Source organism: Micromonospora sp. NBC_00421 (assembly GCF_036017915.1).
In the GTDB taxonomy this organism is placed as follows: Bacteria; Actinomycetota; Actinomycetes; order Mycobacteriales; family Micromonosporaceae; genus Micromonospora.
Map to the genome: position 1 here is coordinate 3,516,265 of NZ_CP107929.1, position 57,671 is coordinate 3,573,935.

Consider the following 57,671-nt stretch of genomic DNA (forward strand, 5'->3'; position numbering starts at 1 on the left):
CCGGTGCTGCCGTCCGCGACAAGGCCGACTACGTCACGGTGCTGATCGGCGCCAACGACGCCTGCCGCAAAGACATCGACGCGATGACCGCTACAGCCACCTTCCGCAGCCAGGTCGACCGGGCGTTACGGGTGTTGCGGGAGGGCCGCCCCAAGGCCCGGGTACTGGTCGCCAGCATCCCCGACCTGAACCGGCTCTGGGAGATCGGGCACACCGAGTCCCGCGCGGTGCGGATCTGGAAGACCGGCATCTGCCCGGCGCTGCTGGCGAACCCCACCTCGGACGCCAAGGCCGACCGGGCCCGCCGGGCCCGCTTCGCCGAGCGGATCGACGCGTACAACGACCAGCTCAAGGCGGCCTGCCGGGCGTACGGGTCGCGGTGCCGCTACGACGGCGGCGCGGTGCACCGGGTGCGGTTCAGCCTGGACGAGGTCAACGCGCTGGACTGGTTCCACCCCAACGTGGCCGGGCAGAACCGGCTCGCCGACGCGACCTTCCCGGCCGCCGGTTGGCGACTCTGAGGCCGCCGGCCAGCGCCTCCGCACCTGCCCTCGGCGCCTCTGCGGCCACCGGTCGACGACGCCGTGCCGCGCCCGACGGCTGGCCGGGCGCGGCGTGGTGGTCAGCTGATCAGGAGCGGCGCGGTTGGGGCACCCCGCCCCGGTGTTCCCGGTAGAGCACCTGGGCGCGCTCGGCGAGATCCTTGGTGGCCGACGAGTTGGCCCAGGTGCCGAGGATGATCGCGGCTCCCGGAATCACCTTGGCGAAGACCCGCTTCGCCGCCCGCACCCCGGCCATCCGGGCCAGCCGGACGCCCAGTTGCAGCATCACCCGACCGAGCGGGTTCTGGGCCGCATGGCCGAACAACGCACCGGCCCGTTCCCGACCGGCGGCGACGCCCAGCGCCAACCGGGCCGTCTCGGCAGCCTTGTGCACCTTCTGCAGGACGAGCAGATCGGTGGCCCGGTCCGGGTGCACCGGGTCCGCCCCGTACGCGGCGGCGACGTGCAGCACCAGCCGGGCCTGGGTCCAGGCCAGCACACCGACGTCGATGACCGCACCCGGCAGCCCCGCCGCGCCGGAGACCGCACCGGAGAGCCGGGCCCGGTTGACGAAGCGTCGGATCGCCTGCTCGGCCAGTTGGTCGGCGGTGGCGTCGGGTCGTTCCGCCCGCGCCTTGGCGATCCACTGCGCCGCCTCCGGGCCGAGTCGGCGGACCGCTTCCAGGGCGAGGTGCTCCGGGGCGTACTGCGGATCGTCGCGCATCCGGTCCCAGAGCCGGGCCGGTGGCGCCTCGGGAGCGTCGCTCGGATCACCGGCCGGTGCCCCCGGCACCGGCGGCACCGTCCCCGCAGCTGTCGGGGCGGAAGCTGGTGTCGGGGCAGGAGCCGTCGGGACCGTGGCTGTCGACGCCGGGACGGCCGGTGTCCCGGGGACGGCCGGAGTGGCCGCCGGGACCGGCGGCGTGGGGACGGTCGGTTCGTCGTCGACGGGCACGGCGTCGGTCACAGATGCTCCCGGGGTGGATATCGGTTCGGCGGGGTCAGCGGCGGCGACCCGACAGCTTTCCGGCCGCCTGCTTGAGCCGCGCCTGGTTCTCCGGCTTGGCCAGCTCGCGCCGCCCCCGGTCGACCAACTGCTGCCCCTTGGGTGAGCGCAGGAAGGAACTGATCCGCTGCATCAATGCTGACATGTCGTCCTCCGATCGGATGTCCTGCGTCATGTGTACCCGCTCGGAGCAACAAACAATCGTCCACTGTGGTCATTCTCGGACGGTCCGGGGAGCCCGGCGACCCGGCCCACCCGAGCGGGGCTCGGTGGACCGGGTCGGGTGGGCGGGACCGCTCAGACCAGGACGGCGGCGACCACCTCGGTCGCCCGCCACTCGTGCTGGGCGTAGAGATCCGGGTAGGCGGAGATCTGTACGGCCTGCGCGGCGACGGTGAGCGGCAGGTCCTCCCACCCGGGGATCTCCAGCAGCACGGTGAGGAACGCCCGGGTGGCGAACGCCGGGTCCATCAACTGGCCGACCTCGCCCCAACCACTGCTCGGGCGCTGCTGGAACAACCCGACCGAGTCGTGGTCCCAACCGATCGCCTGGTGCGGGTAGTCCTGCGACTCGGGCAGCACACCACTGGCGTAGTTGTAGAGGTTGCTCTCCTGCATCGCGGTGGCCACCGCGATGACCAGGGCCCGGCGGGGCACGCCCATCGCCCGCCCGGCCTTGACGATCTTGATGGCGTTGTCCATCTGAGCCCGGTCGAGGCCGGCTACCGGGACGATCCGCTTCGGCCTCGGCTTCGGTGTGGGCCTGGGCCTGGGTCTGGTGGTCCTGGTCGCTGCCGGCGTCGGGGTGGCGGTGCTCGGGGTGGCGGTGCTCGGGGTGGCGGCAGGGGTGCTGGGCACGATGGTGACCGGCGTACGGACCTCACCGCGGGAGGCCGCCTGCTGAGCACGCTCGGCGAGCGCGGCCTCGGTGCCGACCCGGTCGCCGGCCCGATCGGCCGGTAGGGCCTGTACGCCGGCGACGGCGGTGGCACCCAGGCAGCAGAGCACGCCGGCAGCGATGGCCACCCGGGTGCCGGCCGGGCGCCGGTACAGGGGGTTAACGAGCCCGCCGAGGCGGGTACGGAGGAAACGGGGTTCACGGAGAACGCCGACCTGAACGGACGAGGGGGTGTCGTCCGAACGGCCAGTCATGCCACTGGGGGCGCCCTGGTCGTCGATGGTGTCGTCGTCACGCATCCGCCGAGGCTAGGCATGCCCTGCTCCGGTAACCCACCGTCACAGAGTGGGCCTCGCCACAATCGCCGACCTCCCGGCAGGACGCGCACCCTGGACGGGTCGCCCGGCCACCAGACCTCCCGCAACGGGCATTACGGTCAGCGACCGCGCACGGCGTCGTGAGGTGTGGTCGACAGGCCAGACCACACCGGCCACCTACATGATCCACCATGTCCGCCTTTTGGCCGACAGGACGGAACCGTCCGGCCCAGCCGACCCGGCACACCTGGCGAATTGGCGGCTTCCTCCGGGTTTGGTAGCCGGATCGGTCACGACGCGCCCAGTGATGGAATGGATGGCGGTGACGGGTACGTTCCCCGAACCGGGTGCCGTCCGTGCGAGCCACCCGTACGCGCGTTTCCTCAGGAGGTCCGACCGGTGCTCGACCCACACGAGCTGTACCAGCTCACCGACGATCTGCCCGACCTCGGTCAGCCGGTGTTGATCCAGGCGCTCACCGGCTTCGTCGACGCCGGCAACGCCAGCCGGCTGGCCCGCGAGCAGCTGCTCACCTCGCTGGACGCCCGCACGATCGCCACCTTCGACGTCGACCAGCTCTTCGACTACCGGTCCCGCCGGCCGGTGATGACCTTCGTCGAGGACCACTGGGAGGAGTACGACGCCCCCGAGCTGGCCCTGCACCTGCTCAACGACGACGACGAGACGCCGTTCCTCCTGCTCACCGGCCCGGAACCGGACCTGCAGTGGGAACGTTTCGTGGCGGCGGTCGGGGTGGTGGCCGCCCGGCTCGACGTCCGGCTCACGGTCGGGCTCAACTCGATTCCGATGGCCGTTCCGCACACCCGTCCCACCGGGGTCACCGCGCACGCCACCCGGCGGGAGCTGATCGCCGGCTACGAGCCGTGGTTGCAGCGGGTGCAGGTGCCCGGCAGCGTCGGGCACCTGCTGGAATACCGCCTCGGCAAGCTCGGCCGGGACGCCCTCGGATTCGCCGCGCACGTGCCGCACTACGTCGCACAGACCGAGTACCCGGCCGCCGCCGAGGTGCTGCTCTCCTCGGTGTCGCGCAGCACCGGGCTGCTGCTACCCAACGACAGCCTCCGCTCCGCCGCCGAGGTGGTCCGGGTGGAGATCGACAGGCAGGTCGCCCAGACCGACGAGGCCGCCGCGCTGGTCAAGGCCCTGGAGGAGCAGTACGACGCGTTCGCCCGGGGTCGGGGCGAGAAGAACCTGCTCGCCGCCGAGTCCGGCCCGCTGCCCACCGCCGACGAGCTGGGGGCCGAGCTGGAGCGTTACCTCGCCGAGCAGACCCGCCCCGGCGACACCCCCGGCACCTGACCCACCCGTACGCCGGCGGCGACGACCTCGGTCGGGACCGCCGTCGCGCGGAGCACCGCCGGTCGGGTGGCTCCGGCCGGCGCTCCCGCCCGGCAGCGCCCCCACGCCCGCCGGGCAGACGCGCGGAGGTCCCGACCCGGCGGAAGCGCACGACGGGGCCGGCAGCACGAGTCAGCGGCACGGCGGAACCGGCGGCATGACGGAACCGGCAGCACGACGGGGCCTGGCAGCACGAGTCGGCGGCACGGCGGCACGGCGGGCCGTCCCGGCGCGGCGGGCGGTGATGCGGCAGGCTTGGCACATGCGCCTGGCGACCTGGAACGTGAACTCGGTGAAGGCCCGGCTACCCCGGCTGCTTGACTGGCTGGCCGGCACCGCGCCGGACGTGGTCTGCCTCCAGGAGACCAAGTGTCCCGACGGGGCCTTCCCCGTCGCCGAGGTCGGTGAGCTGGGCTACGAGGTGGCCAGCCACAGCGACGGCCGGTGGAACGGCGTGGCGATCCTGTCCCGCGCCGGCCTGACCGACGTCACCGTCGGCTTCCCCGGCGAACCGGGCTTTCCGCGGCCCGAGGCGCGGGCCATCGCCGCCATCTGCGCCGGGGTCCGGGTCTGGTCGGTGTACGTCCCGAACGGCCGGGCGGTCGACGACCCGCACTACGCGTACAAGCTGGCCTGGTTGGCCGCGCTGCGGGACGCGTTGGTGCCCGAGGTGGCCGCCGGTGGGCCGGTCGCCGTCTGCGGGGACTTCAACGTCGCCCCGACCGACGCCGACGTCTGGGACCCGGCGCTCTTCGCCACCTCGACGCACGTCACCCCGGCCGAGCGGGCCGCCCTGGCCGCCCTGCGCGACCTCGGGCTCAGCGACGTGGTGCCCACCCCGATGAAGGGGCCGCACCCGTACACCTACTGGGACTACCGGGCCGGCATGTTCCACCAGAACAAGGGCATGCGGATCGACCTGGTGTACGCCTCCGCGCCGCTGGCCTCCACGGTCCGCGCCGCTTACGTCGACCGGGAGGCCCGCAAGGGCAAGGGCCCCTCCGACCACGCCCCGATCGTGGTCGACACCGACCTCCCGCCGGCCGTCGACGTGCCCTGACCCGCCCCGGGACAGCGCCGCCGAGCAGACCGGGTGTGCCCTGCCTATCGGGGCACGGGACACCCTGGCTGTGTCTCAAGGGTTGGCCGTCTGGGCTGATTATTGAGGACGGGACGCCTGGGCCGGTCTATTGAGGGCGGGACGCCCTCGCTGCCTACCCGTGCGGCACGCCGTGGCTGCCTATTGAGGGCGGGACGCCCTGGTGAAGGCGACGAAGCCGCGCCACGCGGCCGGCGCGAAGGTCAGCATCCCGCCGTCGCGGTCCTTCGTGTCGCGGACGAGGACGACGCCGGGCAGGTTGTCCGCCACCTCGACGCAGTTGCCGCCGTTGTTGCCGCTCCGGGTGCTCTTGCGCCACCGCGCACCGGTCACGTCCATGCTGCCGCCACCTTCCGAATGAGATCCAGGGACTGGGCCCGAGGCAGGGCCTCTCCCACTATGCGCGCCCAGCGCTGCTCCAAGGTAGCGATATCCTGACGCTGGTCGATGATCTGCGCCCGCACCTGACCGTCCACATGCGCCACCCGCGTCCCGTCGTCGAGGTCGGCCACGATGAACGGCCCACCGAGGCCGGCGTACATCCCGGTGTCCGCCGGGACCACGTGCACCTGCACGGTCGGCAGCTCGGCGCACTCGGCCAGGTGGGCGCACTGCTCGCGCATCAGCTCGGGCCGCCCCCGCACCGGCCGGCGGAGCACCGCCTCGTCGATGACGGCGACCAGCAACGGCGGACGGGCCCGGTGCAGGACCGACTGCCGGCCGATCCGCGCCTTGGTGAGCTGGTCGACCTCCTCCTCGGTGAGCGCCTCACCCGCCAGGGTCGCCCGTGCGTAGGCTTCGGTCTGGAGCAGCCCGGGAATCCAGGCCAGCTCGAACCCGCGCAAGGCGATCGCCTCACGCTCGATGTCGGCCCACCGGCGGAACCACACCGGCTCACGCCGCCGCAGCGCCTCCGGCCACAACTCCAGGATGTCCCTGCCCAGCGCCATGGCGACCTGCGCGCGGTGACGGGTCTGGGGAATCCGTCCGTGGCTCGCCCACCGTGCGGCGGTCTTGGGGTCGACCCCGACCCGGGAGGCGAGACTCTCGGCGGTCTCGCCGCTCTGGGTCATCGCCTCGATCACTGCCCGATTCATCCCGAGTCCCCTCCGGACGTTCTGAACGTTCGCCGCCATCCTGCTACGCGGTGTGTTCGGACCGCAACTCTCGGCAGGGTGGACTTCAGAGCGACGCCGCCGGTCCGGGTGAGATCCCCACCGGTCGCGTCTGCCGAGGGGCCGTCCGGTAGGAGGGGACCGGACGGCCCCTCCTCCAACACCTCACGAACAGAAGGGACCCCGCCGTGCCCGAGGAGCAGCCGAAACCACCACCCGCCCCGAACCCACCGCCGCCGCCCCCACCACCCGCGCGCCCGATCGTCCCCGGCCCGATCGGTCCGTTCATCCCGCCCTACCGGGGGCCGGGCCGGATCACCGGCGTCGTGCCGGCGCACCGCTGGGCGGGGCGGCGCAACCGGGGGCCGCAGTGCCCGGGGTAGCGGTCGCCGCCGGTGACCTGCTGCACCTGACCAGGGAGGCAAGCGTGCAGTTCAGCCGGCCGATCACGGTCCGGGTCATCCGGGTGCTGACCGACTGGCACACGTACGACGGGTGGGTGTGGATCGACGCGTACGAGCTGAATGGTGCCGGTGACGCGGTGCGGCGGCGGACCCTGTTCCTGATGCCGGCGGGTGCCCGCCGGCACACCCCGCAGCCGGGGCCGCCGGCCGGGTCTGTTGATTCTGCTGTCCCGGTTGTCGGTGGAGGCGACCGACCACCTGACGCAACTCGACAGCGGTCGCCAGGCCGACCTGACCGACCGCTTCATGACCTGGGCCCGCCCGCCCGCCTACTGAACCGTCCCGCGCTGGCCGCGCTGCTCCCCACCACTCTGCCGACGGCTGCCCGCCCCCGCCCGCCACCCGGCCGGCGACCGGGCGACGCAGGCGTATTGTGGAGAGTTGTTGCGCCCCTGGCGCCCCTGGCGACTGCCCCTGGCGACAACAACTCTCCACAAAGCCGCGTGCACTCCGCGCTCCCCCCGCCGGAAGCGCGTCTCCCCGCGCTCGGCATGCGCCCACGCCCCGCAGCCCGCGCGCCGCGCACCGCACCGGGTCCGCCCGCCGCATCCTGCACGGCAGCTCCGCGTCGCGCGGGCACCACCGACGGCGTACGGCCAGGCTGGCCGCCGGACGGTCCGGCGGCAGTGGCGGGGCTAGGGTGGTGGGATGGCAGTCGTGAAGATCAACGCGATCGACGTCCCGCCCGGTGCCGGCGAGGAGTTGGAGAAGCGGTTCGCCGCGCGGGCCGGGGCGGTGGAGAACTCCCCGGGCTTCCTCGGCTTCGAGCTGCTGCGCCCGGTCGCCGGGGAGAGCCGCTACTTCGTCTACACCCGGTGGGAGACCGAGGAGGCCTACCAGGCATGGGCGGCCGGGCCGTCCCGGGCCGCGCACGCCGGTGGTGAGGGTGGCGAGCAGCGGCGACCGGTCGCCTCCGGCGCGACGCTGCTGGAGTTCGAGGTGGTCCAGCAGGTGACCGGCAAGGGCTGAACAGCGATGCCGTCGGGCCGGGCCGGGACTCCACCGCCACCGGCCCGACGGGGAGCCGGCACCGTCAGCCCGACAGGTAGCCGGCACCGTCAGCCCGACAGGGACCGTCCGACGACGTCGACCTCCCACGGCCACCGATCGACACGTTCGACGCCACCCACCGGAGTGACGGCCGGCGGACCGACTGGGCGACGGACCGGGTCAGACGGCGGACCGGGTCAGAGCCAGGGTAGGACGGGCGCGGTGGCGGGGGCGGCCAGCCGGGCGAGCCAGCCGGCGATCCCGGCGGCGCCCTGCATGAAGCCGGGCTCCGGCGGCAGCTCCGGCGGGGTCCGGGTGTGCTCGGTGTTCGACCAGGTGCCGCCCGCCGGGGTGGACAGGGCACGGGAAAGAACGTCCTCGGCGAGCGTGTTCGCCCAGGTGAGCAGGGCAGGGTCGGCGGCGTCCTGGAAGCGGTCGACCAGCAACTGCCCGACCCCGGCCGTGCCGCAGCAGCGGGCGAGATTGTCCCAGTACCCCGGGTACAGCCGCTGCGGGACACGGCTGTCGCGCAGCGCCCCCAGGCACTCCTCGACGGCCTGCCCCCAGCGGGGCTGCGGGTCGACCGTGTCGAGGAGAGCGAAGAGCCGCACCGTACCGGTCGGGCCGTGGCACCAGCCGAAGGCGACCGCCGGGCGGTCCGGGTGGGGCGGAATCAGCAACGGCAGGGCCCACCCGTCGGGGCGGCGACCCAGGGCCAGCAGGCCGTCGGCGGCGCGGACGGCGATGTCGCGCAGATCGTCGCGATGCAGGGTGACGCCGGCAGCGGCGAGGGCGTAGGCGACGCCGGCCGTACCGTGGGAGAAGCCGGGCATCAGGCGCTCGTCCCCCGCCCGCATCCGCCAGTGCGGCCCGTCGGGCCGCTCCTCGGCCAGCCCCACCAGCCCGTCGGCGAGGACGTGTGCGGCCTGCGTCACCACACTGTCGGCACCATCGTCGAGGGCGTCGAGGAGGGCCAGCAGGATGCCCGCGTCGCCGGAGATGACGTCGGAACACCGGCCCGGGTCCACTGGCCGGTGCAGCAGCCGTTCGGCGATCCGTGCCGTCACCGACGCGGCGGTGTCGAGGGCCGTCCGGTCGCCGGAGACCCGGGACCAGGCGCGCAACGCGACAGCGACCCCGGCCCAGCCGCCGAACAACCCGTCGTCGGGCAACGTCGCGGCGTCCGGCTCGTGCCGGGCAAGATGCACCAACCGGCCCCGGGCACCGGCCGCGACCCGGCCGAGCGCCGACCCCGCCGCGGTGGCGACGCCACCGTCCGTCGTGGTGACGGCAGGCCCGTCGGCAGGGTGGCGGCCGGTGCTGGTGGCCTCGGCGCAGCCGAGCAGCACCCCAGCGGTCCCGGCATAGAGATCGTCGAAGCGTTCGCCCGCCTCCTGCCAGCCCAGACCACCGTCGGCGGGCACCGCCACCGACTCGATCCACCTGAACGCCTGCTGCACCACGTCCGCCGTCACCGCGCCGATCCTGCCATCGCCGCCCGATGGCGTCCCCGCAATATCGCGTGGAGCGCGGCCGTCAGCGCCGGGTCACGGCAGGTGCTTGCGGGCACGCCCCGACAGGGTGAGCGGGTCCCGGCCGGCACCTGGGGCACGACGGTCAAGACCGGATCATGGCCGGTGCCTGGGGCACGGGGGTCAGGGTGAGCGGGTTTCGGCCAGCGAGGCGAAGGCGATGACGTTGTCGGCGTAGCCGGTACGCCCGCCGATCCACTGGCCGCCACAGGTGATCAACCGCAGGGCCGGCGCTCCGCTGTCGCCGTAGACCCGGTCGGCGGGCAGTGCCGACTTGTCGAAGAACTCCACCGAGTCGACCCGGAACATCACCACCCGGCGGTCGTCCCGGGTCACCTCGATCCGATCGCCGGGTTTGAGCTTGCGCAGGTCGTAGAAGACCGACGGCCCGTCCTTCGAGTCGACGTGCCCGACGATGATCGCCCGGCCCGGCTCGCCGGGGGTCGGGCCCCGGTCGTACCAGCCGGTCTCGTGGTGCCGGTCCAGCGGGGGGACGTCGATCGACCCGTCCCGGGCCTGACCGACCGGGGCCACCGGGGCGGCCACCTTGATCGCCGGCACGGCGAGCCGCACTGGTCGGCTGGCCGGCAGACTGCCCGGTGGAGGGCTCGTCCGGGCACCGGCCACCGGGCGCTGCGGCGACGCGTCGGTCCGGTCCAGGGGCCCGACCGTACGACCCAACCCGGCCCCGGTGGCGAAGACCCCGAGCAGCACCAGCAGCACAGCCACCGGCACCGACCAGGGGTTCCGGGTCGACGCCGGGGGACCACCCGGCGACGCCGCCGGACCCGGGGCGCGCAGCTGCGCGGACGGCCCACCGGTGGGCGGGAACCAGCCACCACGCGGCGGGAGCGAAGAGATACCCGGCGGCACCGGCCCACCGGGCGGCGGGAACGGACCGTTACCCGGCGTCACCAGGCTACCGGGCAGCCGGATCGGGTCGTGGTGCTGCGGGTTCGGGCTGGCGGGTGGCGGGAGCGGGCCGCTTCGGGGACCCGAGGAGGCGGGTGGCGGGGGCATGGTCAGCTCCCGGCGACGCCGCGCGGCCGACGGGCCGCCACGATCCCGACGACGGCCCCGGCGATGGTCAACGCCAGCCCGCCGGGCACCAGCAGGCCCCCGGGCACTCCGCTGTCGGCCGCGCCGCCGAAGCCGGTGTGCGGCCCAGGGCTGGGCTTCACCTTCTCGACCACCTGGAGAGACGTCGAGGCGGTCGCCCCGTCGGGGCATTCCAGCTTGATCCGGTAGCTGCCGGGCCTGACCCGTTCCCTGACCATCGGAGCAGCCCTGAGCAGCCCCTGCTGCGGCTGGACCTGGACCCGGCCGAAGGCGTCCGAGACGACTGTCGCCGGGATCGAGTTGTCGTGACAGCTCGCCCGGATGCCGACCAGATAACCCGGCTCGACGGTGCCCGGCGTCACCTCGACGAAGAGGACGCCGGGCGGCGGCTGCGGGTTCCCACCCTGGTCCGGCCCAGGCTGCCCCGGCCCGGGAACCGGAGCGGCCACCGGCGGGGCGGCCACCTGTCGAACAGCCGGTAGCGAAACGACCTCCCGCGCGTCGGCCGCCGACCGGGCAACCGCCGGCGGACCAGCAACCGGTGAGGCGACAAGCGGCGGGGCGTTCCGCAGGGGGACGGCCGAGGCCGGGGCGGTGCTGCACCAGGCGGAGGCGAGGGCACCGGCGGCGACCGCCAGCGCGGCGCGGTGCAGCATGATCGACACCATTCCCCCTCCGGCGTCCCGGGCAGCGCCGGACCGACCTGCGCGCCGACCTGCCGTACGGGATGAATCGTCTCACCCTCCGACCGACGGCACATCCGATACGACGGAACCGTCGCGTACGCTCGGGTCGCTGTGACCTCCCTCGACCCTGACCCCGCCGTCCCGGTGGCCCCGCCGGCCACCCGGATCCGCACCTTCCACCCCCGGCGTGGCCGGATGAGCGGCCGGCAGACCGATGCGCTGACCCGGCTGTGGCCGGCGTACGGGACAGCAATCGCCGACCTCGACGGGCCGGTCGATCCGGCCGGGTTGTTCGGCCGCGACGCCCCGGTGGTGCTGGAGATCGGCTCCGGGATGGGCGACGCCACCGCGGCGATGGCCGCCGCCGACCCGGGCCGCGACTACCTGGCGGTCGAGGTGCACACCCCGGGCATCGCCCGCCTGCTCGACCTGGTGCAGCACCACGGCCTGGGCAACGTCCGGGTCGCCGAGGGCGACGCGTTGGACCTGGTCCGGGCCATGCCGGAGGGCTGTCTGGACGCGGTGCACGTGTTCTTCCCCGACCCGTGGCCCAAGTTGCGGCACCGCAAGCGGCGGATCATCCAGCCGGAGCACGTGGCGCTGCTGCGCTCCCGGCTGGCCCCCGGCGGCACCCTGCACTGCGCGACCGACTGGGCCGAGTACGCCGAGTCGATGCGGTCGACGCTGACCGCCGACCCGGAACTGGAGGACGTGTACGCCGGTTACGCGCCCCGCCCCGCCCACCGCCCGGTCACCAAGTTCGAGCGCCGGGCGTTGACCGCCGGCCGCCCCGTCTTCGACCTGATCCACCGCCGTCGCTGACGGCACGCCTCCGCTGTATCACCGATCGGTGGCGTCCGACCGCTGGCGATACCGCTACTTCAGCGCTCTTGCGATTCCACACGGCACTGCCGGCGCATGGGCGGACGGGGGCTGACCGGGGGCGGGCGGCGGTGACCCGGTTGGCGTGGGGGGTGGTGTTGCGGGCACGATGGGGGCGCTATGACGCTGACTGCCGCGCTGCCTCGAAGCGCCGACCCCGACACCCTCTTCGACGCGTTCGCCGGCTGGGCGTCCGAGCGTGGGCTGGACCTCTACCCGCACCAGGAGGAGGCGGTCATCGAGATCGTCTCCGGCGCGAACGTGATCATGAATACGCCTACCGGTTCGGGCAAGAGCCTGGTCGCGATCGCGGCGCACTTCACCGCCCTGGCCGACGACCGGACGAGCTTCTACACCGCCCCGATCAAGGCCCTGGTCTCGGAGAAGTTCTTCGCGCTCTGCGAGGTGTTCGGCGCGGAGAACGTCGGCATGCTCACCGGCGACGCCAGCGTCAACGCCGACGCCCCGATCATCTGCTGCACCGCCGAGATCCTGGCCAACCTGGCGCTGCGCGAGGGGGCACGGGCCGACGTCGGCCAGGTGGTGATGGACGAGTTCCACTTCTATGCCGAGCCCGACCGGGGCTGGGCCTGGCAGGTGCCGATCATCGAGCTGCCGCAGGCGCAGTTCGTGCTGATGTCGGCCACCCTGGGGGACACCACCCGGTTCGTCGACGACCTGACCCGGCGTACCGGCCGGTCCACCGCCGTCGTCCGCTCGGCCGAGCGGCCGGTCCCGCTGATCTTCTCGTACGCGATGACCCCGCTGCACGAGACGCTCGAAGAGCTGCTGGAGACCAAGCAGGCCCCGGTGTACGTCGTGCACTTCACCCAGGCCGCCGCGCTGGAACGCGCCCAGGCGCTGATGAGCGTCAACGTCTGCACCCGGGCCGAGAAGGACATGATCGCCGCCGCGATCGGGAACTTCCGGTTCACCTCCGGCTTCGGCAAGACACTGTCCCGACTGGTGCGCCACGGCATCGGCGTGCACCACGCCGGCATGCTGCCCAAGTACCGCCGACTCGTGGAGACGCTGGCCCAGGCCGGGCTGCTCAAGGTCATCTGCGGCACCGACACGTTGGGTGTGGGCATCAACGTGCCGATCCGCACGGTGCTCTTCACCGGCCTGAGCAAGTACGACGGGGTACGCACCCGGCTGCTCAAGGCCCGCGAGTTCCACCAGATCGCCGGCCGGGCCGGTCGGGCCGGCTTCGACACCCTGGGGCGGGTGGTGGTGCAGGCCCCCGAGCACGTGATCGACAACGAGAAGGCCCTGGCCAAGGCCGGTGACGACCCGAAGAAGCGCCGCAAGGTGGTGAAGAAGAAGCCGCCGGAGGGCTCGATCGGTTGGGGCGAGCCGACCTTCCAACGCCTGGTCGAGGCCGAGCCGGAGCCACTCACCTCCAGTTTCCAGGTCAGCCACTCGATGCTGCTCAACGTGATCGGTCGGCCGGGTGACGCGTTCGCCTCGATGCGGCACCTGCTCACCGACAACCACGAGGACGCCGCCGCCCGGCGCCGGCACATCCGCCGGGCGATCGCCATCTACCGGGCGTTGCGCGCAGGCGGGGTGGTCGAGCAGCTCGACACGCCCGACGAGACCGGCCGGCGGGTCCGGCTCACCGTCGACCTCCAGCTCGACTTCGCGCTCAACCAGCCGCTCTCGCCGCTGGCCCTGGCCGCCATCGAACTGCTCGACGTCGAGTCCCCGTCGTACGCCCTGGACGTGTTGAGCGTGATCGAGTCGATCCTCGACGACCCGCGCCAGGTGCTCTCCGCGCAACAGTTCAAGGCGCGCGGCGAGGCGGTCGCCGCGATGAAGGCCGACGGCATCGAGTACGAGGCCCGCATGGAGCTGCTCGACGAGGTGACCTGGCCAAAGCCGCTTGCCGAACTGCTGCACGCCGCGTACGAGATGTACCGGCAGGGGCATCCGTGGGTCGCCGACCACCAGCTCTCCCCCAAGTCCGTCGTCCGGGACATGTACGAACGCGCGATGACCTTCGGCGAGTTCGTACAGTTCTACGGGCTGACCCGGTCCGAGGGGCTGGTGCTGCGCTACCTCGCCGACGCGTACAAGACGCTGCGGCAGACCGTCCCGGAGGACGCCAAGACCGAGGAGCTGATCGACCTCATCGAGTGGCTGGGCGAGCTGGTCCGCCAGGTCGACTCCAGCCTGATCGACGAGTGGGAACGGCTGCGCAACCCCTCCGACGTCGCCGACGCGGCCAAGGCGCACGCGTCGCTGGAGGAGCGGGTGCCGGCGGTCACCCGCAATGCCCGCGCCTTCCGGGTGCTGGTCCGCAACGCGTTGTTCCGTCGGGTCGAGTTGGCCGCCCTGCGCCGCTGGTGGGACCTCGGCGAGTTGGACGGCGCATCCGGGTGGGACGCGGACGCCTGGGCCGAGGCGCTGGAGCCGTACTTCGAGGCGTACGACGGGATCGGGGTGGGACCGGACGCCCGGGGGCCCGCGCTGCTCATGATCGAACAGGGGCGGGAGAAGTGGACCGTCCGGCAGATCCTGGACGACCCGGAGGGCGACCACGACTGGGGGATCAGCGCCGAGGTCGACCTCGGCGCTTCCGACGAGGTGGGGGCCGCCGTGGTCCGGGTGACGGACGTCGGGCAGCTCTAGCCTGCTCTTCGCAGGGGCCGTCGAACTTTCTTTCCAGGGGCCGTCCGGTGCGTCCGGACGGCCCCTTTTCTGCCCTGGGCGATGTCACCCCCGTCGATTAGAATGTATGTACTAATCGACCTTCTGAGCTGGGAGGACGCCCATGACCGCGCCCACCTCCGCCCCCCTCACGCCGTACGCCACCCTGCTCGGTTTCACCCGGTACGTCGACCGCACCGGCCCCACCAAGGCCAGCTTCGTCGGCGGGCTGCGCAAGCAGCGGGCCAGCCGGCACGGGTTCAACCCGCACGGCCAGTTCGTCAAGGCGCTCAAGGCCGACATCGCCTTCCACACCGGGGGCACCCACCTGGCCGGCATCGCCGACGTGGTCAAGCCGCGCTGGCGTCCGCTCTACCAGGCGCTGACTCCCGGCGCGACGGCCTGGCTGGAATCGCTCGGCGAGCCGACCGGCATCGACCTGGCGCAGACCCGCGACGCCCTCGCGATGCTCGGCGACCTCCCAGTCAAGATCAACCCCCACTTCGGCATCCGGTACGCCGACGGTCACGCCGAGGCGGTCCGGCTGCACTTCGACGAGGCCCCGCCGAGCGAGGAGGCGGCCCTGGCCACCCTGCACCTGATGGCCCGACACATGGACGCCGTGCTGCCGCACGCCGAGCCAGTCCTGGTCGACGTCCGTCGCGGCGTGGCGCTCCGGACGCCCGACCACGTCAAGCCGGCACAGGTCGAGCAGTGGCTGGCCGGCGAGGCCGCCGCCTTCCGCGCCATCTGGTCCACCGCCGCCTGACCCCGACAGGCCAACCCCGACAGGGCCAAGATTACTAGGCAGGGCCCACTCCCGACCGGCAGTGACCCCGTCGTCCCCGCCACCCACCCCGACGCGCCACGAGCCTCCACCGCCAGCAGCAAGCCCACCGCCAGCAGCGTCCGTGCCTCTTCGAGGCACGGACGCTGCTGCGTCGTCACCCACCCGCCCCGCCCGGCGTCCTACTGGACACGATCACCGAGCAAGATCGTGCTCGATCAATGTTGTCAACACCGTTGCGTTAACGCCGTGGGCGGCTGGTCAACCCGGGACAGGAAGTGCCCGATCGGGGACCGGGGTGGGCCCGCTCGGCGATCATGGAGTGGTGGTGCCGACCTTGGGGGCTTTACAGGCGTTCTGTCACCCACCACAACTCCATGATCGGCGAGGCAGCGCTGGGTGACGAACAGCCGTTCCACCTAACACAACGGTGTTGTCTATGTTGTAGTGGCATCCCTAGTCTTGGTTGTAGTGGCATCCCTAGTCTTGGAGGCCACTACAACATGGGTGCAGCGTGATCTAGCCTCCCGAGGGCAGCTCGACCTCTCATGCCGGCGTCAGTCGACCCGCCCGAGTTATCCACAGTTCGCCTCACCTTATTCGAGCACCTTAGGGTCACCTAGCCGAGGATTGTCGATCCACCTGCGGTTTCGTGCCGGCGGCGGACGTCACGACGGGTCGGCCAGGACGGCATCGGCCTCACGCCGCCCGTCGGCAGCGTCGGTTCGGCTCGCCGGGCCGGTGGTGGGCCGAACCGGACCGCCGGACGACAGTGCCCGCTCAGTCCTCCGAGGCGGGTCGGCTCGCCGGGACAGTCGGCATCGGCCAGTGACCGGTCCGGACGATCGCCGACGCGTCGAGGCGCTGGTCGGCCCAGACGTACGTCTCCGGCAGCAGGTCGGTGACCGGCAGCTTCCGTAGTGCGTCAAGCGGCCCGACGATGACCTGGATGCCCGGGTGGTAGTCGAGCAGCACCTGCCGGCACCGGCCGCACGGCGGAATCACCCCGCGCCCCCGGTCGCCCACCGCGACGATGGCCTCCAGCTCCCCCGCACCCTGGGTGGCGGCGGCACCGAGGGCCACGATCTCGGCGCAGGGGCCACCGGTGAAGTGAAAGAGGTTCACTCCGGTGAAGACCCGGCCGTCGCTGGTCCGGGCCGCCGCCGCGACGGTGTGGTTCTCGCTGCGGCAACGCAACTTGGCGACCGCCGTGGCGGCCTGGACCAGTGCGCGGTCGGTGTCCAGCATCGTCGTCGTCATCCGGCAGCCCCCGTGGTCGCGTCCTCCGGCGGTCAGCGTAGCCCGGCGACAGCTGGTTTCCCGGGCAGCGCTCCGGCGGACGCGACCGCATCCGGACCGGGCCACCGGGGGCTGCGGGGAGCCGCGCTGCGCCGCGAGGGCGTAACCCGGGGGCGGTCCGGCGGCGCACTGCCTATCCTTGGCGACGACATGCAGAATCCAACCGCCTCCGGCCCCGCCACGCCCGCCGACGCCGTTTCCGCCCGTGAGCTGCACCGCCGCCTCACCCCGCTGATGTTCCGCGACCAGCGCCGCCTCCAGCGTCGGCTGGACGGGGTACGCAAGCTGCGCGACCCGCAGCGACGCGACGAGGCGCTTGTCGAGATCGCCGGGGAGGTGTCCCGGGCGGAGTCCCGGCTGGCCGCCCGGCGGGCCGCCGTGCCGACCATCACCTATCCGGCGCAGTTGCCGGTCAGCGAGCGCCGCGACGACATCGCCGCCGCCATCCGGGACCACCAGGTGGTGATCGTGGCCGGCGAGACCGGCTCCGGCAAGACCACCCAGCTGCCCAAGATCTGCCTGGAGCTGGGGCGCGGGGTCACCGGGCTGATCGGGCACACCCAACCCCGCCGGTTGGCCGCCCGGACGGTCGCCGACCGGATCGCCGAGGAACTCGGCACCGAGCTGGGCGACGTGGTCGGCTACAAGGTGCGCTTCACCGACCAGGTGAGCGACCGCAGCCTGGTCAAGCTGATGACCGACGGCATCCTGCTGGCCGAGTTGCAGACCGACCGGATGCTGCGCCAGTACGACACGTTGATCATCGACGAGGCGCACGAGCGCAGCCTCAACATCGACTTCATCCTCGGCTACCTGCGTCAGCTGCTCCCCCGCCGTCCCGACCTCAAGGTGGTCATCACCTCGGCGACCATCGAGACCGCCCGGTTCGCCGAGCACTTCGCCGACGCCGAGGGCAGGCCCGCGCCGATCGTCGAGGTATCCGGACGGACCTATCCGGTGGAGGTGCGCTACCGGCCGCTGGTCGAGGTGACAGAGGGTGACGAGGACGAGGGCGACGACGAGGAGAACGTCCGCGACCAGATCCAGGCGATCGGCGACGCGGTGCAGGAGCTGGCCGCCGAGGGGCCGGGCGACATCCTGGTCTTCCTCAGCGGCGAACGGGAGATCCGGGACACCGCCGAGGCGCTGGGCAAGCTGACCCAGTCGAAACGCTCGCTGCTGGGCACCGAGATCCTGCCGCTCTACGCCCGGCTGTCGGCCGCCGAGCAGCACCGGGTCTTCGCCGCCCACCCCGGACGCCGGGTGGTGCTCGCCACCAACGTCGCGGAGACCTCGCTGACCGTCCCCGGCATCAAGTACGTGGTGGACCCGGGATCGGCCCGGATCTCCCGCTACTCCAGCCGGTTGAAGGTGCAGCGGCTGCCCATCGAACCGGTCTCCCAGGCCTCGGCCAACCAGCGTAAGGGCCGCTGCGGCCGGACCTCCGACGGCATCTGCATCCGGCTCTACGACGAGCAGGACTTCGCCTCCCGGCCGGAGTTCACCGACCCGGAGATCCTGCGCACCAACCTCGCCTCGGTCATCCTCCAGATGACCGCGATCGGCCTCGGTGACCTCGCCGCGTTCCCGTTCATCGACCCGCCGGACCGGCGCAACGTCACCGACGGGGTCAACCTGCTGCACGAGCTGGGCGCGCTGGACCCGACCGAGGCCGACCCGGCCAAGCGACTCACCCCGTTGGGCCGGCGGCTGGCCCAGCTCCCGGTCGATCCCCGGCTGGCCCGGATGGTCATCGAGGGCGAACGCAACGGCTGTGCCACCGAGGTGCTGGTGATCGCCGCGGCGCTGTCGATCCAGGACCCCCGGGAGCGGCCGGCGGAGAAGCAGGCCCAGGCCGACCAGGCGCACGCCCGGTTCGCCGACAAGGAGTCCGACTTCGTGTCGTTCCTCAACCTCTGGCGTTACCTGCGCGAGCAGCAGCGGGAGCTGTCGTCCAGCGCGTTCCGCCGGATGTGCCGGGCGGAATACCTCAACTACCTGCGGGTCCGCGAGTGGCAGGACATCGTCGCCCAGTTGCGCCAGGTGCTGCGTACCCCGGAACAGGGTGACGGGCGGCGGGGCCGGCGGGGCGCGACGCCGCCGACGGCCGACCGGGGCCGGCGCGGCCCGGCCGCCGACCTGCCGGAGGAGATCGACACCCCGAAGGTGCACCAGTCGCTGCTGCCCGGCCTGCTGTCGCACATCGGGCTCAAGGACGCCCAGAAGCACGAGTACCTGGGCGCGCGGGGGGCGAAGTTCGCGGTCTTCCCCGGTTCGGCGCTGTTCAGGAAGCCGCCGCGCTGGGTGATGGCAGCCGAACTGGTGGAGACCTCCCGGCTGTGGGGCCGGGTCGCCGGGCGGGTCGAGCCGGAGTGGGTGGAGCCGCTGGCCCAGCACCTGGTCAAGCGCAGCTACAGCGAGCCGCACTGGGAGAAGAACCAGGCCGCCGTCATGGCCTACGAGAAGGTCACCCTGTACGGCGTCCCGCTTGTCACCTCCCGCAAGGTCAACTTCGGGCGGATCGACCCGGTGCTGAGCCGGGAGCTGTTCATCAGGCACGCCCTGGTCGAGGGCGACTGGCAGACCCACCACCCGTTCTGGCGGGACAATCGTCGGCTGCTCGCCGAGATCGAGGAGTTGGAGAACCGGGCCCGCCGCCGGGACATCCTGGTCGACGACGAGAGCATCTTCGCCTTCTACGACCAGCGCATCCCCGCCGACGTGGTCTCCGGACGACACTTCGACGCCTGGTGGAAGAAGGCCCGGCACGAGCAGCCCGACCTGCTCACCTTCACCCGGGAACTGCTTGTCAACGCCGGGCGCGGCGGGGTCGACGAGGCCGACTTCCCGGACGAGTGGCGGGCCGACGGGGTGACCCTGCCGCTGACGTACACCTTCGACCCGACCGCGCCCACCGACGGCGTCACCGTCGACATCCCGCTGCCGCTGCTCAACCAGGTGCCGGCGGAGAGCTTCGACTGGCAGGTACCGGGGCTGCGCGAGGAGTTGGTGATCGCGTTGATCCGGTCGCTGCCCAAACCGGTCCGGCGCAACTTCGTCCCGGTGCCGGACTTCGCCCGTGCGGCGCTCGCCGCGATCACCCCGGGCGAGGAGCCGCTGCTGGACGCGCTGGCCCGGCAGTTGCGCCGGATGACCGGGGTGAACGTCCCCCGGGAGGCGTGGGAGCCGGCGAAGTTGCCGCCGCACCTGCGGGTGACGTTCCGGGTGATCGGCGACGAGGACAAGCCGGTCGCCGAGGGCAAGGACCTGCCGGCCCTGCAACGCCAGCTCCGCCAGGAGGTACGCCAGGTGGTGGCCGCCGCCGCGCCCGAGGTGGCCCGCACCGGGCTCACCGCGTGGAGCATCGGCACCCTGCCCCGCACCATCGAGCAGGTACGCGCCGGCTACGCGGTGACCGCCTACCCGGCGCTGGTGGACGAGGGCACCACGGTCGGGGTGAAGGTCTTCGACTCGGAGGCCGAGCAGGCCGCCGCGCACTGGGCGGGCACCCGGCGGCTGCTACGGCTGACCGTGCCGTCACCGGCGCAGTTCCTCCAGGGGCGGCTGAGCAACGAGGCGAAGCTGGCGCTGAGCCGCAACCCGCACGGGGGGGTGCAGCAGCTCATCGCCGACGTCGCCGGGGCCGCCATCGACAAGCTGGTCGCCGACGCGGGCGGGCCGGCCTGGGACGCCGACGGCTTCGCCGCCCTGCGCGACAGGGTGCGCGCCGACCTGGTCGACACGGTGGTCGAGGTGATGGGCCGGGTCCGCCAGGTGCTCGCCGCGGCGTACGCGGTGGAGCAGCGCCTCGGCGCGACCCGCAACCTGGCGGTGGTGGCCGCCCTCGCCGACCTGCGTCAGCAGCTCACCGGCCTGGTGCACGACGGCTTCGTCACCGAGGCCGGCTACGCCCGGCTGCCCGACCTGCTGCGCTACCTGACCGCGATGGAACGCCGGCTGGACCGGTTGACCGCCAACCCGCAACGGGACAGGGCCCAGCAGGACCGGATCGCCACGGTGCAGAAGGAGTACCGGGACCTGTTGGCCGGGCTGCCCCCGCCCCGCCGCGCCGCAGCCCCGGTACGGCAGATCCGCTGGATGATCGAGGAGCTGCGGGTGAACGTCTTCGCCCAGGCCCTCGGCACCCCGTACCCGGTCTCCGAGCAGCGCATCTACCGCGCGATGGACGACGCCGAAGCCCGCTGACCGACGACGCCGAGGCCCGCTGGTCACGCAAGTGGTTCCACCCCCGGCGGCAGCTCGCCGGTGGTGGTGGCCGCGTGCACGTAGTCGAGGAGGATGCGGCGCAGCTCCCGCCCGGCGTGGGTGGGTACGACGTCGCGGCGGCGGGCCACCGCGATGGTCCGGCGCACGCCGGGCGGGGCGAGCCGGGTGACCCGGACGCCGGGGCGGCGGCTGACCACGATGCCCGGCACCAGGGCGACGCCGAGCCCGGCCTCGACGAAGCTGAGCACCGCGTCCATCTCGCCGCCGTCGACCGAGAAGGTGGGCTCGAACCCGGCCTCCCGGCAGGCCTGGATGGTGGCGTCGCGCAGGTCGTAGCCCTCGCGGAACATCACGAGCGGTTGCCCGCGCAGGTCGGTGATCCGCAGCTCACCGCTGCCCGAGGCGGCGGGCAGCGGATCCACCGAGGCGACCACCAGGCTCTCCCGCAGGATCGGGTCGACCCGCAGCCCGGGGTCGGCGCCCTGGGCCGGCATGATGATCAGGGCGAGGTCGAGGTCGCCGCGCAGCAGGTCCCGGACCAGGTCCTGGGAGCCGCTCTCCTCGACCCGCAGGTCGACTGCGGGGTGGGCGTCGCGGAACCGGCGCAGCACCGGTGGGGCGAGCGAGGTGGCCAGGCTGGGGGTGGCACCGAGCCGGACCCGGCCCCGGCGCAGGCCGACCAGTTCCTGGACCTCCCGGGTGGCGGTGTCCACGTCGGCGAGGATGCGTTTGGCAAGCGGCAGCAGCACCTCACCGGCGGCGGTCAGGGTGATGTTTCCCCTTACCCGCTCGAACAGCGGGGCACCGAGGTCGGTCTCCAGGGCGTGAACTTGCTTACTCAACGACGGCTGGGTTATGCCGACGATGTCGGCGGCTTGGGTGAAATGTCGCACTTCGGCCACCGCGACGAAGTACCTCAGCTGATGGAGCTGCATCTTCATAGCTTACGGCTATCGAGACTGCGAGTTCGATGCATTGGACGACTGGTCGCAGGACTCCTAGCGTCGGTCAGGTGGTAATCACGAAAACTCGGTCGCCCATCCGCTCGAACGTCGGCCTGAAGGCCGTCATGGCGGTGACGGGCATCCTGCTGGTGCTGTTCCTCGTCGCCCACATGCTCGGCAACCTCAAGGTGTTCACCGGCGAGACCTCGTTCGACCACTACGCCCACTGGTTGCGCGACATCGGCAAGCCGCTGCTGCCGGGCGTGTGGTTCCTGTGGATCCTGCGCACCGCGCTGGTGGTCGCCGTCGTCGCGCACATCTGGGCGGCGACAGTGCTGGCCGTACGGGCCCGTGCCGCCCGCCCGGTGCGCTACGCCCACCGCAAGAAGGTCCAGGGCAGCTACGCCGCGCGCACCATGCGCTGGGGCGGGGTGATCATCCTGCTCTTCGTGATCTACCACATCCTGGACCTGACCACCGGCACCCTGAACCCGGTAGGCGACGCCAGCAACCCGTACGGCAACGTGGTCGCCGACTTCGCCCCGGAACGCTGGTACGTGACGCTCTTCTACACCCTGGCGATCGTCACCGTCGGCTTCCACCTGCGGCACGGCGTGTTCAGCGCGCTGCGCAGCCTCGGTCAGCAGACCCCCCGGGGTGAGCGCCGGGCCCGTACCGCCGCGCTGGTCTTCGCCGTCGTGCTCTGCGCCGGCTACCTGGTGGTCCCGTTCGCCGTACTCACCGGATTGGTGTCCTGACATGGAACTCTTCACCGAGGGCGACCCGGTCGCCGACACGAAGGCTCCCGACGGCCCTGTCGAGAAGCGCTGGGAGACCCGCCGCTTCGAGGCCAAGCTGGTCAACCCGGCGAACCGACGGAAGATGACGGTGATCGTGGTAGGCACCGGCCTGGCCGGTGGCTCCGCCGCCGCCACCCTCGCCGAGCAGGGCTACCGGGTCAGGAGCTACTGCTACCAGGACAGCCCGCGCCGGGCGCACTCGATCGCCGCGCAGGGGGGCATCAACGCCGCCAAGAACTACCGCAACGACGGTGACTCGGTGCACCGGCTCTTCTACGACACCGTCAAGGGCGGCGACTTCCGCTCCCGCGAGTCGAACGTGCACCGGCTCGCCGAGGTGTCCGTCAACATCATCGACCAGTGCGTCGCCCAGGGCGTACCGTTCGCCCGCGAGTACGGCGGACTGCTGGACACCCGGTCCTTCGGTGGCGCGCAGGTGCAGCGCACCTTCTACGCCCGGGGGCAGACCGGCCAGCAGCTGCTGCTCGGCGCGTACCAGGCGCTGGAGCGGCAGATCGGCCTGGGCAACGTCGAGATGCACACCAGGCACGAGATGCTGGAGCTGGTCGTCGTGGACGGCAAGGCGCGCGGCATCGTGGTGCGGGACATGGTCACCGGTGAGATCAGCACCGAGATGGCCGACGCGGTGGTGCTCGCCTCCGGCGGCTACGGCAACGTCTTCTACCTCTCCACAAACGCCAAGGGCTGCAACGTCACCGCCAGCTGGCGGGCGCACCGCAAGGGCGCGTACTTCGCCAACCCCTGCTACACCCAGATCCACCCGACCTGCATCCCGGTCTCCGGCGACCACCAGTCGAAGCTGACCCTGATGAGCGAGTCGCTGCGCAACGACGGCCGGGTCTGGGTGCCGCAGAACAAGGACGACGACCGCGCCCCCCGGGACATTCCGGAGGACGAGCGGGACTACTACCTGGAGCGGATCTACCCCTCCTTCGGCAACCTGGTCCCCCGGGACATCGCCTCCCGCGCCGCCAAGAACGTCTGCGACGAGGGCCGGGGCGTCGGGCCGACCAAGCTCGGCGTCTACCTCGACTTCGCCGACGCGATCGACCGGCTCGGCCGTAAGGCCATCGAGGCCAAGTACGGCAACCTGTTCGAGATGTACGAGCGGATCACCGGCGAGGATCCGTACCAGGTCCCGATGCGGATCTACCCGGCCGTGCACTACACGATGGGCGGTCTCTGGGTCGACTACGACCTCCAGTCGACCATCCCCGGCCTGTTCGTGATCGGCGAGGCGAACTTCTCCGACCACGGCGCGAACCGGCTCGGCGCGTCGGCGCTGATGCAGGGCCTGGCCGACGGGTACTTCGTGCTGCCCACCACGATCGCCCACTACCTGGCGTCCGGGCCGCTGGAGAAGATCGACGCCAGCCATCCGTCGGCGGTGCGGGCCCGGCGCGAGGTGGAGGACCGGATCGCCCGGCTGCTCGCCGTCGACGGTGACCGGACGGTGGACTCGTTCCACCGGGAGCTGGGCCAGATCATGTGGGAGCACTGCGGGATGGAGCGCTCCGAGGCCGGGCTGCGCAAGGCGATCGACGAGATCCGGGCGCTGCGGGAGCAGTTCTGGCAGCGGGTCCGGGTGCCGGGCGACGGCGAAGGGCTGAACCAGTCGCTGGAGAAGGCCGGCCGGGTGGCCGACTTCTTCGAGCTGGCCGAGCTGATGTGCGTCGACGCCCTGCACCGGGAGGAGTCCTGCGGCGGTCACTTCCGGGCCGAGCACCAGACCCCGGACGGCGAGGCGCAGCGCGACGACGACCGGTTCGCCTACGTGGCGGCCTGGGAGTACACCGGCACCGGTGAGCCGGCCGTGCTGCACAAGGAAGACCTGACCTTCGAGTACGTCCACCCCACGCAGCGGAGCTACAAGTGAACCTGACCCTGCGCATCTGGCGTCAGTCCGGCCCCCAGGACAAGGGGCGGATGGTGACCTACCCGGTCGACGACGTCTCCCCCGACATGTCGTTCCTGGAGATGCTGGACGTGCTCAACGAGCGGCTGATCCTCGCCGGGGAGGAGCCTGTCGCGTTCGACCACGACTGCCGCGAGGGCATCTGCGGCATGTGCGGACTCATGATCAACGGGGACGCGCACGGGCCGCAGCGCGGCACCACCGCCTGCCAGCTGCACATGCGGCAGTTCTCCGACGGCGAGACGATCGACATCGAGCCGTGGCGGGCCCGCGCCTTCCCGGTGATCAAGGACCTGGTGGTCGACCGGAACGCCTTCGACAAGATCATCGCGGCCGGTGGCTACATCACCGCGCCGACCGGCAGCGCCCCCGAGGCCCACGCCGCCCCGGTGGCCAAGGCCGACGCCGACGCCGCCTTCGAGTCGGCCGCCTGCATCGGCTGCGGCGCCTGCGTGGCAGCCTGCCCGAACGGCTCCGGAATGCTCTTCACCGCCGCCAAGGTCACCCAACTCTCGCTGCTGCCGCAGGGCCAGCCGGAGCGCTACACCCGGGTGATCGGCATGGTCGACGCGCACGACGAGGCCGGCTTCGGCGGTTGCACCAACGCGGGCGAGTGCACCGCGGTCTGCCCCAAGGGCATCCCGCTGAACACCATCGGCCGGCTCAACCGGGACTACCTCACCGCCACCGCCAGGCGCGGCGACACCCCGGGTTCCTGACCACACCGGCGGCCCCCGCCCGCCGTCGACCCACCGCCCGCCGCACCCCGACCCGGGGGGTGCGGCGGGCGTTCCGTCCCGGGAGTACGGCGGTCCCCCCGTCCCATCGCCCGCCGCCGCGCCCCACCCCACGCATCGCACCCCACGCCGCGCCCACTCACCGCGCCCCCCACATGCCGCGACCCACGCCGTCCCGTGCGCCCGCGCGCTCGATCCTGGATGTAGTGGCCTCACAGCGCACGGAGACCACTACAACGTGGATCGAGCACGATCAAGGCCCGGTGGGACGGGGACCTCGTCCGGCCTGCGGCGGGTTCAAGCGTCTCCGCTCGGGTAGCAGTCCCATGGACGGCACCGAGAGGGGAAGCGGCATGAAGGCACTCACCTGGCAGGGCAAGCGGGACGTACGGGTCGAGGAGGTCCCCGATCCGAGGATCGAGTCGCCGACGGACGCGATCGTCCGGATCACCTCGACCGCGATCTGCGGCTCCGACCTGCACCTGTACGAGGTGCTCGGGCCGTACCTGAAGCCCGGCGACATCCTCGGGCACGAGCCGATGGGCGTCGTCGAGGAGGTCGGCTCCGGGGTGACCCGGCTCAAGAAGGGCGACCGGGTGGTCGTCCCGTTCAACATCGCCTGCGGGCACTGCTGGATGTGCGAGCGGCAGCTGTTCGCCCAGTGCGAGACGACCCAGGTCACCGCCGAGGGCAAGGGCGCGTCGCTGTTCGGTTACACCTCGCTCTACGGCTCGGTCCCCGGCGGGCAGGCCGAGTACCTGCGGGTCCCGCAGGCCCAGTTCGGCCCGATCGTCATCCCGCAGGCCGGTGCCGACGAGCGTTACCTCTACCTCAGCGACATCCTGCCCACCGCCTGGCAGGCGGTGAAGTACGCGGACACCCCGCCCGGCGGCACCCTGGCCGTGTTCGGTCTCGGCCCGGTCGGGCAGTTCTGCGCCCGGATCGGCCGGCACCTCGGCGCGGGCCGGGTGATCGGCCTGGACCTGGTGCCGGAGCGGCTGGAGATGGCCCGCCGGCACGGCATCGAGACGCTTGACGTCAGCCAGCTCGACGACGTACCCGGCGCACTTGTCGACCTGGTCGACGGGCGCGGCCCGGACGCGGTGATCGACGCGGTCGGGATGGAGGCGCACGGCTCCGCAAGCGGCAAGCTGGCCCAGCACGCCGCCGGGCTGCTGCCGGACAAGCTGGCCGACAAGATGATCGACAAGGCCGGTGTGGACCGGTTGACAGTGCTCAAGGCCGCCCTCAAGGCGGTGCGGCGCGGCGGCACCGTCTCGATCTCCGGGGTCTACGGCGGCGAGGTGGACCCGATGCCGCTGATGGAGATGTTCGACCGGGGCATCCAACTGCGGATGGGGCAGTGCCACGTGCGGCGGTGGACCGACGAGATCCTGCCGCTGCTGGCCGGTGACGACGACCCGCTGGGCGTGGAGGACCTGCGTACCCACCGGATGCCGCTTGTCGACGCGCCGAAGGCGTACGAGATGTTCCAGAAGAAGGAGGACGGCTGCGTCAAGGTCGTGCTGGCACCGTGAGTCGGGTGGTGGTGGTCACCGGGGCCACCAGCGGCATCGGCCGCGCGGCGGCCCGGGAGTTCGCCGGGCGCGGGGACCGTCTGGTCCTCGCCGCCCGCTCCCCCACCACCCTGGCCGACGTACGCCGGGAGTGCCTCGACGCCGGCGCGGACCGGGTACGCACGGCGCCCACCGACGTCACCGACCCGGCAGCGCTCGACTCCCTGGCCACCGCGGCGGTACGGGAGTTCGGCCGGATCGACGTGTGGGTGCACACCGCGGCGGTGATGGCGTAAGGCCGGTTCGAGGAGGTCCCGGCGGAGGTCTTCGACCAGGTGGTCCGCACCGACCTGCTCGGTGCGGCAGGCGTCGTCCGGGTGGCGTTGCGGCACTTCCGGGCGGCCGGTGGGGGCACCCTGATCCTCACCGGCTCGGTGCTCGGGCACGTCACCGCCCCGTACATGAGCGGCTACGTGACAAGCAAGTGGGGTTTGCAGGGACTGGTCCGCACCGTGCGGCAGGAGGCCCGGGACCTGCCCGGGGTGCACGTCTGCCTGGTCACCCCGGGAAGTGTGGACACGCCGGTCTACCAGCAGGCGGCGAACTACCCCGGTCGGGCGGGCCGGCCGCCGCTGCCGATCACCACCCCGACTGTGAAGGCGCTCGCGACGGGGGCGGCGATCGCGGCCGGTGACGCGGCACGGCGTCAGCGTCGGTGAGCGGGCACCCGGGAGGCGGTCCGCTCACCTAGAGTGGTGGCCCGGGGACAGTTCGGGGCCCCACTCGACGGGAGAGACGTGACCACCAGGGTGAACCGCAGGACCGCGTTGGGACTCGGAACGGCCGCCACCGCCGGGGCGGTGCTCGTCGGGGGCACACCGGCGTCGGGTGCCGTCCGGCCGGGCCGGTCCGCTGCCGCCGCCGCCAGCCCGGAACTCGTCGCCCCGAGGATCGCCGCGGCCTTCCAGCGGGAGAAGGCGCTGACCGGGGGCAACTGGCAGGTGCACCTCAGCCTGGAGAACGGTGTCACCCCGCTGGTCGCGGTCTCCGAGTCGGCCGACCGCCGGGTCGAGGCGTACAGCGTCAACAAGATCGCGGTGGCCGTCGCGGTGCTCGACAAGATCGACCGGGGGCTGCTCACCCTCGACCAGCGGGTCGAGGTGGCCGCCTCGACCGTGGTGCCCGGTGGGGACGGCATCTTCGTCCTGGACACCGCCTACCCCAGCTCGGTGACGCTGGGGCACGTGCTGGCCAACCTGCTCACCGTCTCCGACGACACCGCCTCGCGGCTCTGCGGCCTGGTCTGCCCGGCCGCCGAGATCAACCGGATCCTGGTCGGCAAGGGCTTCCCCGACACCCAGGTGCAGCCGCTGTCCAACCCGAACCGCTTCTACCTCGGCACCAGCACCGCCCGGGAGATGCACGCGCTGCTGCGCGCCCTGGTCGCCGGCACGCTGCTCTCGCCGTCGTCGACCGCTCTCGTGCTCAAGCTGCTGCGCTCCCCGGTCGCCTTCACCGACGGCATCCGGCGCACCATGTCCTCGGCGGAACGGGCCCGGGTGGCCACCAAGGCGGGCTGGTTCGTCGACGCCCGGCACGAGGCCGGCGTGGTGTTCGACACCTCCGGGGCGGCCGTGCTGACGTACGTGCTCTTCGCCGACGGTCAGGCCGATCGGGACAACTTCGGCGCCACCCACCCGGTGGTGCAGGCCCGGGCCCGGCTCGGCCGGTTCATCCTGGACGCCACCGCGCAGCTGACCGGTGCCACCGACGCGCCCCGGCACCGGGTCGCCCGGCAGCGGCCCAGCAACGGCGGCTGACCGTCCGGTCGCACCCGGCCGGTCGCCCGCCGGTCGCCGTCGTCGGGCGGAGCACGGGGCAACGTGGGCGGACGGGTCCGCTGGTGACTACCGTGTACCGCGGGACACCGGCGAGGGGGACGAGAGCATGCGGGAACCAGCGGAGCGAACGGTCGAGCGGACGTCCGGCGGGCGGCTGTGGCAGGTGGCGGGGCTGGCCGCGATCGCCGGGCTGGCGTGGGCGGCACGGGACGTGCCGGCGGCGCTGGGCGGCCGGCTGACCGGGGCACGCGCCGAGCGGGCGGCCCGCTCCGCGCAGTTCCGCGACGGCACCTTCCACAACCGGGTCGCCACCCGGACGATGCCCGGCGGCGATCCCGACCGCAGCCTGCTCCGGGAGCTGCTCTTCGGCCAGCAGCGCCGCCGGCCGACCGCCCCGGTCCCGTTGCTGCGGCCCACCGCGGCCCCGACGACAGGCGTCGACCGTGAGCTGAACATCGTCTGGTACGGCCACGCCTCGGCGCTTGTCGAGATCGAGGGGCAGCGGGTGCTGATCGACCCGGTATGGAGCGACCGCTGCTCGCCGTCCGCCGCGATCGGGCCGAAGCGGCTGCACGAGCCCCCGGTACGCCTCGACGAACTGCCCACCGTCGACGCGATCCTGATCTCCCACGACCACTACGACCACCTCGACATGACCACCGTCCGGGAGCTGGTCCGGCGGCAGTCGGCACCGTTCCTGGTGCCGCTCGGCGTCGGCGCGCACCTCGACCGGTGGGGGGTGCCCGCCGACCGGATCATCGAGCTGGACTGGTCGGAGGGGCACCGGGTCGGTGGTCTGGAGATCACCGCCACCGCCGCCCAGCACTTCTCCGGCCGGGGGCTGCGCCGCGACGGCACGCTGTGGAGCTCCTGGGTGGTCGCCGGCGCGCACCGACGGGTCTTCTACACCGGCGACTCGGGCTACTTCGACGGGTACGCCGAGATCGGCGCCGCGCACGGGCCGTTCGACGCGACGCTGATGCAGATCGGCGCGTACGACCGGGCCTGGCCGGGCATCCACATGTTCCCGGAGGAGGCGGTCACCGCCCACCTGGAGCTGCGCGGCGGCCTCTTCGTCCCGGTGCACTGGGCGACGTTCAACCTGGCCCTGCACGACTGGTCCGAGCCGGTGGACCGGCTCTGGGCCGAGGCCAAGGCCCGCGACGTCCGGCTGGCGGTGCCCCGGCCCGGCGAGCGGGTGGTGGTGGACGACCCGCCGCCGGTCGACGGCTGGTGGCAGACCATCGCCTGACCGGAGGGTTCCTGTCGCCGCCTGTCAGAGGACGAAGGCGTCGGTCCAGAGGGCGCCGGAGCGACCGGACAGGACGTCCAGCATCGCCACCGCCTGGCCGTCGGTGAGCTGGGCGACGAAGTCGACGATGGCCCGGCCCCGGGCCCGGCCGATCCGGTCCGGGGTACGCGGGTGCAGCTCCGCCTCGGCCAGCTCCACCAGGTCGGGCAGCCGGCGCGGCAGCCGGGACTCCTCCTCCGGGTCGAGCAGCCACTCCCAGAGCGACTCGACCAGGGTGCCCAGCAGCCGGGCCTGGCCCCGCTGGTGCAGGGCCAGGTCGGGGCGGGCCAGCACGAACCGGTGGTGGACGAACTTGAGCACCTGCACCTCGTGCCACTGGGCCTTGGCCAGCAGCACGTGACCGGAACGCACGTCCGGGACGGCGGTCACCGTGATCGCGTCGACCAGCCGGGTGGTCCACCGGGCCGAGAACCGGGCCACGTACTGCTCGGCCTCGATCGAACCGTCGAAGGGCAGCGCCAGCAGCCCGTCCACCAGTTCCTCGCGGACGTGCTCGACGGCGGCGGCGAACGCGTCGTCGTCGGCGATCCAGGCGTCCTTACGGTGCAGTTGCCGGCGCAGCGCCTCGATCGCCGAGCCGGGGCGGCGGGCGGCACCGGCCAGCGCGGCGTCGGTGACCGCCCGCAGGTGCCCGCCCTCGCGCTGCCAGGCCATCAGTTCGGCGGCGACGGTGCCCTGCTGGAGCACCCCCACCCGGTAGAAGTCCTCCACGTCGTGGATGGCGTACGCGATGTCGTCGGCGGTGTCCATCACCGACGCCTCGACGGTCTGCTGCCACTCGGCGATCCGCCCGGCGAACGGCGCGCGGGCCTGCCGCAGGTCGGCAAGCTCCGTGCCGTACGCGCCGAACTTCAGCGAGCCGCTGTCCGGGTCGTCCGGCGGGGCGGCGGCACCCCGGGGGGCGGGACGCAGGTGCCGGGGGTGCGGGGCGGGGTGGTCCAGCCGGGTCCACGGGTATTTCAGCATCGCCGCCCGGACGGCGGCGGTCAGGTCGAGACCGGTGGTGGCCGCGCCCCGGATCTCGGTGCTGGTGACGATCCGGTACGACTGGGCGTTTCCCTCGAACCCGTCGGCCAGCCCGAGCCGCTGCCGGGCCAACCGGTCGAGCACCCGCTCCCCCAGGTGCCCGAACGGCGGGTGACCGAGGTCGTGGGCGAGGGCGGCGGCCTCCACCACGTCCGGGTCGCAGCCGCCCAGTTTCTCCAGCAGGTCCCGGTGCGTCGGGTCGGCGGTCAGCCGCTCGGCGATCGCCCTGGCCACCTGGGCCACCTTGAGGCTGTGGGTGAGCCGGTTGTGCACCAGCAGCCCGGAGCCGACCGGGCTGATCACCTGGGTCACCCCGCCGAGCCGGGCGAAGAAGGGTGAGGCGACGATCCGGTCCCGGTCGGCCCGGAACGGGCTGGTGGCCAGATCGCCGAGGGCTCGGGCACTGCCGCCGAAGAGCCGACGGGCACGCGGATCCGCAGGTTGTTCCATGATCGCCACGCTAGCGCAGCCGGCCGACCGGCAACGGCGGCTCGGCGCCGGTGGGGCCGGACTGGCGTTCGGCACGGGCGGGGGTCACCAACGGTGTCGGCCCGGGGCGGCAGAATACGACCGGAACCCGAAGCGAAGGCGGAGCGACATCGTGACCCAGTCAGTCCATCAGCGGATCGCCGAGGAGCTCGGCGTGGCCGAGCGCCAGGTGCGGGCGGCCGTCGAGCTGCTCGACGGCGGCGCGACCGTGCCGTTCATCGCCCGCTACCGCAAGGAGGCCACCGGCCTGCTCGACGACGCCCAACTGCGCACCCTGGAGGAGCGGCTGCGCTACCTGCGCGAGCTGGACGAGCGGCGGGCCGCGGTGCTGGAGTCGATCCGTAGCCAGGGCAAACTGGACGAGACGCTGGAAGCGCAGATCATGGCGGCCGACTCGAAGTCCCGGCTGGAGGACATCTACCTGCCCTACAAGCCCAAGCGGCGGACCAGGGCGCAGATCGCCCGGGAGGCCGGGCTGGAGCCGCTTGCCGACGCGCTGCTGGGTGACCCGACCCGGGAGCCGAAGGAGACGGCCGCCGGGTTCGTCGACGCCGGGCGCGGGGTGGTCGATGCCGCCGCCGCGCTGGAGGGCGCGCGGGCCATCCTGATCGAGCGGTTCGCCGAGGACGCCGACCTGATCGGCACGCTGCGCGAGCAGATGTGGTCGCGGGGCCGGCTGGTCTCCCGGGTACGCGACGGGCAACAGGCCGCCGGCGCGAAGTTCGCCGACTACTTCGACTTCGCCGAGCCGTACCCGAAGCTGCCCTCGCACCGGATCCTGGCGATGTTCCGGGGCGAGAAGGAGGGCGTGCTCGACCTCACCATGGCTCCCGACGCCGAGGAGGACCCGGACGCCCCGCCCACCGGCCCCACCCGCTACGAGGCGGCCGTCGCCGGCCGGTTCGGCGTCACCGACGCGGGCCGCCCCGCCGACAGGTGGCTGGCCGACACGGTGCGCTGGGCCTGGCGTACCCGGATCCTGATCCACCTCGGTGCCGACCTGCGGATGCGGTTGTGGCAGGCGGCCGAGGAGGAGGCGGTCCGGGTCTTCGCCACCAACCTGCGCGACCTGCTGCTCGCCGCCCCCGCCGGCAGCCGCACCACCATGGGTCTCGACCCGGGCCTGCGTACCGGGGTGAAGGTGGCGGTGGTGGACGCCACCGGCAAGGTGGTCGCCACCGACACGATCTACCCGCACGAGCCGCGCCGGCAGTGGGACGCCTCGATCGACACGCTGGCCAGGCTGGCCGGGGCGCACGGGGTGGAGCTGGTCGCGATCGGCAACGGCACCGCCAGCCGGGAGACCGACAAGCTCGCCGCCGACCTGATCACGCGGCATCCGCAGCTCGGCCTGACCAAGGTGATGGTCTCCGAGGCCGGCGCGTCGGTCTACTCCGCCTCCGCGTACGCCTCGCAGGAGCTGCCCACGTTGGACGTGTCGCTGCGCGGCGCGGTCTCCATCGCCCGCCGCCTCCAGGACCCGCTGGCCGAGCTGGTCAAGATCGACCCGCGCTCGATCGGCGTCGGCCAGTACCAGCACGACCTGTCCGAGGTGAAGCTGTCCCGGTCGCTGGACGCGGTGGTGGAGGACTGCGTCAACGGGGTCGGGGTGGACGTCAACACCGCCTCCGCTCCCCTGCTGACCCGGGTCTCCGGCATCGGCGCCGGCCTGGCGGAGAACATCGTGCTGCACCGGGACGCCAACGGGCCGTTCCGCACCCGCGCCGAGCTGAAGAAGGTGGCCCGGCTCGGCCCGAAGGCGTTCGAGCAGTGCGCCGGCTTCCTGCGCATCCCCGGTGGCACCGATCCGCTCGACTCGTCAAGCGTGCACCCGGAGGCGTACCCGGTGGTGCGCCGGATCCTGGCCAGCACCGGGCAGGACCTGCGTTCGTTGATCGGGAGGTCGACGATCCTGCGCGGGCTGCGGGCCACCGACTTCGTCGACGACACCTTCGGCCTGCCCACCGTCACCGACATCCTCGCCGAGCTGGAGAAGCCCGGCCGGGACCCGCGACCGGAGTTCCGCACCGCCACCTTCGTCGAGGGGGTGGAGAAGATCAGCGACCTGACCCCCGGGATGCTGCTGGAGGGCGTGGTCACCAACGTGGCCGCGTTCGGCGCGTTCGTCGACGTGGGCGTGCACCAGGACGGGCTGGTGCACGTCTCGGCGATGTCGCACACCTTCGTCAAGGACCCGCGCGACGTGGTGAAGTCCGGTGACGTGGTCCGGGTCAAGGTGCTCGACATCGACGTGCCGCGCAAGCGGATCTCGTTGACCCTGCGGTTGGACGACGAGGCGGCGGCGGGGGCACGCCGGGCCGACGTCGACCGGCCGCACCGGGGCGAACCGGGCCGGGCCGGCCAGGGCCGCGGCGACCGAGGTCAGGGCGGCCAAGGTCAGGGCGGCCAAGGTCAGGGCGGCCAAGGTCAGGGCGGCCAGGGTCAGGGCGGCCAGGGCCAGGGCGGGCAGGGGCGGAGCGGGCAGGGAGGGAGCGGGCAGGGGCGGAGCGGTCAGGGACGCGGCGGTCAAGGTCAGCCCGGACAGGGCCAGGGTGGTCAGGGGCGCGGCGGACAGGGACGCCAGGGGCGCGGCAGCGGTGGGCCGCCCGCCGACAGCGCGATGGCCGACGCCCTCCGGCGGGCCGGCCTGCTCTGAGGCCGGCCCGCCGGAGGGCTGGTCGGCTGCCTACTGTCCACGGTCGACCTGCCGACCGCCGTGGCCCGGGGCGGCGACGGCGGCGGTGACCGGCGTACCGTCGGGTGATGGTCACGGACGACGGCGCGGACTGGCGCGAGACGCGACGGCACGCGGTGCAGGCGCACGCCGCCGCCGACGAGCGGCGGCGTGCGGCGGAGCAGGCGGAGGCGACGGAGTTGGTCGACGCGTTCGTCGCCGAGGCACGACAGCGGGGGCTCGCCACCACCCGCCTCGTCGCCGTGTCCTACGACGGGCGGCACCGCTACCGGACCGGGCTGCACGGTTGGTACGTCGACCGGGCCCGGCACCGGGCGGTCGACGTGTCGGGGCGGTTCCACCTGTTGACCGTGCCGGCCAGCCTGCGCGCGCTGCTGTTCGGCGCCACGCCGGAGCCGTCCCCGCCGCCGCTGGTGATCGGCCGTGGTGGCCGTGACGGGGAGTCGCTACCGCTGGAGGTGCTCCTGCGCCGCCGGCTCAGCGCGGGCGACGACTGGCCCTGACCGGCCGTCGGCCACCATCTCGTGCAGGGTCCGCTCGACCCGGTCGGCACCGGCGGCCACGGAGAAGACCCGGTCGTAGTGCGCCCGGCCGGCCTGACCGAGCAGTTCCAGCTTCTCCCGGCCCAGGTCGCAGACCTCCCGCAGGGCGTCGGCGATCGAGTCGGGGTCACCGGGTCGGGCGGTGATCCCCGCACCGCTGTCGCGTGCCACGGCGGCGGCGTCGCCCTCCGCGGCGACCAGGAGCGCGCGCCCGGCGGCGAGGGTCGCCTGCACCTTGCTCGGCATCGTGTACGCGGACATGCCGCCGGGCCGCAGGCTCACGTAGTGGACGTCCCCGGTGGCCATCAGCGCGGGCATCCGGTCCCGGGGCAGCTGCCCGAGGAACCGGACGTTCGTCGCCCCCACCGCCCCGGCCCGATGACGCAGCCGCTCCTCGGTGGTGCCGGAGCCGGCGATCAGGCAGACCAGTCGGGGGTCGCCGGTGCGGGCGCAGGCGTCGATCAGCGAGTCGAGCCCCTGTGCCTCGCCGAGCGCGCCCGCGTACACCAGCACCACCTGGTCGGTGCGCAGCCCGAGTTCGGCGCGCAGGTCGGCGGCGCGGACACCCAGCGTCTCGTCCGCCCACACCGGGATGTGCACGAGTTTCTCCCGGGGCACCCCCCGGCCGGCGAGCAGATCGGCGGCACCCGGTGAGACGTGGGCGACCCGGGCCGCGCTGCGGTACATCGCGCCGCACCAGGCGGCCATCCCCCGCTCGACCGTCCGCGACACCCGACCGGTGCCGAGGAAGCCGCTCGCCACCACGCTGTCCGGCCACAGGTCCAGCACGTGCAGCAGCACCGGCACCCGGTGCACGTACCGGGTGAACCACATCGGCAGGGCGACGCTGATCGGCGAGTTGCCGACCCAGAGGGCATCCAGGCCCCGCAGCGCCGGGGCGCCGGAGACCAGCGCGGAGACGGCGAAGGACCCGTAGTTCGCCACCCGACGCGGCGCGGAGCGGTCGTGGCTGGGATAGAGGGCCACCCGGCGGACCCGGAGCGGGCCGTCGGTCTCGTCGAGGCGGCGGGCCAGCCGGTAGCCGGGTGCCAGCCGACCGGTCGGGTAGTTCGGGAAACCGGTGAGCACCCGGACCTCGTGTCCCCGGTCGGCGAGGGCGCGGGCGAGCATCCCGGGCAGGGCCGCCGGGCCCGGCTCCGGGTCGAACCACTGGGTGAGCAGGCCGATCCGCATCGACCTCACCCCGCCGCCACGCCGGCCACCGGGCGGGTGGGTTGCGCGCCGTCGGCCCCCCACAGGGCGCGCAGCGAGTCGGTCAGGTCGTACGCCGGGGCCCAGCCGAGCACCCGACGGGCACGGTCGAGGTCGGCGCACATCCAGGGCACCGCGGCCGAGCGGGTGGCGTCGGGCGGGAAGGTGCCGGGCCGGATCTGACCGGGGAACCCGGCCACGTCGGCCAGCAGCCGGACGACGTCCCGCGTCGCCACCGCGCGTCCGCTGCCCACGTTGACGACCCGCTCCGTGCCCACGGCGCACCGGGTCGCGGCCAGCACCGCCGCCGCCACGTCCCGCACGTCGACGAGATCCCGGTAGGTGTCGTGCAGACCCAGGGCGAGGTCACCCGCCCCGCCGGCCGCCGCCGCCCGGACCATCGCGGTCACCCGGGCCAGCATGTTGCCCGCCGGCATCCCCGGCCCGACCGGGTTGAAGACCCGCAGCACGATCGTGTCGAGGCGGCCGGCGTCGCCCGCGAGCTGCGCCAGGCGGGTCGCCGCCAGGTGGCTGAGCCCGTACTCGCTCACGGGTGCGGCCGGGTGGTCCTCCCCGACGGCGAGGCCGTACGGCACGACGCCGTACTCCGCCGCCGAGCCGATCCGGATCAACCGGGCCCCGGGTGCGGCGACGGACACCGCCTCGATCAGTTTCGCGGTGGTCACGACGTGCGCCCGCACGAAGTCCAGCCCGGAGCCGACGATCCGGCCCGCCACGCTCACCACCACGTCCGGTCGTTCCCGGGCGACCAGCGCGGTCAACTCGGGCAGCTCCATCCGGACCAGGTCGCACTGCGCGCGGGTGGGCGACCGCAGGACGGTGTGCCCGGCCAGCACGGCACCGATGTGGCGGCCCAGGAAGCCACCGGCGCCCAGCAGCAGCACCCGGTTCATCGGCGGTACGCGGCGTCCCGGTCGTCGACCGACGACGCAGCTGGCGGGTCGTCGACCGACGACGACGCAGCCGACCGGCCGGCGACCGACGACGCAGCCGGCCGGTCACCGGCCGACGACGGCGCGGGCGGCTGGTCGTTGCCGGTGAACTCGTGCCAGGTGGCCGCGCCGGGAGCCGAGATGCCCTCCCGGCTGAGCACCACCCGGACGGTGGTCAGCAGGATCTTCAGGTCCAGCAGGAAGGACCGCCGGTCGACGTAGTCGATGTCGTAGCCGAACTTCGCCTCCCAACTCAGGGAGTTGCGTCCGCGTACCTGGGCGAGCCCGGTGATGCCCGGCCGCACCTCGTGCCGGCGGGCCTGCTCGGCGTTGTAGAGGGCGAGGTACCGCACCAGGTGCGGACGGGGACCGACCACGCTCATCTCGCCGCGCAGCACGTTCCAGAACTCCGGCAGCTCGTCGAGGCTGCTCGCCCGCAGCCAGCGGCCCACCCGGGTGAGGCGCTGGGCGTCGGTCACCAGCCCCCGCACCGGGTCGGGATGGCGCATGGTGCGGAACTTCACCACCTCGAACAACTCGCCGTGCAGGCCGGGCCGGGTGTGCCGGAACAGCACCGGCCGCCCGTGCGTCACCAGCACGACCAGGGCGACGAGGGCCAGCAGGGGTGCGCCGACGGTCAGCACGACGAGGGCACCGAGCACGTCGAGGAGCCGCTTCCAGCGATCGTACGGTCGCCGGGTCGTCGGGGCGGCTCCCCGTCCGGCCGCTGGGCCGTGGGCACCGGCGCGCGGCTGCGCCGCGGGGACAGCAACTTTGGGCATGGAACACACCTATCACCATTGCGGCGGACGACCCGCGCTTTCACATTCGCCACCCCGGGCGGGTCGGCAATGGCGCGCGCAACGCACCCGGCAAACGTGAAACGTGACTGCTCCTCCCTTTACCGGAAGCGCGCCCGGTCTCGTTATGGCAACAGTATGGTCACCATTGACGAGATCGCGATTCCCGAGGATGGTCCGCCGGGATACAGGCAGGAGGAGATATGCTTTCCTCGCTTTCGGACAGGCGTTTCCTGATCACCGGTGGCACCGGGTCGTTCGGCCAGACAATGGTCTCCCGACTGCTCGACGCCGGTGCCGCCGAGGTGCGGGTCCTCAGCCGTGACGAGTCGAAACAGGACGCGATGCGGCACCGCCTCGGCAATGACCGGGTCCGCTACTACATCGGCGACGTCCGGGACTACGACAGTGTGCTCAAGGCCGCCCGGGGCATGGAGTTCGTCTTCCACGCCGCGGCCCTCAAGCAGGTGCCCTCCTGCGAGTTCTTCCCCCTCGAGGCGGTCCGCACCAATGTGCTCGGCAGCGCCAACGTGGTGGACGCCTGCGAGCGGGTCGGCGTGGAGACGCTGGTCCTGCTGAGCACCGACAAGGCCGTCTATCCGGTCAACGCGATGGGCATGACCAAGGCGTTGATGGAAAAGGTGGCGCAGGCGCACTCCCGCAACAACGCGGCGGCCCGGACCCGGGTCTGCTGTGTGCGCTACGGCAATGTGATGTACTCGCGCGGCTCGGTGATTCCACTGTTCATCGACCAGATCCTGCGCGGGGGGCTGCCGACGGTCACCGAGCCGACGATGACCCGTTTCCTGATGTCGCTGCCCGAGTCGGTCGAGCTGGTGGAACACGCGTTCGCGTTCGGCCAGCCGGGGGACGTCTTCATCCGCAAGGCCGACGCCTGCACCATCGGCGACCTGGCCACGGCACTGTGCAACCTGTTCGGGGTGCCGGCGAAGTTCAACGTGCTCGGCATCCGGCACGGTGAGAAGCTCTACGAGACCCTGGCCAGCCGGGAGGAGCTCGCGTTCGCCGAGGATCTCGGCGACTTCCTCCGGGTGCCGGTGGACAGCCGTGACCTCAACTACTCCCTCTACTTCGAGGAGGGCGACGTCGAGCACGGTGGCCTCGCCGACTTCCACTCGCACAACGCCCGCCGACTGTCCGTACCGGAGATCGAGTCGTTGTTGATGACGCTGCCGGAGGTACGCGCGCAGGTCCAGGCCGCCGCGGCGGCCGTGGTGACGACATGAGCACGGCCGCCGACACCGGCCGACCCGACCGGGTGCCCCGGCGGCGCAGCGACCACCAGGCCGACCAACGGGGCGACCACCAGGCCGACCAACGCCCGGCACGCCGGGTTCTCGTCGTCGGCGTCACCGGCATGCTCGGCCACGCCGTGCTGCGCGAACTCGACGACGACCCGGAGCTCGACGTCCACGGTCTCGCCCGCACCATCGACGACCGGGCCGGGTGGTTCCCCCGGCAGCTGCTCGCCCGCATCGTCCCGGCCGTCGACGTGACCCGGTTCGACCACGTCCGGCGACTCGTGGACGAGCTGCGACCGGACGTCGTCGTCAACTGTGTCGGCGTCATCAAGCAGCGGCCGGACGTACAGGACGCGGTGCCCACGGTCACCCTCAACGCCCTCTTCCCCCACCTGCTGGCCGACGCCTGCGCGCAGGTCGGCGGCCGGCTCGTGCACGTCAGCACCGACTGCGTGTTCTCCGGCCGCCGGGGCGGTTACGTGGAGGACGACCTGCCCGACCCGCCCGACCTCTACGGTCGGTCCAAGCTGCTGGGCGAGGCGACAGGGGTCGCGGCGCTCACCCTGCGCACCTCGATCGTCGGGCACGAGCTGACCACGAACCGTTCCCTGGTGGACTGGTTCCTCTCCCAACGCGGTCAGGTACGCGGTTTCACCAGGGCCATCTACAGCGGGGTGACGACCGTGGAGTTCGCCCGGTTGCTGCGCACGGTGGTCCTGCCCCGGGCGGAGCTGACCGGCCTCTACCACGTCGCCGCCGCACCGATCTCGAAGTACGACCTGCTCCGACTGGTCGCCGAGGTGTACGGGTGGTCCGGTGAACTGGTGCCGGACGACGAGTTCACCTGCGACCGGTCGATGCACGCGGACGCCCTCGCCCAGGTCACCGGCTACCGTCCGCCGAGCTGGCCGGACATGATCGCGGCGATGCACGCCGCCCGGGCCCGCTGGGCGCTCGACCAGGCCCGGCCGGGCCTCGCGGGCGTGTCGGGCTGACGGACCAAACGACCACCGCCGGCACCGCCGGCCTGCTGGAGTCAAAGGACATCACGTGGGGAACCGAGTGGGTCAACTGTGCCTGATCGTCGGGGCGGTCGTCGTCGCGGTGGTCACCACCGTCGCGAGCGTCAACCTCCCGCTGGTCGCGGTCGCGTCGGTGGCGTTGCTACTGCTCGCGCTGTTCGCGCTCGCGCAGCAGGTGGACGGCTGGCGGTGGCTGCTGGGCCTGACCATGGCGCTCCTGGTCTGCGCCTCGTCCAAGGTGCCGACCCTGGTGGAGGCGAGCTTCTATCCCCGGTACGCGGCGGTCGGCGCCCTGATCGTCTGGGCGCTGCGCACCCCGGGTGCGACGATGGTCCGGCTCGACCCGTGGACCCGTCTGCTGATCGGCGCGCTCTGGGCGATGGCGGGTCTCGCCACGCTGAGCTTCACCTGGTCGGTGGTGCCGCTGGAGACCCTCCAACGCGGTGTCGCGCTGCTCCTGCTGGCCGCGCTGGTGCACGTTCTGATCCGCTGCCGGTGGTCGGACCGGGCGGTCATGCTGGCCGACCTGCGCGTGGTCTACCTGGTCCTCAGCGGCTCCGCCCTGATCAGCCTCGGCCTCGGGCTCGCCGACGGCACACTCGTCGCCGCGCTGTCGCAGACCGAACGGTTCGAGGGGCTCTACAACAACCCCAACATGCTCAGCATCGTCTGTGCCCTGACCACCCCGCTGGGCTGGGCGGTCTACCGGCAGTCCCGGCGGCGGCTGGAACTGCTCGGCATGGTGCCGGCCGCTGCCGGCCTGCTGCTCTCCCAGTCCCGCACCGGGTTGATCGCCGTGCTCGTCGGCGCCCTCTGGGTCGTGCTGCGGCACGGGCTGGGCCGGATGGTCCGCCTCGCCGCCGGGCTGGCCGCGGGGCTCCTGGTGGCCTACCTGTTCAATCTGCTGCCGATCATCTTCGCGGGCCCGTGGATGCGGCAGTTCGTGCTGCGCTTCACCGACCCCACCGGCGGCGACCTGTCCAACGGCCGCACGGAGATGTGGCAGGCGACGGTCGACCTGTGGTGGCAGAACCGCCCCGCCCTGGGCTTCGGGTACGCGTCCCGCAACCACCTGTTCGCCCTCGCCAGTCTCGACGAGTCCTTCGGGACCGGGGTGAGCGTGGTGCACAACAGCTATCTGCAACTGCTGCTGGAGTTGGGGCTCACCGCCGTGGCACCGCTGGCGCTGCTGCTGCTGGCCGTCGGGCGGGTCGCGCTGCGGGCACCGGTGCGCCGGGCCGACTCGGGTCTGGTCTGGCTCGTCGTCACCGGCCTGCTGATCCAGATCACCGAGTCGGCCATCTTCGGCACCGGGCAGACCTACCCGTACGTGTTCTGGCTCGTGACCGCCGGTGTGCAGCGGCACCTGCCCGCTGCCCTGACCGACGCGGACAGCGTCGAGCCGTCCCCCTCGCAAGCCCACCCGCAACGGGTCCCCGGCCCGGTGGACGCCGTGCCGCACCTGCCGGTTCCGGCGCTGCGCTGAGGTCACGCAACGGTGCTGGGCTGAGATCACACGACGGTGGGCGTCCCGGTCGGGACGCCCACCACCTGTCAGACCCTCCGGGTCAGCCCCGGTCGTCGGCCGCCACGAAGGCGCTGACCCGGTCCCGCCAGGCCCGGTGGTCGAACGACTCGCGGGCCCTCGACCGGGCCGCCCGGCTCATCGCCGTCCACTCCTGGTCGGATAGCCGTAGCGCCCGTTCGATCGCCCACCGCACGTCGTCCGGGCCGTTGTCGTCGAGCACCAGCCCCTCGACGCCGTCGTGCACGTAGGCGGCCAGGTCGCTGGTGTGGTTGAGCAGCACCGGGCAGCCGGCGGCGAGACTCTCCGGCACCTTGGACGGGAAGCCGTTGGCCGCGTAGCCACCGGTGGGGCGGACCAGCATCGAGAAGTGCGACTCCGCGAGCAGCGTCAGCACGGTGGCGCGGGGGACCCGACCCAGGAACCGCACCTCGGCGCGGAGGCCGTCGAGTACCGAGACGTCCAGATCCGAGTGGGCGGCGGCGTCCTCACGGGTGACCCCGGCGATGGTGAGGCTGACCCGCCGCTGTTGGTCCGGGCCGAGTCGGCTGATCCCGCGCACGATCACGTCCAGCATGTCCTTGCGGCCGGGGGTGCCGGCATAGAGCAGGCGCAGGCCGGTGGAGAGCGCGGGCGGCTGCCCGGCCCGGAAGTCGTCGCAGTCCACCTGCGGCGGCACCACCAGCACCTCCAGCCCGTGCGCCGCAAGGTAGCCGGCCAGCGTGGTGGAGACCGCCGTAGCGCGACCGACGAGCCGGGTGGCCAGGAACGTCGACCAGCGGTGCCGGACGAAGTACGGGGTCAGCCAGCCGTGCCGGAACTGCCGCCGGTCGTGCCGCTCGCTGGCGTCCACCACCACCGGGCAGCGCAGCGCCAGGCGCAACACGGTCCAGTTGCCGAGGGTCATCAGCGCCATCGGCAGCAGCACCACGCTCACGTCGCCACGGCGTACCCCCTGCCGGCGGGTGGCCCGCAGCACCCGGACCGGGCGGGCCAGCCGGGCCGGCAGCCGGGTGAGCCGGTGCAGACCACGGATCCGCAGGGTGACCAGGTCGATGCCGGCCGCGCCGGGCGGCCGGATCGGGAAGGTGACCTCGCACGGCCAGTCGTTGACGACAAGCGTGCGGCTGCCCTCGGGGGCGGCGGACCGGGCGAGTTGCAGCAGGCGGTTGGAGGTGGCGTCCCCGTGCGGGAAGGCGTACGCGCCGATGAGCAGCGGACGGGGCCGGTCGGACCGCCCGGTCGATGCGCCGTCCGGCCGTGGCTCCCGGCCGACGACCATTGTCTGATCGGTCATCTCGCTCACCGTCCCGAGCCGACCGGTGGTCGGCTGCTCTCTCGTGGCACCCGGTCCGGCCCCGGGCGGGCCGCCGCCCACCGTCGGTAGATCTCCAGGTGGATGGCGGTCGCCCGGTCAATGGCGAAGACGCTGTGGACGAACCGGTCGGCGGCCACCGCAGGGGCGGTCGACGCGGTGAATGCCGCCGCCCGGTCCACCGCCCGCGCCCACACCTGCGCCGGAGCGTCGACATCGACGATGGTCACGCCGGGTAGCCGCTCGCTGATGAAGCGCACCCCCGGCAGGTCGGCGGCCACCGTGCCGACGCCCAACGCGACGGGTTCCAGCACTCCCCCGGGCAGCCCTTCCAGGCAGGAGGGGTGGACGACGACATCGGCCTGCCGCAACAGCCCGCCCACGTCCTCGCGCGGGCCCAGCAGGTGCACCCGGTCGCCGAGCCCGGCGGCAGCCGCCGCCGCCCGGACGCGGTCGTCGTCCGCCCGGTCGCCCGGCCCGACGAGCACGGCGTGCGCGGACACGCCCCGGTCCCGCAGTGCCGCCAGGATCGGCGGCAGCAGCCAGCGGCGCTTCTCGGGCGAGGCCCGGCCCACGGTCACGCAGACCAGGTCGCCCGGTCCCGCGCCGATCAGGGTCCGGAGGTCGTCGGGGCTGGGCCGGCGGAGCCGGTCGAGGTCGAGTCCGTTGAGCACCACCTGGCAGCGGGGGTCGGCACGCCAGCCCGGGTGGTAGCCGAACGTCAGCGAGCTGGGCGAGACGCCGAGGATGTCGGTGGCGGAGATCCCCAGCAGCCGCCCACAGATCCACCGGTGGATCCGTCGGCGGAGGGTGCGGTGCTGATTGTCGTCCCCCCGGAAGTGCGCGACCCGTCCGGGCACGCCGCGCAGCGCGCCGAGCGCGAGCGGCACGCCGGAGAAGTTGGCACAGTCGGCGTGCACCACGTCCGGGCGCAACTGCCCGAGCAGGCGCACGAATCGGACGGGGAAGCGCAGGTCCAGCGGCATCGCCGTGACGGTGCCGCCGTGCCGGGTGACCATGTCGGCCAGCGGCCCCGGTCCGACCGCGTCGCTGAGGGTCACCAGGTGCAGCTCGGTGCCGGCGGCGGCGAGCCGGGGCAGCAGTTCGGCCGTACGCATCTCGGTGCCGCCGAAGTTCAGCTCGCCGACGACCCGCAGCACCCGGACCCGGCCGGTCACGACGGCCCGCACCGGGCGAGGGCCCGCCGGTATCCCACCAGCGCCGCCGGCACCATGGTGAGCAGGTACGCGACGCAGGCCGCCCCGGGCAGGCCGGCCAGGCCGAACTGCCGCAGCCCCCAGACCTTGAGCACGGTCGCCAGCACCAGGAACGACGCCCAACCGACGAACTGCGGCCGGAGCAGGCCGATGCTGTTCTGCACCATGAGCAACGGGGAGGTGACCGCCACCAGCAGGGACCAGCCCGCCAGCCCGACGAGGACCGGGAGCCGGATGGTCGACCGGTCGACGGTGCCGACCCAGAGTTCGATCAGCCGGTGGCCGTAGCCGACCAGCAGCAGCCCGACCGCTCCCACGATCACGCCGTAGAGCGCCACCATGCGCCGGGTGTTGCGGCGTACCCAGGCCACCTCGCCCCGCGCCAGGGCGGCGCCGTTGACCGGCCAGACCGTCATGCCCACCAGTCCGACGAAGATCCACAGGACCCCGAACAGCTTTCCCACGACCGCGTAGTGCGCCGCCACCGTCAGTCCCAGGACGTTCGCGACCAGTGGGTTGTCCACGTTCAGCGCGATCGACGACATCATGGTGAGCGCGAAGAACTGCAGGCCCAGCCGGAGCAGGCGGACGACGGTCTCCCGGTGCACGAGTCGCGGCGTCGGCCGGTCGGCGGGCCCGGCGGACCAGAAGTAGGTCACCGTGTTGAGCAGGTTGGTCACCGGCACGGCCAGCACCGCGCCGCCGACGACCACCAACGGTCCCCAGTCGGCGGCGATGGCGACCAGCACGACGACCATGGCAGCCAGCGCACCGGCCGACTGCCACACGTTGCTCTGCACCATCTGGCCGCGGGCGTACTGGATCCGCTGGATCAGCGAGAGCGGGATGTTGACCGCGAAGGCACCGAAGCAGATCAGGACCAGGGTGGTGGTCTGCACGGCCACGGTCGGGTCACGGACGGCGAACAGGTCCACCCAGGGCACCACCGGGGTGACCACCACGAGTGCCGCCAGCAGCAGCACCGCGACCACGCCGAGGGTGGCGAAGGCCCCGGAGATCTCCCGGGCCTGTTGTCGGGGGTCGTCGGCCAGTTGACCGAGCCGGGTGAGCAGCCCGTTGCCCAGCCCCAGATCGGCGAACCAGGCCATCCCGGTGAGCGCGGTGATCGCCATCCACAGGCCGTACCGCTGGTCGCCGAGATACCGGAAACAGACGGGCGTGATGACCAGTGGTGCGGCCAAGCCGATCCCCTTGGCCACCATCGCGGTGGCGATGCCGACCGTGACCGTGCGGTCCCGACCGGGCCCCGACGGCGGGCCGGACACCGATGCCGCATCGGACGTCGGGACCGGGGAGGCGACCGTCGTACCGACCGGCGGCGCGGCAACGACCGTCGCCCCGCCAGCTGTGAGCCCGGCAGGGATCGACCCGGCAACCGGCGGCCCGGCGCCGACCGGGCCGGCAGTAGGCGACCCCGCAGCGACCCCGGCAGCAGGCGGCCCGGCAGCGACCGGCCCGGCAGTAGCGAGCCCGGCGGCGACCGTCTCGGCGGAGCCCTGGCCCACGGCCCGGGTCACCGGAGGGGGGCGGGGGCGACGCCCAGCCGCGCGGCCATCCACTCGCCGGTCGCCCGCAGCCCCTGCGCCCGGGCGACCGGCGTGACGTCCGGGAACAGTTGCCGCAGGGTGGTGTTGTCCGCCAGCGAGTGTGGGACGTCACCGGTGCGCGGTGGCGCGTGTTCCCGGTCGATCGGCCGCCCGAACAGCTCCTCCAACTCGTCGAGCACCTGGAGCAGACTGGCCCGCGCCCCGAAGGCGAGGTTGACCGGATGCGGGTGGTGCACCCGGCGGCGGAGCGCGTCGAGGATGACCTCGCAGACCGTGCCGACGTAGGTGAAGTCGCGGGACTGGGTGCCGTCGCCGTGCACCACCACCGGCTCGCCGCGCAGGGCGGCGTGGGTGAACCGGGGGATGACGGCCGCGTACGCGTGGTCGTGCCGCTGCCCGGGACCGTAGACGTTGAAGAACCGGAAGGCCAGTGTGGGCAGCCCGAACGACGCCTGGTGCGCCAGGGCGTACGCCTCGGTGGCGAGCTTGCTGGCCGCGTAGGGGCTCATCGGACGGGTCCAGGTCAGCTCCGCCTTGGGCAACGCCGGGTTCATGCCGTACACCGACGAGGAGGAGGCGACGAGCACGTGCCCGATGTCGTGCCGGCGGGCCGCCTCCAGCACCATCAACGTGCCGGTGGCGTTCGCGTGGTGGGAGGCCAGCGGATCGCGCAGCGAGCGGGGCACGCTGGGCAGGGCGGCCAGGTGGACCACCGCCTCCCGGCCCGCCATCGCCGTGTCCAGGGCGGCCGGGTCCAGGATCGACCCCTCGACGAGATCGACGTCCAGCCCGTCGAGGTTGCCGCGCAGCCCGACCGAGAGGTCGTCCAGGACGCTGACCTCCTTGACGGCCGGCTCGCACAGGGCGGCGCGGGCCAGGTTGGCGCCGATGAAACCGGCCCCCCCAGTGATCAGAATGCGCATGAACAACCCCCCGGATACGCACGTCACCTGTTCATCGAGCAGGTGTTCAGCACATTACGGCAGAAACGGGCACCTCATCCCATTAAGGACAAAGTTCGCAGTTGTCCATCGCGGCGGCCCGGCCGGGGTCCACCGAACGGCCGGTGGTGCTGTCCGGGAGCCGACCGACAACCGCCGCCAGCTGCGCAAACGCGCACAGTGACAGCATCGTCGCAGGTCAACACCGGAGGTGTGGAGGATGGCTGAGCTGATCGTCTACCGGTCCAACGCCCTGATGTCCGTCAGATCGCGGATCGACGCCACCCGGGACGTGGTCATGCCGGTCAACCTGGCGTACGCGGAGAGCATGGTCGGCCTGTGGCACTCCGGCCTGCCCCAGGTGAGCCTCGTGCCCTCGACCGCGACCGACGCCCAGGTGTGGCCCGTCATGTCCGCCGTCGGCACCAGGATCCACGACACCTCGGACGACAACTGCCCGATCAACACCGGCTGGTCGTACGTCGGCGGCAACCACGGCTACAACGTCGGCAACCAGATCGTCGTGACCAACCACGGCAAGACGACCGCCGACGTGGGCTCGCAGTGGAGCGACGGGACCCGCATCTTCACCCTGCTGGCGGTGACCAACGCCAACAGCCTGCTCTTCGGCAACCCGTACACGATCGTGGACGGCATCGCCCAGGGCGCCCGGGTCAGGCCGGCCGCGCCGCTCACCCACGTCTCGGGGGCTACCAACCGGACCACCGTGCCGATCACCGGCCTCACCCCCGACGTGCAGATCCGCCCGGCCACCCACTCCCACACGGTGGCCGTCGAACTCGACGGCCGGCCGGTGCCCGCCGGCCGGTCGACGGGCCAGGAACTGGTGATCCGGGAGTCCTACGTCATCCCCACCTACCAGGGGATGATCGACACGGCCCGGGCGCGGATCGGCACCCCTATCGCCACGATCATGCCGCAACTCCCGTCCCTGTGCCGGATCTCGAACGAATACCGCTGGTCGCCCGGTGGCAGCCTGATCGTCGCGCAGACGGTCACCGCCCTGAGCCGGTTCACCCTCAACGCGGGGGTCACCCAGTGCGGGCCGTTGACCCCGGTGGCCGGCGGCACCCGACGGCAGTTCATGCCGAACGTGGGGGTGGCCGGCGGCCTGAACTGGTCCGTCTGGGCGAACATCGACACCCTGACGGCGCTCACCGACTTCACCCCGGCGACGCTGCGGAACCGGCTGATGCCGGCGAGCAGCATGACCCAGTGGGTGGTCAGCGGCGGGGGTGTCCAACAGTGGGGCATCGCCGTCGGGCTGCTGCCGGTCGCGGACGGAGAGCCCGAGATCCGGGTCCGGTACACCACGGCCAAGGGCTGGTTCATCAGCTCCAGCCTCAAGAAGAACTACCCGCAACTGGTCTGGGGCCGCACCCTGGCCGCCGGCGAGTCGGTGACCGGCACCGCCTACCGCCGCTACCTGGCGCCGCCGTCGACCGCCACCGAGATCGTGGTGTCCGCCGACGGCCAGGACTTCGTGGTGATCGAACGGGTCGGCACCGTGGCGCAGGCCGAGATGGCGGTGCCGCAACTGTTCCACCGGCTGCTGGTCCCGGTCGGCCCGACGAACCTCGACGTGCCGGATCGGGTCACCGTCGACGGCATCCCGTACGCCGTGCCGGTCTCCCCCGGGTACGGGACGTGGCGCGCGGAACCCGACCGGGCCGCATCGGGACCGCTACCGGGGGCGACCGGGCCCCGGGGCAGTTACTTCCTCGTCCGGTCCGGCCCGACGCTGAGCCGCACCTGCACCGGCACCTACCAACGGCTCCTGCTGCACCCGGTCTTCCTGGCCGAACCGACCCCGGTCGACCGGGCCTGTGTGGAGGTCACCGTGGCCGGCACCGGCGTCCTGCGGCACGGCGTGTACGCCCACGATCCGGCCACCGGACGTCCCGCCGTCCTCGGCCCGATCGCCGACTTCGGCACCGTCGCCGTCACCTCGGTCGGGGTGCAGGAGTCCGTGCTGGGCGCTCCCGTGGTGCTGCCCGCCGGCTGGCACTGGTACGCGCACGTCTGGCAGGCCAGCGGCACCACGCCGCCCGCCGTACGGGCCAGTGGCGTCGGCGCCGCCACCACGCTGAACCTCGGTGCCGGCGCGGCGGCGATGACCGGGGACCGGTTCGGCTACGAGGTGACCGGGGTGACCGGGGCGCTGGGGGCGATCACGATCAGCGGGGTACACCAGTTCCCCCCGCCGCAGGTGGCGTACCGGCGGGCCTGACCGGGTGGCCCGTGCCCCGGCGGGACCGGCGGGCGTCAGCCGGTGGTGACGCCGTAGATCCGCTTCATCGCCGCGTGTTTGGCCGGGACGGGCAGGTGCCCGATGCCCAGCGACTTGGCCCGCAGCCGTTCGAGGTAATCGTCGGTCGTGCGCACCGGCCGCGCCGGGACCCCGGCCGCCACGGTGTTGTCCGGGATGTCCCGGGTGACGATCGAACCGGCCCCGATGACGCACCGGTTTCCGATGGTGACGCCGGCCAGGATCATCGCACGCATGCCGATGTAGACGTCGTCGCCGATGGTGATCGGCGCGGTCCAGTCGAGGTCGGGGTGGTCCTTGCGCAGGATCAACGTGCCACCGTCGTGCGTGACGAACTGCACCTCGGAGGTGATGAAGACGTTATCGCCGATGGTGATCAGCCACGGCTCCGAACCGAACATCGCCCGGTTGACCCCGTAGAACCTGACCCGACCGGTCAGGTTGACCCCCAGGGACCGGACGAACGCCTCAGGATCACGGGATGCGGCCAGGTGGTCCCGCACTCGCCGGACCATCGTACGAACGCGACTTGGCACTGGGCTGTCCTTCATCGCAGGGTGCAGGGCTATGGACGACCGGACCCGCGTACCTGGATCCGGTCATTGAGCCAACGAGCCGGATCCGACCACGGTGACGCAGTTCCCGCGCGAACGGATCAGCGACAGAACCGGCGGGCGTGCTCCAGCACATTGGGTTCCCGGTTCCGCTGCCGCCAACGCCGGTACCGCCGCCCGGCGGTCCCCTTCGCCTCGGCCCGTTCCCCGGCCGACCGGTCGGCGAGCAGGTCGAGGACCCGGCTGAGGCCGGCCGCCGTCGCCGGCCGGACCACCACCCCGCCGGTGTCGACGATCAGCTTGCTGAACGGCGTGTTGTCCGAACAGATGACCGGGCAGCCGGAGGCCAGGCTCTCCAGGATCACGTGGCCGAAGTTCTCGCCGAGGGTGGGGAAGAGGAAGGCGTCGTACCGGCTGAAGGTCGGCATGACGTCCGCCGCCGCGAGTTCGCCGAGGTAACGGACCCAGACGTGACCGGGCATGGCCGCGATGATCTGTTGGCAGCGCGACCAGTAGGGCGCGTCCTCCGGCGGGCCGAAGATGTCGAACTCCACCGGCCGGGTGGTCCCGGCCACCGCCTCCAGCGCCATGGACAGGTTCTTCATCGGCGAGATCCGGCCGACGAAGACCAACCGCAGCGGCCCGTCGTGTGCGACTACCGGTGGAGCCGGATGCTCCGGGATCGGGCTCTCGTTGCCGTTCACCATCACCTGCGCCCACGGCAGGTTCGCCCGGATCTGCTTCTCCTCCAGCTCACTGCACGCCTGCCAGCGCACCCGCAGCCAGCGCAGCAGCGGTGCCCACAGCGCCAGGAAGAGCCGCTTCTTGAGGGCCCGGATCGCGAGGGCGCCGGGCGACAACTCGCCGCGCGGGGCGACCAGGATGGCCCCGACGCGCACCAGACGCAGCGCCACCGCCAGGATCGACACCACCGAGAACGGCGACCAGATGCTGTTGACGTAGAGCAGGTCGATCGGGCGGGAGCGGACATGCCGGATCAGTCGGACCCAGTGCCGCGGTGCCCGCGGGTCCAGATAGAACACGGCGGAGCGGTCGTCGCGCCGCAGCAACCGTCCGGACAGCCCGGGGTAGGGTGCTGGCGAGTGGAGATCCCGGTCCCGGGTGATCAGGGTGACGTCGAGGTCCCCCGGCAGGGTGTCCAGGATGAAACGTAGGGAACGGATCGGGCCACCACCACGGAAGCCCGGTTCGAACACACCTGCGGTCGCGACCACCCGGTAGTTGCCCGTGGTCCCGGCGGGCCGGACCGCCCGCTTCGGCGACGTCGCAGCGGCGTCGTCGCGGGGGCGGGTTCTTGTCAGCTTCACCATCGGGCCCACCTTCACCGTGCCGTCCGCGGATCGGCACTCCACCTGAGTATCGGGAACGCAATGACAGCGAGGAGGGCGTCGGAAGCCGTCGGGCGCGGCCCGTACCGGATGCCCTCGCGACCTACGGACACCGGCCACCGCTGCCCTGCCGGCGCGGTCGGTGCCGCGGGGGGGTCCGGATGACGGAGAGCGACAGGCGTTCTCCGTGGCCGAAGGAGCAGCGGTTGACTACCGACGTGGTAATCGTAGGTGTGGGCGGGATGGGCCGTGAGATATACGGCGTAATTCGACTGCTGAACGCCCGGCCGGTCGACGGGACCGGATGGCGGGTGCTCGGCTTCGTCGACGACCACCCCACCGAGCCCAACGTGGAACTCGTGCGACGGCTCGGTGTCCCCTTCCTCGGGCCGACCCGCTGGCTGGCCGGACAGCCGTCCACCACCCGGGTGGCGCTGGGCGTGGGACACCCCCGGCTGCGTCGCGAGACCGACCAGGTCCTCGCCCGGTACGGGCTGCCCGCCGCCACAGTGGTGCATCCGGCTGCGGAGATCGGCCCGGACTGCGTCTTCCGGGAGGGCCTGTTCGCGGCGGGCGGTGCCAGGGTGACGACGAACGTGGTGCTGGGCCGGCATGTGCACCTCAATCAGAACTGCACCGTGGGCCACGACGCGGTCCTCGGCGACCATGTCTCGGTCAACCCCCTCGCCGCGGTCTCCGGCTACTGCCGGCTGGGTGACGGCGTCATGGTGGGCACCACCGCCGCCGTCCTGCCGAGGCTGACGGTCGGCCGGGACGCCGTGGTGGGCGCGGGCGCGTGCGTGACCCGGGACGTCCCGGCGGGCGCGGTGGTCACCGGCGTGCCGGCCCGGCCGGTGGACCGGTCAGCGGCGGATGCCCGCCCAGTCGTGGTGCCTGCGCACGGTCGAGAGGATGAAGTCGACCACCCGGCGTGACGTGTCCGGGACCTGGTAGTCGAGCGGGCAGGTGACCGGGCCGGCCGTCACCTGGGCCACCACGACCCGCACCCCCTCCACCACACCGGCCGGGTCCAGACCCGTCATCACGATCGCCCCGCAGTCCAGCGCCTCGGGGCGCTCGATGGACTCGCGCAGGGTCACCGCCGCAAACCCGAGAATCGCCGCCTCCTCGCTGACGGTGCCGCTGTCGGACAGCGTGCACCGGGCGTGCTGTTGCAGGGTGACGTAGTCGAAGAAGCCGAACGGCTCGTGGAAGGTGATGCCGTCCAGGAGCGTGCCGTCGACGGCGAGCGACTCCAGGCGCTTGCGGGTACGCGGGTGGGTGGAGACCAGCAGCGGCAGTCGCCACTCGTCCCGTACGGCGCAGAGGCAGTCCAGCAGCCGGCGGAGTCGGTCCGGGTGGTCGACGTTCTCCTCCCGGTGCGCGCTGACGACGAAGTAGCCGCCCGGTTCGAGTTCGAGCTGCGCCAGGACGGTGGACCGCTCGATCTGCGGGCGGTAGTGGGCGAGCACCTCCCGCATGGGTGAGCCGGTGTGCAGGATCCGGCGGGGATGCAGCCCTTCGGCGAGCAGGTTGCGCCGGGCGTGCTCGGAGTAGACCAGGTTGAAGTCGGCGACATGGTCGACCAACCGGCGGTTGGTCTCCTCCGGGACGTTCAGGTCGAAGCAGCGGTTGCCCGCCTCCATGTGATAGACGGGAACCTTCATCCGTCGCGCCATCAGCGCCGAGATGGCGCTGTTGGTGTCGCCGAGCACCAGCAGCGCGTCCGGACGCAGCTCACCGATCGCCTGCTCGGTGCCGACCAGCACGGCACCGAGCAGGCTGCCGAGCGACCGGGTGTCGGCCCGCAGGAATCGGTCGGGCGGCCGGACGCCCAACTCGGTGAAGAAGATGTCGGACAGCGCGGGATCCCAGTTCTGTCCCGTGTGCACCAGCGTGTGCTCCACGGTCCGGTCCAACGTGTCGATCACCCGGGCCAGCCGGATGATCTCCGGCCTGGTCCCGACGACGGTCATCACCCGGGTCACTGCACGCCTCCTCGTAGTCGATGGTGGGGTTCGGAGCGCCGCCCGGCGGGCGGCGGGTCGGTCTCACGACGATCGGCCCTGTGGAGGCACCCGGCACACCGGGTCGTCGATCGCCTGCCGTGCCTGGTCGAGAACGCTGATCAGCGGCCGGCTGGCCCGCCACCGGCGGTAGGCGTTCCCCGCCGCCACCCGGGCCGCCTGCCGCTGTGCGGGCGAGGCTGCGGCGAGCCGGGTGACCAGCGCGCCCAACGCCGCCGGGGTCAGCTCGGTGAGGACCTGCCCGCCACCGTCGCGCAGCACGGACGTCCACGGTGTCCGGTCCGAGCAGATCACCGGGCAGCACGCCGCCAGGCTCTCCGCGATGGCGTTGCCGAAGTTCTCACCCCGGGTGGGCAGGACGAACGCGTCATACCGGGAGAAGGTCTCGCCTACCTGCTCGGGGCGCAACTCTCCCCGGTAGCTGACCACGGACGGGTCCGGCAGGGCCGCTCGTAGCTGCACGCAGCGCTGCCAGTACTTCGCGTCCTCCAACGGGCCGTAGATGTCGAGCCGCACCCGGGCCCGCACCTGGGCGAGTGCGGCGAGCAGCAGGTCCAGGTTCTTTATCGGTGAGATCCGTCCGATGAAGACCAGTCGCGCGTGGTCGGTCGCCGGCAGTTCGGCCGGCGCGTGACGCGGCTCCGGGCCACTGGCGATCGCGACGACACCGATCCGGGCCCGGGGCAGCGCCCGCCGGATGTCGACGGCCTCCAGCGGCGTGCTGGCGTGCCACAGCACCCTGGGCCCCCGCAGCATCCACCGCCAGCCGGCCAGGAACATCCGCTTTCGGGCCCGGTGCAGGCCGAGAGCGGCCACACCGAACTCGCCCCGTGGAGCCACCAGGATGCGATCCACCCGCAACAGGCCGAGCCGGGCCGCGACGATGGGCAGGATCGAGAAGGTCGACCAGACGCTGTTCACGTAGAGCAGGTCGAATCGCACCGGCCGCAGGGAACGCCAGAGCGTCCGCCAGTGCGCCGGGTGTCGGACACCGAGGTAGAAGATGCTCGTCCGGCCACGTCGCACCCAGGTGCCGGAGAGCCCGGAGTAGGGATCGCTGGCGCCGAGGTCGCGGTCCCGGGTCAGCAGGGTCGTCGAGACGTCGGCGCTGGCCGTTGCGAGCACGTCGGAGATGGAGCGGACCGGGCCTCCGGCACGCCAGCCCGGGCTGAAGTAGCTCGCTGTGACCAGGACTCGGAACTTCCCCCTGCCGACACCCGCCGACCGTGTTCTCACGTCCGCCGCGGGGGTGGTGTCGCTGGCCATCCTCGCTCCTCGCTCAAGAGGTGGAACTGAGTGGGCCAACGAGCGAACGGCCATTCAGTGACTGCGCCTCGCAATTTAATCCAATTCGCCGCCACGGCCCGAATAATGGCGGCCGGCCGCCCGAATCAAGGTATAAGGATGTCGCGGAAAAAGTCCCTGGCGCAGCACGAGAGGATCTCCATGTCGCGAGTGGCACTCATATCCGGCACCACCGGCCAGGACGGCAGCTACCTGGCAGAGTTCCTGCTCGACAAGGGATACACGGTGCACGGAATAAAGCGAAGGTCGTCCTCGTTCAACACCGAACGGATCGACGGAGTCGACGTCCATCCCCGCAGTGGCGACGCACGCCTTTTCCTCCATTACAGCGACCTGTCCGACCCGGCCTCGCTGACCTCGCTGATCCGGGATATCCGGCCCGACGAGATCTACAATCTCGGCGCGCAGAGCCACGTGCGGGTCTCCTTCGACATCCCGGGTTACACCGCGGACGTCACCGGGCTGGGCGCCCTGCGGATGCTCGAGGCGGCGCGGGCGGCCGACCTCGACTGCCGCTTCTACCAGGCGTCCTCCTCGGAGATGTTCGGCTCCACCCCGCCCCCGCAGCGCGAGCAGACCCCGTTCCACCCCCGCAGCCCCTACGCGTGCGCCAAGGTCTACGCCTTCTGGTCGGCGGTCAACTACCGCGAGTCGTGGGACATGTTCTGCGTCAACGGCATCCTGTTCAACCACGAGAGCCCCCGGCGGGGCGAGAACTTCGTCACTCGCAAGATCACCCGCGCGGTGGCCAGGATCGAGGCCGGCATCCAGGACAAGCTCTACCTGGGCAACCTCGACGCCGTCCGGGACTGGGGTTACGCCCCGGAGTACGTCGAGGCGATGTGGCTGGCCCTGCAGCAGGACACCCCGCAGGACTACGTGGTGGCCACCGGCGAGGGGCACACCGTACGCGAGTTCGTCCAGGCCGCCTTCGACCGGGTCGGGCTGGACTGGCAACGGTACGTGGAGATCGACCCCGCCTACTTCCGGCCCGCCGAGGTCGACGCGCTCATCGGCGACTACTCCAAGGCCCGGCGGCACCTGGGCTGGGCACCGAAGACCCTGTTCGGCGACCTGGTACGGGTGATGGTGGACGCCGACCGACAACTCCTGGAAGACGAGCGGATGGGACGCCTCGTGCGGGTGGACCGATGAGGATCACCGTCGACGCCACCCCGATCCGCCCCGGCCACGCCGCCGGGGTCGAGGCCTTCACCTACGGCCTGCTGACCGGCATGGCCGCCGACACCTCCCACGACCTGCGGGTGAACATCCTGCGGGGCACCCTCGACCAGTGGCGTGACCAGGTGCCCACCGATCAGGTCGGTTGGACCGAGGTCGCCCAGCCACTGCGCTCGGACACTCCTCCCGGGCAACTGTTGCGCCGCTGGACACCGACCCGGGTCCGCGACTCCCTCGCCGTCCGCAGGGCGGTCAACGCGGTCCGGCAGCGCTCGGTCCCCCGGCAGCGGGGATCGGACGTCACGCTGTACCCGTTCCACAGCGCCCCGATCGGGCCCGGCCCGTCGGTCGTCGTCGTGCACGACCTGCGCCACCTGCACGCCGCCTTCCACGCCCCCGGCTTCGCCGCCGTGGTCCGGGAGAACGTGGCCCGCGCGTCCGCCCTCGTGGTCACCTGGCCCCACCCGTACCGGGAGACCCTGCGGTTGTTTCCCGAGGCGGCGGAGCGGACCGCGCTCATCCCGACCCCGACGTTCCAGCCCGCGCCCGCCCGCGCCGCCGCGCGACCGGAACCGGGCCTGCTGGTCTACCCGTCCTCCACCGCGGCCCACAAGAACCATGCGACGCTGCTGGAGGCGATGGCGTTGCTCCCGCAGTGCCGGCTGGTCTGTCCCGGCCCGCTGGTCGAGCCCGAGGCCAGTCGCCTGCTCGCCCGCGCAGCGCTGCCCGACCTGCGGGGCCGGGTGTCCTTCCCCGGGTTCGTCACCCTCGACGAGTTGAACGCCCTCTACGCCCGCGCCGACGCCGTGGTGATCCCGTCGCTCTGGGAGGCGGCGAGCGGTGCGATGCTGGAGGCGTTCAGCTGGGGGCTGCCCGTCGCCTGCGCCGACGCCGAGCCGCTGCTGGCACAGCTGGAGTTCACCGGCGCCGAGGCGACGGTCTTCCGGGCCACGGAGCCGGCGTCCCTGGCCGGGGCGGTCCAGCGGCTGCTGGCCGACCGGGCGCACTACGCCACCGCCGCCCGGCAGGCCAACGGCCGGTTGGTCACCCGCACCTGGGCGGCGACCGGTGCCGACTACCTCGACGTGCTGCGCTGGGCGGCGCAGGGACGACCGGGGCCGATGCCCCGATCCACGTTCGCCGCCGAACTCACCAGGGAGGAAGCACCGTGAGCATGGCGGACGACCGCTATCCGGTGGCCCGGCCGAGCCTCTCCGACCTGGAGGAACGGTACGTGGTCGACGCCCTCAGAAGCGGCTGGGTCTCCTCCCGGGGCCCCTACCTCGACGACTTCGAGAGCCGCTTCGCCCGGCGGTGTGCCGCCGACACGGCGGTGGCCACCGCCAACGGCACGGTCGCCCTGCACCTGGTCCTCGCCGCCGCCGGCATCGGTCCGGGCGACGAGGTCATCGTCCCCGCGCTCACCTACGTGGCGACCGCCAACGCCGTCGCGTACTGCGGGGCGCGCGCCGTCTGTGTGGACGTGCTGCCGCAGAGCTGGTGCGTCGATCCCGCCGCGGTCCGGGCCGCGATCGGGCCACGCACCCGGGCGGTCATCGCCGTCGACCTGTACGGCCACCCCGCCGACTATCCCGCCCTGCGCGCGCTGTGCCACCGGCACGGCCTGCTCCTGGTGGCCGACGCGGCGGAGTCCTTCGGGGCCACTGTCGACGGGCACCCGACCGGTTCGCTGGCCGACGCCACCACCTTCTCGTTCTTCGGCAACAAGGTGATCACCGCAGGTGAGGGCGGCTGTGTCACCACGTCCGACGAGGCGCTGGCCGACCGGATGCGGCTGTTGCGCAACCAGGGCATGGACCCGCAGCGGCGGTACTACTTCCCGGTGCTGGGCTACAACTACCGGATGACCAACCTGGCCGCCGCGCTGCTCTGCGCCCAGCTGGACCGGGCCGACGAGATCATCGCCCGGCGGGACGCGGTGATCGCCGGCTACGAGGCGCAGCTGGCCGACGAGCTGGCGCTGTCGGCGCAGCCGGTGGTCGCCGGTGTCCACCGGGCACCGTGGATGGCCGCATTCCTGGTCGGGCCCGAAGGGGACGCCACCTCCCGGGACACGGTGGCGCGGGTGCTCGACCGGCTCGGCGTGGAGACCCGGCCCTTCTTCGTGCCGATCCCCGACCTGCCGGCGCACCGTGATCCGGGCGCGCACTGCCCGGTGACCGTCGACCTGAGCAGGCGCGGCATCAACCTGCCCACCTATCCGGAGCTGACCGACGCGGGGGTCAAGACGGTGGTGGAGCGCGTCCGCGCCGCCCTGTCGACCGTCGCCTGACCCGTCGGCCCGCCCCCTGCGGCCCGCCCGTCGGCCCGCGCCCGGCTCACCCACCGGGCGGTCCCGCCCCGGCTCACCGGCCGGGCGGGACCGGGTCGAGCCG

The 57,671-nt window shown here is 72.5% G+C and carries 48 protein-coding genes and 1 pseudogene (2 of these 49 only partly in view); 26 read left to right on the plus strand and 23 right to left on the minus strand.

The genetic code is table 11. The annotated features are described in order from the left end of the window. On the plus strand, positions 1-521 hold the 3' portion of the coding sequence (locus OHQ87_RS14585) for a GDSL-type esterase/lipase family protein (protein ID WP_328348615.1). The gene continues 334 nt to the left of window position 1, outside the view; only the last 521 of its 855 coding nucleotides appear in the window; its start codon lies beyond the left edge, outside the window; the stop codon is at positions 519-521. A 109-nt stretch (positions 522-630) separates the two neighbouring features. Here the strand turns inward: OHQ87_RS14585 and OHQ87_RS14590 are convergent, their stop codons facing one another. The 3 genes from OHQ87_RS14590 to OHQ87_RS14600 all read right to left on the minus strand — a co-directional run bounded on the left by OHQ87_RS14590 (position 631) and on the right by OHQ87_RS14600 (position 2,745). Next, positions 631-1,344 (minus strand): EcsC family protein, encoded by a 714-nt coding sequence (locus tag OHQ87_RS14590; protein WP_442930828.1) that lies wholly within the window; start codon positions 1,342-1,344, stop codon positions 631-633. 199 nt (positions 1,345-1,543) lie between these two features. Further along, a complete protein-coding gene (locus tag OHQ87_RS14595; protein WP_328348617.1) occupies positions 1,544-1,693 on the minus strand; it encodes a hypothetical protein in 150 nt (49 codons plus the stop codon). 152 nt (positions 1,694-1,845) lie between these two features. Beyond that, the gene (locus OHQ87_RS14600) at positions 1,846-2,745 is read right to left on the minus strand and encodes a peptidase M23 (protein ID WP_328348618.1); all 900 of its coding nucleotides are present in this window, start codon (positions 2,743-2,745) and stop codon (positions 1,846-1,848) included. Between the two features lie 417 nt (positions 2,746-3,162). Between OHQ87_RS14600 and OHQ87_RS14605 the strand changes: the two genes are divergently transcribed. After that, complete coding sequence (locus tag OHQ87_RS14605) at positions 3,163-4,083, plus strand: proteasome assembly chaperone family protein (protein ID WP_328348619.1); 921 nt, start codon at positions 3,163-3,165, stop codon at positions 4,081-4,083. Positions 4,084-4,384: 301 nt separating this feature from the next. Next, positions 4,385-5,182 (plus strand): exodeoxyribonuclease III, encoded by a 798-nt coding sequence (locus tag OHQ87_RS14610; RefSeq protein WP_328348620.1) that lies wholly within the window; start codon positions 4,385-4,387, stop codon positions 5,180-5,182. A gap of 180 nt (positions 5,183-5,362) precedes the next feature. Here OHQ87_RS14610 and OHQ87_RS14615 read toward each other — a convergent pair whose 3' ends face one another. Together OHQ87_RS14615 and OHQ87_RS14620 are read right to left on the minus strand one after the other, a co-directional pair. Then, positions 5,363-5,560, minus strand: coding sequence for a DUF397 domain-containing protein (locus OHQ87_RS14615; RefSeq protein ID WP_328348621.1), 198 nt, complete (start codon positions 5,558-5,560; stop codon positions 5,363-5,365). Beyond that, entirely contained in the window at positions 5,551-6,318 is a 768-nt protein-coding gene (locus OHQ87_RS14620) for a DUF5753 domain-containing protein (RefSeq protein WP_328348622.1), read from the minus strand. The genes OHQ87_RS14615 and OHQ87_RS14620 overlap by 10 nt, the downstream gene beginning before the upstream one ends. A 593-nt stretch (positions 6,319-6,911) precedes the next feature. On the opposite strand from OHQ87_RS14620, the gene OHQ87_RS14630 reads away from it, so the two are divergent. Both OHQ87_RS14630 and OHQ87_RS14635 read left to right on the plus strand, forming a co-directional pair. Beyond that, a complete protein-coding gene (locus OHQ87_RS14630; protein ID WP_328348623.1) occupies positions 6,912-7,076 on the plus strand; it encodes a hypothetical protein in 165 nt (54 codons plus the stop codon). A 372-nt stretch (positions 7,077-7,448) separates the two neighbouring features. Next, positions 7,449-7,769, plus strand: coding sequence for an antibiotic biosynthesis monooxygenase family protein (locus tag OHQ87_RS14635; protein WP_091246605.1), 321 nt, complete (start codon positions 7,449-7,451; stop codon positions 7,767-7,769). A gap of 218 nt (positions 7,770-7,987) precedes the next feature. Here OHQ87_RS14635 and OHQ87_RS14640 read toward each other — a convergent pair whose 3' ends face one another. The 3 genes from OHQ87_RS14640 to OHQ87_RS14650 form a co-directional block, all read right to left on the minus strand. Beyond that, the gene (locus tag OHQ87_RS14640) at positions 7,988-9,265 is read right to left on the minus strand and encodes a lanthionine synthetase LanC family protein (RefSeq protein ID WP_328348624.1); all 1,278 of its coding nucleotides are present in this window, start codon (positions 9,263-9,265) and stop codon (positions 7,988-7,990) included. Between the two features lie 180 nt (positions 9,266-9,445). Then, entirely contained in the window at positions 9,446-10,123 is a 678-nt protein-coding gene (locus OHQ87_RS14645) for a class F sortase (protein ID WP_328348850.1), read from the minus strand. A 221-nt stretch (positions 10,124-10,344) separates the two neighbouring features. Further along, positions 10,345-11,049 carry a hypothetical protein gene (locus tag OHQ87_RS14650; RefSeq protein WP_328348625.1) on the minus strand — a complete coding sequence of 235 codons (705 nt, stop codon included), beginning with the start codon at positions 11,047-11,049 and terminating at the stop codon, positions 10,345-10,347. A 213-nt stretch (positions 11,050-11,262) separates the two neighbouring features. Here OHQ87_RS14650 and trmB point away from each other — a divergent pair, with 213 nt between their 5' ends. From trmB to OHQ87_RS14665, 3 genes are all read left to right on the plus strand, one after another. After that, positions 11,263-11,889 (plus strand): tRNA (guanosine(46)-N7)-methyltransferase TrmB, encoded by a 627-nt coding sequence (trmB, locus tag OHQ87_RS14655; protein ID WP_328348851.1) that lies wholly within the window; start codon positions 11,263-11,265, stop codon positions 11,887-11,889. Positions 11,890-12,069: 180 nt separating this feature from the next. Beyond that, positions 12,070-14,583, plus strand: coding sequence for a DEAD/DEAH box helicase (locus tag OHQ87_RS14660; RefSeq protein ID WP_328348626.1), 2,514 nt, complete (start codon positions 12,070-12,072; stop codon positions 14,581-14,583). A gap of 142 nt (positions 14,584-14,725) precedes the next feature. Then, entirely contained in the window at positions 14,726-15,370 is a 645-nt protein-coding gene (locus OHQ87_RS14665) for a hypothetical protein (RefSeq protein ID WP_328348627.1), read from the plus strand. Positions 15,371-16,168: 798 nt separating this feature from the next. Here OHQ87_RS14665 and OHQ87_RS14670 read toward each other — a convergent pair. Next, positions 16,169-16,648 (minus strand): cytidine deaminase family protein, encoded by a 480-nt coding sequence (locus OHQ87_RS14670; protein ID WP_328348628.1) that lies wholly within the window; start codon positions 16,646-16,648, stop codon positions 16,169-16,171. Positions 16,649-16,837: 189 nt separating this feature from the next. On the opposite strand from OHQ87_RS14670, the gene hrpA reads away from it, so the two are divergent. Continuing rightward, complete coding sequence (hrpA, locus tag OHQ87_RS14675; protein ID WP_328348629.1) at positions 16,838-20,893, plus strand: ATP-dependent RNA helicase HrpA; 4,056 nt, start codon at positions 16,838-16,840, stop codon at positions 20,891-20,893. A gap of 23 nt (positions 20,894-20,916) precedes the next feature. Here the strand turns inward: hrpA and OHQ87_RS14680 are convergent, their stop codons facing one another. Continuing rightward, positions 20,917-21,855: a LysR family transcriptional regulator gene (locus tag OHQ87_RS14680; protein ID WP_328348630.1), complete on the minus strand. Its 939-nt coding sequence runs from the start codon at positions 21,853-21,855 to the stop codon at positions 20,917-20,919. 29 nt (positions 21,856-21,884) lie between these two features. On the opposite strand from OHQ87_RS14680, the gene OHQ87_RS14685 reads away from it, so the two are divergent. The 7 genes and pseudogenes from OHQ87_RS14685 (at position 21,885) to OHQ87_RS14715 (ending at position 29,941) form a co-directional block, all read left to right on the plus strand. Further along, positions 21,885-22,616: a succinate dehydrogenase cytochrome b subunit gene (locus OHQ87_RS14685; RefSeq protein WP_328348631.1), complete on the plus strand. Its 732-nt coding sequence runs from the start codon at positions 21,885-21,887 to the stop codon at positions 22,614-22,616. 1 nt (position 22,617) lies between these two features. Beyond that, positions 22,618-24,555: a fumarate reductase/succinate dehydrogenase flavoprotein subunit gene (locus OHQ87_RS14690; RefSeq protein WP_328348632.1), complete on the plus strand. Its 1,938-nt coding sequence runs from the start codon at positions 22,618-22,620 to the stop codon at positions 24,553-24,555. After that, positions 24,552-25,313 carry a succinate dehydrogenase/fumarate reductase iron-sulfur subunit gene (locus OHQ87_RS14695; RefSeq protein WP_328348633.1) on the plus strand — a complete coding sequence of 254 codons (762 nt, stop codon included), beginning with the start codon at positions 24,552-24,554 and terminating at the stop codon, positions 25,311-25,313. Before OHQ87_RS14690 ends, OHQ87_RS14695 begins: the two co-directional genes overlap by 4 nt. A 371-nt stretch (positions 25,314-25,684) precedes the next feature. After that, entirely contained in the window at positions 25,685-26,869 is a 1,185-nt protein-coding gene (locus OHQ87_RS14700; RefSeq protein ID WP_328348634.1) for a zinc-dependent alcohol dehydrogenase, read from the plus strand. 11 nt (positions 26,870-26,880) lie between these two features. Continuing rightward, positions 26,881-27,567: pseudogene (locus OHQ87_RS14705) on the plus strand (SDR family NAD(P)-dependent oxidoreductase). Between the two features lie 78 nt (positions 27,568-27,645). Continuing rightward, positions 27,646-28,668: a serine hydrolase gene (locus tag OHQ87_RS14710; RefSeq protein ID WP_328348635.1), complete on the plus strand. Its 1,023-nt coding sequence runs from the start codon at positions 27,646-27,648 to the stop codon at positions 28,666-28,668. Positions 28,669-28,795: 127 nt separating this feature from the next. Next, entirely contained in the window at positions 28,796-29,941 is a 1,146-nt protein-coding gene (locus OHQ87_RS14715; protein WP_328348636.1) for an MBL fold metallo-hydrolase, read from the plus strand. Between the two features lie 24 nt (positions 29,942-29,965). On the opposite strand, the gene OHQ87_RS14720 is transcribed toward OHQ87_RS14715, so the two are convergent. Continuing rightward, positions 29,966-31,477, minus strand: coding sequence for a deoxyguanosinetriphosphate triphosphohydrolase family protein (locus tag OHQ87_RS14720; RefSeq protein WP_328348637.1), 1,512 nt, complete (start codon positions 31,475-31,477; stop codon positions 29,966-29,968). 151 nt (positions 31,478-31,628) lie between these two features. Between OHQ87_RS14720 and OHQ87_RS14725 the strand changes: the two genes are divergently transcribed. Beyond that, a complete protein-coding gene (locus OHQ87_RS14725; protein WP_328348638.1) occupies positions 31,629-34,172 on the plus strand; it encodes a Tex family protein in 2,544 nt (847 codons plus the stop codon). Between the two features lie 107 nt (positions 34,173-34,279). After that, the gene (locus OHQ87_RS14730; RefSeq protein WP_328348639.1) at positions 34,280-34,714 is read left to right on the plus strand and encodes a hypothetical protein; all 435 of its coding nucleotides are present in this window, start codon (positions 34,280-34,282) and stop codon (positions 34,712-34,714) included. On the opposite strand, the gene OHQ87_RS14735 is transcribed toward OHQ87_RS14730, so the two are convergent. From OHQ87_RS14735 to OHQ87_RS14745, 3 genes are read right to left on the minus strand one after another with little or no spacing between them, the layout of a single operon-like run. After that, positions 34,658-35,947 (minus strand): glycosyltransferase family 4 protein, encoded by a 1,290-nt coding sequence (locus OHQ87_RS14735; protein WP_328348640.1) that lies wholly within the window; start codon positions 35,945-35,947, stop codon positions 34,658-34,660. The genes OHQ87_RS14730 and OHQ87_RS14735 overlap by 57 nt on opposite strands. 5 nt (positions 35,948-35,952) lie before the next feature. After that, positions 35,953-36,879 carry an NAD-dependent epimerase/dehydratase family protein gene (locus OHQ87_RS14740; protein WP_328348641.1) on the minus strand — a complete coding sequence of 309 codons (927 nt, stop codon included), beginning with the start codon at positions 36,877-36,879 and terminating at the stop codon, positions 35,953-35,955. Continuing rightward, positions 36,876-37,580 (minus strand): sugar transferase, encoded by a 705-nt coding sequence (locus OHQ87_RS14745; RefSeq protein ID WP_442930784.1) that lies wholly within the window; start codon positions 37,578-37,580, stop codon positions 36,876-36,878. Before OHQ87_RS14745 ends, OHQ87_RS14740 begins: the two co-directional genes overlap by 4 nt. Before the next feature lie 341 nt (positions 37,581-37,921). Between OHQ87_RS14745 and OHQ87_RS14750 the strand changes: the two genes are divergently transcribed. The 3 genes from OHQ87_RS14750 to OHQ87_RS14760 are packed head-to-tail and all read left to right on the plus strand — an operon-like array spanning position 37,922 to position 41,488. Then, positions 37,922-38,965 (plus strand): polysaccharide biosynthesis protein, encoded by a 1,044-nt coding sequence (locus OHQ87_RS14750; RefSeq protein WP_328348643.1) that lies wholly within the window; start codon positions 37,922-37,924, stop codon positions 38,963-38,965. Continuing rightward, complete coding sequence (locus OHQ87_RS14755) at positions 38,962-39,975, plus strand: dTDP-4-dehydrorhamnose reductase family protein (protein WP_328348644.1); 1,014 nt, start codon at positions 38,962-38,964, stop codon at positions 39,973-39,975. Before OHQ87_RS14750 ends, OHQ87_RS14755 begins: the two co-directional genes overlap by 4 nt. A 55-nt stretch (positions 39,976-40,030) precedes the next feature. Next, positions 40,031-41,488 carry an O-antigen ligase family protein gene (locus OHQ87_RS14760; protein ID WP_328348645.1) on the plus strand — a complete coding sequence of 486 codons (1,458 nt, stop codon included), beginning with the start codon at positions 40,031-40,033 and terminating at the stop codon, positions 41,486-41,488. 82 nt (positions 41,489-41,570) lie between these two features. Here OHQ87_RS14760 and OHQ87_RS14765 read toward each other — a convergent pair whose 3' ends face one another. From OHQ87_RS14765 to OHQ87_RS14780, 4 genes are all read right to left on the minus strand, one after another. Then, positions 41,571-42,824, minus strand: coding sequence for a glycosyltransferase (locus OHQ87_RS14765; protein ID WP_328348646.1), 1,254 nt, complete (start codon positions 42,822-42,824; stop codon positions 41,571-41,573). A gap of 5 nt (positions 42,825-42,829) precedes the next feature. Beyond that, positions 42,830-44,032 (minus strand): glycosyltransferase, encoded by a 1,203-nt coding sequence (locus OHQ87_RS14770; RefSeq protein ID WP_328348647.1) that lies wholly within the window; start codon positions 44,030-44,032, stop codon positions 42,830-42,832. Then, a complete protein-coding gene (locus tag OHQ87_RS14775; protein WP_328348648.1) occupies positions 44,017-45,345 on the minus strand; it encodes a lipopolysaccharide biosynthesis protein in 1,329 nt (442 codons plus the stop codon). The genes OHQ87_RS14770 and OHQ87_RS14775 overlap by 16 nt, the downstream gene beginning before the upstream one ends. 248 nt (positions 45,346-45,593) lie before the next feature. After that, positions 45,594-46,550 (minus strand): NAD-dependent epimerase/dehydratase family protein, encoded by a 957-nt coding sequence (locus OHQ87_RS14780; protein WP_328348649.1) that lies wholly within the window; start codon positions 46,548-46,550, stop codon positions 45,594-45,596. Positions 46,551-46,788: 238 nt separating this feature from the next. On the opposite strand from OHQ87_RS14780, the gene OHQ87_RS14785 reads away from it, so the two are divergent. Further along, positions 46,789-48,819: a hypothetical protein gene (locus OHQ87_RS14785; protein ID WP_328348650.1), complete on the plus strand. Its 2,031-nt coding sequence runs from the start codon at positions 46,789-46,791 to the stop codon at positions 48,817-48,819. Positions 48,820-48,854: 35 nt separating this feature from the next. Here OHQ87_RS14785 and OHQ87_RS14790 read toward each other — a convergent pair whose 3' ends face one another. Together OHQ87_RS14790 and OHQ87_RS14795 are read right to left on the minus strand one after the other, a co-directional pair. Next, positions 48,855-49,409: an acyltransferase gene (locus OHQ87_RS14790; RefSeq protein WP_328348651.1), complete on the minus strand. Its 555-nt coding sequence runs from the start codon at positions 49,407-49,409 to the stop codon at positions 48,855-48,857. 104 nt (positions 49,410-49,513) lie between these two features. After that, positions 49,514-50,743 (minus strand): glycosyltransferase family 4 protein, encoded by a 1,230-nt coding sequence (locus tag OHQ87_RS14795; RefSeq protein ID WP_328348652.1) that lies wholly within the window; start codon positions 50,741-50,743, stop codon positions 49,514-49,516. Between the two features lie 179 nt (positions 50,744-50,922). Between OHQ87_RS14795 and OHQ87_RS14800 the strand changes: the two genes are divergently transcribed. Then, on the plus strand, positions 50,923-51,696 hold the full coding sequence (locus OHQ87_RS14800; protein ID WP_328348653.1) for a NeuD/PglB/VioB family sugar acetyltransferase: 774 nt from the start codon (positions 50,923-50,925) through the stop codon (positions 51,694-51,696). On the opposite strand, the gene wecB is transcribed toward OHQ87_RS14800, so the two are convergent. Beyond that, positions 51,625-52,749 carry a non-hydrolyzing UDP-N-acetylglucosamine 2-epimerase gene (wecB, locus tag OHQ87_RS14805; protein ID WP_328348654.1) on the minus strand — a complete coding sequence of 375 codons (1,125 nt, stop codon included), beginning with the start codon at positions 52,747-52,749 and terminating at the stop codon, positions 51,625-51,627. The two genes, OHQ87_RS14800 and wecB, sit on opposite strands and share 72 nt — an antisense overlap. 63 nt (positions 52,750-52,812) lie before the next feature. Beyond that, a complete protein-coding gene (locus OHQ87_RS14810) occupies positions 52,813-54,054 on the minus strand; it encodes a glycosyltransferase (RefSeq protein WP_328348655.1) in 1,242 nt (413 codons plus the stop codon). 180 nt (positions 54,055-54,234) lie between these two features. Between OHQ87_RS14810 and gmd the strand changes: the two genes are divergently transcribed. The 3 genes from gmd to OHQ87_RS14825 are packed head-to-tail and all read left to right on the plus strand — an operon-like array spanning position 54,235 to position 57,568. Continuing rightward, a complete protein-coding gene (gene gmd, locus OHQ87_RS14815) occupies positions 54,235-55,248 on the plus strand; it encodes a GDP-mannose 4,6-dehydratase (RefSeq protein ID WP_328348852.1) in 1,014 nt (337 codons plus the stop codon). Next, positions 55,245-56,447: a glycosyltransferase gene (locus OHQ87_RS14820; RefSeq protein ID WP_328348656.1), complete on the plus strand. Its 1,203-nt coding sequence runs from the start codon at positions 55,245-55,247 to the stop codon at positions 56,445-56,447. Before gmd ends, OHQ87_RS14820 begins: the two co-directional genes overlap by 4 nt. A 2-nt stretch (positions 56,448-56,449) precedes the next feature. After that, complete coding sequence (locus tag OHQ87_RS14825) at positions 56,450-57,568, plus strand: DegT/DnrJ/EryC1/StrS family aminotransferase (protein WP_328348853.1); 1,119 nt, start codon at positions 56,450-56,452, stop codon at positions 57,566-57,568. Positions 57,569-57,641: 73 nt separating this feature from the next. Here OHQ87_RS14825 and OHQ87_RS14830 read toward each other — a convergent pair whose 3' ends face one another. Continuing rightward, positions 57,642-57,671: the final stretch of a hypothetical protein gene (locus OHQ87_RS14830; RefSeq protein WP_328348657.1), read on the minus strand. It continues 1,245 nt past the right edge of the window; 30 of the gene's 1,275 nt are visible here — the last part of the coding sequence; its start codon lies off the right edge, out of view — the gene reads right to left on this strand; its stop codon occupies positions 57,642-57,644.

Coding starts and splice junctions, on each gene's coding strand:
- OHQ87_RS14595 (WP_328348617.1), bottom strand. CDS start 1,693: ATGTCAGCATTGATGCAGCGGATCAGTTCCTTCCTGCGCTCACCCAAG.
- OHQ87_RS14600 (WP_328348618.1), bottom strand. CDS start 2,745: ATGCGTGACGACGACACCATCGACGACCAGGGCGCCCCCAGTGGCATG.
- OHQ87_RS14610 (WP_328348620.1), top strand. CDS start 4,385: ATGCGCCTGGCGACCTGGAACGTGAACTCGGTGAAGGCCCGGCTACCC.
- OHQ87_RS14615 (WP_328348621.1), bottom strand. CDS start 5,560: ATGGACGTGACCGGTGCGCGGTGGCGCAAGAGCACCCGGAGCGGCAAC.
- OHQ87_RS14620 (WP_328348622.1), bottom strand. CDS start 6,318: ATGAATCGGGCAGTGATCGAGGCGATGACCCAGAGCGGCGAGACCGCC.
- OHQ87_RS14635 (WP_091246605.1), top strand. CDS start 7,449: ATGGCAGTCGTGAAGATCAACGCGATCGACGTCCCGCCCGGTGCCGGC.
- OHQ87_RS14650 (WP_328348625.1), bottom strand. CDS start 11,049: ATGGTGTCGATCATGCTGCACCGCGCCGCGCTGGCGGTCGCCGCCGGT.
- trmB (WP_328348851.1), top strand. CDS start 11,263: ATGAGCGGCCGGCAGACCGATGCGCTGACCCGGCTGTGGCCGGCGTAC.
- OHQ87_RS14660 (WP_328348626.1), top strand. CDS start 12,070: ATGACGCTGACTGCCGCGCTGCCTCGAAGCGCCGACCCCGACACCCTC.
- OHQ87_RS14665 (WP_328348627.1), top strand. CDS start 14,726: ATGACCGCGCCCACCTCCGCCCCCCTCACGCCGTACGCCACCCTGCTC.
- OHQ87_RS14670 (WP_328348628.1), bottom strand. CDS start 16,648: ATGACGACGACGATGCTGGACACCGACCGCGCACTGGTCCAGGCCGCC.
- hrpA (WP_328348629.1), top strand. CDS start 16,838: ATGCAGAATCCAACCGCCTCCGGCCCCGCCACGCCCGCCGACGCCGTT.
- OHQ87_RS14680 (WP_328348630.1), bottom strand. CDS start 21,855: ATGAAGATGCAGCTCCATCAGCTGAGGTACTTCGTCGCGGTGGCCGAA.
- OHQ87_RS14685 (WP_328348631.1), top strand. CDS start 21,885: ATGCATTGGACGACTGGTCGCAGGACTCCTAGCGTCGGTCAGGTGGTA.
- OHQ87_RS14690 (WP_328348632.1), top strand. CDS start 22,618: ATGGAACTCTTCACCGAGGGCGACCCGGTCGCCGACACGAAGGCTCCC.
- OHQ87_RS14700 (WP_328348634.1), top strand. CDS start 25,685: ATGAAGGCACTCACCTGGCAGGGCAAGCGGGACGTACGGGTCGAGGAG.
- OHQ87_RS14715 (WP_328348636.1), top strand. CDS start 28,796: ATGCGGGAACCAGCGGAGCGAACGGTCGAGCGGACGTCCGGCGGGCGG.
- OHQ87_RS14720 (WP_328348637.1), bottom strand. CDS start 31,477: ATGGAACAACCTGCGGATCCGCGTGCCCGTCGGCTCTTCGGCGGCAGT.
- OHQ87_RS14730 (WP_328348639.1), top strand. CDS start 34,280: ATGGTCACGGACGACGGCGCGGACTGGCGCGAGACGCGACGGCACGCG.
- OHQ87_RS14735 (WP_328348640.1), bottom strand. CDS start 35,947: ATGCGGATCGGCCTGCTCACCCAGTGGTTCGACCCGGAGCCGGGCCCG.
- OHQ87_RS14740 (WP_328348641.1), bottom strand. CDS start 36,879: ATGAACCGGGTGCTGCTGCTGGGCGCCGGTGGCTTCCTGGGCCGCCAC.
- OHQ87_RS14750 (WP_328348643.1), top strand. CDS start 37,922: ATGCTTTCCTCGCTTTCGGACAGGCGTTTCCTGATCACCGGTGGCACC.
- OHQ87_RS14755 (WP_328348644.1), top strand. CDS start 38,962: ATGAGCACGGCCGCCGACACCGGCCGACCCGACCGGGTGCCCCGGCGG.
- OHQ87_RS14765 (WP_328348646.1), bottom strand. CDS start 42,824: ATGACCGATCAGACAATGGTCGTCGGCCGGGAGCCACGGCCGGACGGC.
- OHQ87_RS14780 (WP_328348649.1), bottom strand. CDS start 46,550: ATGCGCATTCTGATCACTGGGGGGGCCGGTTTCATCGGCGCCAACCTG.
- OHQ87_RS14785 (WP_328348650.1), top strand. CDS start 46,789: ATGGCTGAGCTGATCGTCTACCGGTCCAACGCCCTGATGTCCGTCAGA.
- OHQ87_RS14790 (WP_328348651.1), bottom strand. CDS start 49,409: ATGAAGGACAGCCCAGTGCCAAGTCGCGTTCGTACGATGGTCCGGCGA.
- OHQ87_RS14795 (WP_328348652.1), bottom strand. CDS start 50,743: ATGGTGAAGCTGACAAGAACCCGCCCCCGCGACGACGCCGCTGCGACG.
- OHQ87_RS14800 (WP_328348653.1), top strand. CDS start 50,923: ATGACGGAGAGCGACAGGCGTTCTCCGTGGCCGAAGGAGCAGCGGTTG.
- OHQ87_RS14810 (WP_328348655.1), bottom strand. CDS start 54,054: ATGGCCAGCGACACCACCCCCGCGGCGGACGTGAGAACACGGTCGGCG.
- gmd (WP_328348852.1), top strand. CDS start 54,235: ATGTCGCGAGTGGCACTCATATCCGGCACCACCGGCCAGGACGGCAGC.
- OHQ87_RS14820 (WP_328348656.1), top strand. CDS start 55,245: ATGAGGATCACCGTCGACGCCACCCCGATCCGCCCCGGCCACGCCGCC.
- OHQ87_RS14825 (WP_328348853.1), top strand. CDS start 56,450: ATGGCGGACGACCGCTATCCGGTGGCCCGGCCGAGCCTCTCCGACCTG.